This is a genomic window from Pseudomonas sp. Irchel 3F6 (assembly GCF_900187595.1).
In the GTDB taxonomy this organism is placed as follows: Bacteria; Pseudomonadota; Gammaproteobacteria; order Pseudomonadales; family Pseudomonadaceae; genus Aquipseudomonas; species Aquipseudomonas siliginis.
The window spans coordinates 403,700-461,370 of the sequence record NZ_FYDP01000002.1 but is presented as its reverse complement, the minus strand read 5'-3'; the positions used below and the strand labels follow the sequence as shown (position 1 = coordinate 461,370).

Genomic DNA, 57,671 nt, shown 5'->3' with positions numbered 1-57,671 from the left:
GATGCTGCAAGTGGTCGTCAATGAAGCTTGAGATGAAGAAATAGCTGTGGTCGTAGCCCGGTTGCAGGCGCAGCTCCAGCGGATGCCCCGCTTGTTTTGCGGCGTGTTGCAGGGCCTCGGGTTTCAATTGCGTGGCGAGGAAATCGTCACGATCACCTTGATCGACCAGCAACGGCAACTTCTCCGTCGCCTCTGCGATCAGCACACAGGCGTCCCACTCCTTCCACTTCGAACGGTCTTCGCCCAAATAGTTGGAAAAGGCCTTCTGACCCCACGGGCAATCGATTGGATGGGTAATCGGCGAGAACGCCGACACTGACTGATAACGCCCGGGATTGCGCAGCGCGCAGACCAATGCGCCGTGGCCGCCCATGGAGTGACCGCTGATACTGCGTTTGTCGGAAGCGGGGAAATGCGCTTCGACCAGAGCAGGCAGTTCCTGCACGACATAGTCATGCATCTGATAGTGCCGCGCCCACGGTTCCTGCGTGGCGTTCAGATAAAACCCGGCGCCGAGACCGAAATCCCAAGCTTTGTCGGCATCATCCGGGACATCCGCGCCACGCGGACTGGTATCCGGGGCGACGATGATCAACCCGAGCTCGGCAGCCATGCGCATCGCACCGGCCTTCTGCATGAAGTTCTCATCGGTGCAGGTCAGGCCTGACAACCAGTACAACACCGGCAGCTTGCCGCCCTGCTCCGCTTGTGGCGGCAGGTACACGGCAAAGACCATGTCGCAATCAAGCACTTCGGAGCGATGGCGATAACGCTTGTGCCAGCCACCAAAACTCTTCTGACAGGAAATGTTTTCCAGATTCATAGCACTTCAGCCGCAAGATGCGAGCTTCAAGCTGCAAGAGGGAATTGCGCCTGCTTGCAGCTTGTGGCTTGTAGCTTGCCGCTGCTCCTTAGAAATGAATGACTGTGCGGATGCTCTTGCCTTCGTGCATCAGGTCGAACGCCTTGTTGATATCTTCCAGGCCCATGGTGTGGGTGATGAAGGTATCCAGCGGGATTTCGCCGCTCTGGGCCATGTCGACGTAGCTCGGCAATTCAGTACGGCCACGCACGCCGCCGAACGCCGAACCGCGCCAGACGCGACCGGTGACCAACTGGAACGGACGGGTAGCGATTTCCTGGCCGGCACCGGCGACACCGATGATGACCGACTCGCCCCAGCCTTTGTGGCAGCACTCAAGCGCGGCGCGCATCAGTTGCACATTGCCGATGCACTCGAAGGAGAAGTCGACGCCGCCATCGGTCATGTCGACGATTACTTCCTGGATCGGACGATCAAAGTCTTTCGGATTCACGCAATCGGTGGCACCGAGTTGTTTGGCGATTTCGAACTTGGCTGGATTGATGTCGATGGCGATGATCCGCGCAGCCTTGGCTTTCACCGCGCCGATCACGGCCGACAAGCCGATACCGCCGAGACCGAAGATGGCCACGGTGTCACCCGGCTTGACCTTGGCGGTGTTGAGCACGGCGCCGATACCGGTGGTGACGCCGCAACCGAGCAGGCAGACCTTTTCCAGCGGCGCGTCTTTGGAGATCTTCGCTACGGAAATTTCCGGCAGTACGGTGTACTCCGAAAACGTCGAAGTGCCCATGTAGTGGAAAATCGTTTCGCCCTTGTAGGAAAAGCGCGAAGTGCCATCCGGCATCAGGCCCTTGCCTTGGGTGGCGCGAATCGCCTGGCAGAGGTTGGTCTTGCCCGACTTGCAGAATTTGCACTGGCCGCATTCCGGGGTGTACAGCGGAATGACGTGATCGCCGACGGCGACCGAAGTCACGCCTTCGCCAATCGCTTCAACGATGGCGCCACCTTCGTGGCCAAGGATCGACGGGAAGATGCCTTCCGGGTCAGCACCGGACAACGTGTAGGCATCGGTGTGGCACACCCCGGAAGCGACGACGCGCAGCAATACTTCACCGGCTTTGGGCATGGCGACATCGACTTCTACGATTTCCAGCGGCTTCTTGGCCTCGAAGGCAACGGCGGCGCGCGACTTGATCATGCTGACTCTCCAATGAATCCAATAAATAAAAAAGCAGACAGACAGTGTAGTTCAGCGCTTCCTGAGGAATAATCCGGACCAAAGCAAAACATTATTGCCATACAGGGATAATCCAAGTGTCGGAAAACCGCTGGGAAGGCATCGATGAGTTCGTTGCCGTCGCCGAATGCAATCAATTCACCGCCGCTGCCGAGCGTCTTGGGGTTTCTTCCTCACACATCAGTCGACAAATCGTACGGCTCGAAGAGCGTTTGCAGACGCGGCTGCTCTACCGCAGCACCCGGCGGGTGACGCTGACAGAGGCCGGGCAGACTTTCCTGCAACATTGCCAGCGCCTGCAGGACGGCCGCGAAGAAGCGTTGCGCGCGGTGGGCGATCTGACCAGTGAACCGAAAGGCATGCTGCGCATGACCTGCGCGGTGGCCTATGGCGAACGCTTTATCGTGCCGCTGGTGACTCGTTTCATGGGGCTTTACCCGCAGCTGCGTATCGATATCGAGCTGAGCAATCGCCAACTGGATCTGGTGCATGAAGGGCTGGACCTGGCGATCCGTCTGGGTCGGTTACAGGATTCGCGCTTGGTCGCCACACGTCTGGCACCACGGAGAATGTACCTGTGCGGATCGCCGTCCTACCTGGAACGGTACGGGCGCCCACACAGCTTGTCGGAATTGAGTCGGCACAATTGCCTGATTGGCAGTTCGGATATCTGGCAACTGGAACAGAACGGGCGGGAATTTTCCCAACGGGTGCAGGGCAACTGGCGTTGCAACAGTGGGCAGGCGGTGCTGGACGCGGCGCTTCAGGGTGTCGGGTTGTGTCAGTTGCCGGACTATTACGTGCTCGAGCATCTGCACAGCGGCGCGCTGATTTCCTTGCTGGAGGCGCATCAGCCGCCGAATACGGCGGTGTGGGCGCTGTATCCGCAGCAGCGGCATCTGTCGCCGAAGGTGCGCAAGTTGGTGGATTATTTGAAGGTGGGACTGGCTGAAAGGCCGGAGTACAAACTTTGAGTTATTGGTCGCCTGTGCGACCGCTTTCGCGAGCAGGCTCGCTCCCACAATTGACCGAGCTCGACAGCTGAATGCATTCCCTCTGCGGGAGCGAGCCTGCTCGCGAAGGCAATGCCACAGCGACCCCAAATCTCAGCGGCGATTCGCCCAACGCTGGCGCAACCACTCCAGATCTTCCGGCCGGGTCACCTTGAGGTTATCCGCCCGCCCTTCGATCAGACGCGGTGCCAGACCGGCCCATTCCATCGCAGAAGCTTCATCGGTAATCACGGCATCCGCAACCAGGCTGTCGGCCAACGCCCGATGCAACGCGCCGAGGCGAAACATCTGCGGCGTATACGCCTGCCAGATCACACTGCGGTCCACCGTTTCAACCACACGACCGTTTTTATCAACGCGTTTGAGCGTGTCGCGAGCGGGCACCGCCAACAGACCACCGACCGGGTCATCCGCGAGTTCGGCAAGCAACTTGTCGAGATCATCGCGACTCAGATTCGGCCGGGCCGCATCGTGCACCAGCACCCAATCGTCATCGTCGGCACCTTGCGCATGCAGATGCAGCAAGGCGTTTAGCACCGAAGCAGAACGCTCCGCCCCGCCATCAACCCGCTGAATGCGCGGATCGTTGACGCATGCCAGATTCGGCCAATAGGGATCGTCAACAGCAAGACTGACCACCAGGCCCTTAAGGCTAGGGTGATCGAGGAAACAGCCGAGGCTGTGTTCGAGAATTGTGCGCCCGCCCAGTTGCAGATATTGCTTGGGACGGTCCGCGGCCATTCGGGCACCGACGCCCGCGGCAGGAATCACGGCCCAGAAGGCCGGCAGGGAATCGATCATTGGGCCAACTGGTAAAGGGTTTCGCCGTCCTTGACCATGCCCAGTTCGTGACGAGCCCGCTCTTCAACGGTCTCCATTCCTTTCTTCAGCTCGCTGACTTCAGCGTCCATCACCCGGTTGCGCTCCAGCAGGCCTTCGTTCTCGGCATGTTGCTCGGCGATCTGCTGTTTCAGTTCGGCGACCTGCGCCAGACTGCCATTGCCCACCCACAGGCGGTACTGCAGACCGGCCAGCAGCAAGAGCAAAACAAGAAACAACCAGTAAGGACTGCGCATCGAATATCAGGTATCCAGTGAAAAAAGACAGCCACGCATAATGTTGCAGCATCTGATAGCACGAAGCCTGGAAAGATCCAGGCTTGTGCTTAAGGCATCAGATTAGTGGCAAATCCATCGCTGTCACGACTTTTCCGACACAATCCGGTGTCCTTTGATCAGGTTGCGCTTAACCGCGGAACTCGGCACGGCCGTTGTACTGGGCCTTGCCGTTCAACTGCTCTTCGATACGCAGCAGTTGGTTGTACTTGGAAACGCGGTCGGAGCGGCACAGCGAACCGGTCTTGATCTGGCCAGCCGAGGTGCCCACAGCCAGGTCGGCAATGGTCGAATCTTCGGTTTCGCCGGAGCGGTGCGAGATCACTGCGGTGTAGCCGGCAGCCTTGGCCATCTGGATGGCTTCCAGGGTTTCGGTCAGGGTGCCGATCTGGTTGAACTTGATCAGGATCGAGTTGGCGATCTTTTTATCGATGCCTTCTTTGAGGATCTTGGTATTGGTCACGAACAGGTCGTCGCCTACCAGTTGGGTCTTCTCGCCGATCTTGTCGGTGAGGATTTTCCAGCCGGCCCAGTCGGACTCGTCCAGACCGTCTTCGATGGAGATGATCGGGTAACGCTCGGTCAGACCTTTGAGGTAGTCGGCGAAACCTTCAGCAGTGAACACCTGGCCTTCGCCGGACAGGTTGTACTTGCCGTCTTCGTAGAACTCGCTCGCGGCGCAGTCCAGCGCCAGGGTCACGTCGGTGCCCAGCTTGTAACCGGCGTTGGCCACGGCTTCGGAGATTACTTTCAGCGCGTCTTCGTTGGACGCCAGATTCGGCGCGAAACCGCCTTCGTCACCAACGGCGGTGCTCAGGCCACGGGCCTTCAGCACGGCTTTCAAGTGATGGAAAATCTCGGTGCCCATGCGCAGACCTTCCGAGAACGACTTGGCGCCGACCGGCTGCACCATGAATTCCTGGATGTCGACGTTGTTATCGGCGTGCTCGCCACCGTTGATGATGTTCATCATCGGCACCGGCATCGAGTACACACCCGGGGTGCCGTTGAGGTTGGCGATGTGTGCGTACAGCGGCAGATCCTGATCCTGCGCAGCCGCCTTGGCCGCAGCCAGGGACACGGCGAGGATGGCGTTGGCGCCCAGGGTCGCCTTGTTTTCGGTACCGTCGAGCTTGATCATCGCTTGGTCGAGGGCTTTCTGGTCGCTCGGGTCGGTGCCCAGCAGCAGATCGCGGATCGGACCGTTGATGTTGGCTACCGCCTTGAGCACGCCCTTGCCCAGGTAACGGCTCTTGTCGCCATCACGCAGCTCGAGCGCTTCACGCGAGCCAGTGGATGCACCGGACGGCGCGCAAGCGCTGCCGATGATGCCGTTGTCGAGAAGCACGTCCGCTTCCACGGTGGGATTGCCACGGGAGTCGAGAACTTCACGACCTTTGATGTCGACGATTTTTGCCATTGTTGTAAACACTCCAAAGTTGACGAAAACGACGCAGCTAGAGGAAATCTTTATCGTCGGCAAGCGAAGTACAGCGGGCAGACTTGCAGACGACAACGCTCACGCCCGAGGGCATGAGCGACAAATCGTGCGGTACTTTACCGGAGAATCGAGCGTTACGCGGTTTCTACCGTCGGAAAACTCTTCACCAGTTCGTCCAGAGCTTTGAGCTGGGCCAGGAATGGCTCCAGTTTGTCCAGACGCAAGGCGCAAGGGCCGTCGCATTTGGCGTTGTCCGGATCCGGATGCGCTTCGAGGAACAGACCCGCCAGCGACTGGCTCATGCCGGCCTTGGCCAGATCGGTGACCTGCGCGCGGCGACCGCCGGCGGAGTCGGAACGACCGCCAGGCATTTGCAACGAGTGGGTCACGTCGAAGAACACCGGGTATTCGAACTGCTTCATGATGCCGAAGCCGAGCATGTCGACCACGAGGTTGTTGTAGCCGAAGCTCGAACCACGCTCGCAGAGGATCAACTGATCGTTACCGGCTTCCACGCACTTGTTCAGGATGTGTTTCATTTCCTGAGGCGCGAGGAACTGGGCTTTCTTGATGTTGATCACGGCATTGGTCTTGGCCATCGCGACAACCAGATCGGTCTGGCGCGACAGGAAGGCCGGCAGCTGAATGATGTCGCAGACTTCAGCGACGACCGCAGCCTGATCCGGCTCGTGGACATCGGTGATGATCGGCACGCCGAACGCTTGCTTGATGTCCTGGAAGATGCGCATGCCCTCTTCCAGGCCAGGACCGCGATACGAGGTCACAGAAGAACGGTTGGCCTTGTCGAAGCTGGCCTTGAACACGTAAGGGATACCGAGTTTTTCGGTGACCTTCACGTACTCTTCGCAAACCTGCATGGCCATGTCACGGCTTTCCAGCACGTTCATGCCGCCGAACAGCACCATGGGTTTGTCGTTGGCAATCTCGATGTCGCCGACGCGGATGATCTTCTGTGCCATCGGGTTACGCCTTCTTCTGGTGTTGAGCCAACGCGGCTTTGACGAAACCGCTGAACAGCGGATGGCCGTCGCGTGGGGTCGAGGTGAACTCAGGGTGGAACTGGCAGGCGACGAACCATGGATGATCCGGCGCTTCAACCACTTCGACCAGCGCAGCATCGGCGGAGCGACCGGAAATCTTCAGGCCGGCTTCGATGATCTGCGGCAGCAGGTTGTTGTTCACTTCGTAACGGTGACGATGACGCTCGACAATCACGTCCTTGCCGTAGCAATCATGGACTTTGGAGCCCGGCTCAAGCAGGCAATCCTGTGCGCCGAGACGCATGGTGCCGCCCAGATCGGACGCTTCGGTACGTACTTCGACAGCGCCGGTGGCGTCTTCCCACTCGGTAATCAGACCGACCACCGGATGGCCGCTGGCACGATCGAACTCGGTGGAGTTGGCGTCTTTCCAGCCCAGTACGTTACGGGCGAATTCGATGACCGCCACTTGCATGCCGAGGCAGATGCCGAGGTACGGAACCTTGTTTTCGCGAGCGTACTGAACAGCGGTGATCTTGCCTTCAACGCCACGCAGACCGAAGCCGCCCGGCACCAGAATCGCATCAACACCTTCGAGCAGCGCAGTGCCCTGGTTCTCGATGTCTTCGGAATCGATGTAGCGCAGGTTGACCTTGGTGCGGTTGCTGATGCCAGCATGACTCATCGCTTCGATCAGCGACTTGTACGCGTCGAGCAGCTCCATGTACTTGCCGACCATGGCGATGGTCACTTCGTGTTCCGGGTTCAGCTTGGCATCGACCACTGCGTCCCACTCGGACAGATCGGCGCTGCCGCATTGCAGACCGAAACGCTCGACGACGAAATCGTCCAGGCCCTGCGAGTGCAGGATGCCCGGGATCTTGTAGATGGTATCGGCGTCTTCCAGCGCGATTACCGCACGCTCTTCAACGTTGGTGAATTGCGCGATCTTGCGACGCGAGGACACATCGATCGGGTGATCGGAGCGGCACACCAGCACGTCTGGCTGCAGACCGATCGAGCGCAGTTCCTTGACGGAGTGCTGGGTCGGTTTGGTCTTGGTTTCGCCAGCGGTGGCGATGTACGGCACCAGCGTCAGGTGCATCAGCATCGCGCGCTTGGCGCCGACTTCGAAACGCAACTGGCGGATGGCTTCGAGGAATGGTTGCGACTCGATGTCACCGACGGTGCCACCGATTTCAACCATCGCCACGTCAGCGTCACCGGCACCTTTGATGATGCGACGTTTGATTTCGTCGGTGATGTGCGGGATCACCTGGATGGTTGCACCCAGGTAGTCGCCACGGCGCTCTTTGCGCAGCACGTGCTCGTAGACACGGCCGGTGGTGAAGTTGTTGTTCTGGGTCATGGTCGTGCGGATGAACCGCTCGTAGTGCCCCAGATCCAGATCGGTCTCGGCGCCGTCGTGGGTGACGAACACTTCACCGTGCTGGAACGGACTCATTGTGCCTGGATCGACGTTGATGTACGGATCCAGCTTCAGCATGGTGACCTTAAGCCCCCGCGCCTCCAGGATAGCCGCCAATGAAGCCGAGGCAATGCCTTTCCCCAATGAAGAAACAACACCGCCCGTGACGAATATGTAGCGCGTCATGAAAAACCCTAGAAGTCTGCGTTAAAGCGGAACGAGCCGCCGGGGAAAGCGAAGGAAGGCCGAAGCCCCCGATCACCTGCATTAATCACAGTGCACCTTTCGAAAAAACCGCCGCGTTGTGACAGACCGGTAGATGAAACACCGGTACGTTGCTCGCTACACATTTTTTGGAATCGCCCAGCAAAGACTGCTTGGTAATCGGCAACTCCTGCAATTCAGGCGAATCCACAGAAGTTGTATCAAGAAGGGAGCGTAGTCTACCGGAATGCTCCTTTCAGCTCAAACCTTGATCTTCGTCTGTTGGCTGCCAGTGCAATGTCCAGCCTTCGTCCATCTGACCATCAAGACCCGGCAGGTTCGCCACGGCGAGCAATTCTTCGCCACGAAACAGCAGCGGCAATCTGCCACGCACGAAGGCCGGGACCGCGCGCTCGTTGAGCAGACGCTTGAGATCACGGCTGCCGCGCTCGGCCAGTTGCATGACCTCACCGCCTTGCCGATAGGCAATACGCAAAGGCCCGGATGGAGCTTGCCCGTGGAGCATGACGCGTCCGTTATCCGGCAAGCGTAGCGCTGAAGTCGGGGTCTGCCAGTCGGCGCCGATCACTGGCGTGCGCAACCAACTGTCGCTCAGCCACCAGACGCGACCGCCGCTGCGGTGCAGCTCTCCGTCGGCCAGACGCCAGATCGGTGAAGCGTCGGCGCCGGCATTACACAGCGTTGTCCAACCCGACCAATGGTCAGCATCCGGCAGCCGGGTCAACGGTTCGAGCCAGTGGCTGAGGACATTTCGCTGGCGCGCGTCAGACAACTCCGTCAATGGTGTCAGCTCCAGCGATGGCACACGCAGCCAAGCGAATTCATTGGGCGTTTCGGCTTGTGCGAGATCAATCTGCGCCAGCTCATCGAGCAAGCCCTGCGCCTCACGCAGATGCGCAGCCGTGCGCGCCATGCTGGCCTGCGCTTGCGGCCAGCGTTCGGTGAGGACCGGCATGACTTGATGGCGCAGATAGTTGCGCGAAAACTGCCGGTCCTGGTTCGACGGGTCTTCGATCCAGCGCAACTGATGCGCCTGTGCATAACCTTCCAGCTCAGCACGGCTGACATCCAGCAACGGTCGAACCAGCGTGCCCTGCCCCACTGGACGCTGCTGCGGCATCGCCCCGAGCCCGCGTACACCGGCACCGCGCAACAGCCGAAACAGCAGCGTTTCCGCTTGGTCATCGCGGTGCTGGCCAGTCAGCAACACGTCATTGCTCTGCGTCAGCGAACTGAACGCGGCGTAACGCGCATCCCGCGCCGCCCGCTCCAGGCTCGCCCCGCCCTTTACGGTCACCCGCTTCACTTGCAACGGCACGCCCAGCGCATTGCAAACGGCCTGGCAATGTTGCGGCCATGCATCGGCCGCAGCCTGAAGGCCGTGGTGGATATGAATGGCGCTGAGCGCAGGGAGGGATTCGGTGTTCGCCAGAGTGGCGAGCAGATGCAGGAGGACGGTGGAATCGAGGCCACCGGAGAAGGCGATGCGCCAGTGAGCGGCGTGGCGCCAAGGCTCAAGGTTCAGCAGAAGACGGGATGGCAAATCAATCGGGGACTGGCCCATATCTGCACCTTTGCCTAACCCTCTGTGGGAGCGAGCCTGCTCGCGAAAGCGATTTAACATTCAACAATTTCGTCGACTGTCATACCGGTTTCGCGAGCAGGCTCGCTCCCACAGTGATAGCACGCGTCTGATTAGAGACCGTAGCTCATCAGGCGATCGTAACGGCGCTTGAGCAGCGCTTCGTTATCGAACTGCTTGAGCATCGCCAGTTGCGAGCTCAGTTCGGCGCGGATCGAAGCGGCGGCAGCTGCCGGGTCACGGTGGGCGCCGCCCAGTGGCTCGCTGATCACCTTGTCGACGATACCTAGGCCTTTCAAACGCTCAGCGGTGATGCCCATTGCCTCAGCGGCATCCGGTGCTTTCTCGGCGGTCTTCCACAGGATCGATGCGCAACCTTCCGGCGAGATCACCGCGTAGGTCGAATATTGCAGCATGTTCAATTGATCGCAGACGCCGATGGCAAGTGCGCCGCCGGAACCACCTTCACCAATTACAGTGGCGATGATCGGAGTCTTCAGACGCGCCATCACGCGCAGGTTCCAGGCAATCGCTTCGCTCTGGTTGCGCTCTTCAGCGTCGATGCCAGGATAAGCACCCGGGGTATCGATGAAGGTCAGGATAGGCATCTTGAAGCGCTCGGCCATCTCCATCAGACGGCAGGCCTTGCGGTAGCCTTCCGGACGCGGCATACCGAAGTTGCGGCGAACTTTCTCACGCACTTCACGGCCCTTCTGGTGGCCGATGATCATCACTGGCTGGTCTTCCAGACGGGCGATACCGCCAACGATGGCAGCGTCGTCGGAGAAGTGACGGTCGCCGTGCAGTTCGTCGAACTCGGTGAAGATGTGCTCGATGTAATCGAGGGTGTACGGGCGTTTCGGGTGACGCGCCAGGCGTGCGATCTGCCAGCTGGTCAGCTTGCCGAAGATGTCTTCGGTCAGCGTCTTGCTCTTGTCCTGCAGGCGGGAGATCTCATCGCCGATATTCAGCGAATTGTCATTACCGACCAAGCGCAACTCTTCGATCTTGGCTTGCAGGTCGGCGATCGGCTGTTCGAAATCTAGAAAATTCGGGTTCATAGGCGTCCGTCTTGGGTCGTGTCCCAAGTGAGCTTGGGCCGGCCGGTTGTCTATTCGCGCCCTACCTTAAGGGAGAGGCGCGCTGAGGTCGAGATTAAAAATTCAGGTTGCGGGCAAGCGCCATGATGGCACTTGCCGGTCAACGGTATTGGAGGAAGACGTTGTCTCGCCCGAACTGGTCACGCAGGGCTTGAATCAAGGCATCCGCCGGGTCGATCCGCCAGGTCTCGCCGAACTGCAGCAAGGTCTTCGCATCCGGGCTGGTGTACTCCATGGTCACCGGGCACGCGCCGCGATGACGCTTGAGCAGTTCGCCCAACCAGCGTAGCTGATCGCCTTTCAGATCCTGGGTGTGCAGCTTCAGGCGCAGGCTCTCGGCCAGATTGGTGCGCGCATCTTCCATGCTCATCACGCGCTTGACCCGCAGGCGCAGACCGCCAGAGAAGTCGTCATTGCTGACTTCGCCTTCGACCACCACCATCGCGTCGGTCTGCAGCAGCGACTGCGCCGAATGGAACGCATCGGCAAACAGCGACGCTTCGATCCGTCCGGAGCGGTCGTCAAGGGTGATGAAGCCCATCTTGTCGCCCTTCTTGTTCTTCATCACCCGCAGGGCAATGATCATCCCCGCCACGGTCTGCGTGTCGCGCGCCGGTTTCAGGTCGATGATGCGCTGACGGGCGAAACGGCGGATTTCGCCTTCGTATTCGTCGATCGGGTGACCGGTCAGGTACAGGCCCAGGGTGTCTTTTTCACCCTTGAGGCGTTCCTTGAGGGTCAGTTCCTTGGCTTTGCGATGAGACGCGTAAACGTCAGCGTCTTCTTCGACGAACAAGCCGCCAAACAGGTCGGCGTGGCCACTGTCGTGGGTCCGCGCAGTCTGCTCGGCCGCCTTGATCGCCTCTTCCATCGCCGCCAGCAGTACCGCGCGGTTACGGTCGATGTTGGCTTGATAGGCCTTTTGTTCGTCGTGGAAATACGGGCCGAGGCGATCCAGCGCGCCGCTGCGAATCAAGCCATCAAGAGTTCGTTTGTTGATGCGCTTGAGGTCGACCCGCGCGCAGAAATCGAACAGATCCTTGAACGGACCGGCCTGACGCGCTTCGGTGATCGCTTCCACCGGACCTTCACCGACGCCTTTGATCGCGCCGAGGCCGTAAACGATGCGGCCGTCGTCGTTCACCGTGAACTTGAACTCCGAAGTGTTCACGTCCGGCGCGTCGAGGCGCAGCTTCATCGTCCGCACTTCCTCGATCAAGGTCACGACCTTGTCGGTGTTGTGCATATCCGCCGAAAGTACCGCGGCCATGAACGGCGCCGGGTAGTGAGCTTTCAGCCAAGCGGTCTGGTACGACACCAGGCCGTAAGCGGCGGAGTGGGACTTGTTGAAGCCGTAACCGGCGAATTTCTCCACCAGGTCGAAAATGTTACCCGCCAGATCCGCGTCGATGCCGTTGGTCGCGCAGCCCTCGATGAAGCCGCCGCGCTGCTTGGCCATTTCTTCGGGCTTTTTCTTACCCATCGCCCGACGCAGCATGTCCGCACCGCCGAGGGTGTAACCGGCCATGACCTGGGCAATCTGCATCACCTGTTCCTGATACAGGATGATGCCGTAAGTCGGCGCCAGTACCGGCTTGAGACCGTCGTACTGGTAGTCCGAGTGCGGATAGGCCAGTTCGGCGCGACCGTGCTTACGGTTGATGAAGTCGTCCACCATGCCCGATTGCAGCGGACCGGGACGGAACAGTGCAACGAGTGCGATCAAGTCTTCCAGGCAGTCGGGCTTGAGCTTTTTGATCAGCTCTTTCATGCCCCGGGATTCAAGCTGGAACACCGCCGTTGTTTCGGCTTTTTGCAGCAACTGATAGGTCGGCTTGTCGTCGAGCGGGATAAAGGCGATATCCAGCGGCGGCTCGTTGACCTTGGCGCGGTCGCGGTTGATGGTTTTCAGCGCCCAGTCGATGATCGTCAGGGTACGCAGGCCGAGGAAGTCGAACTTCACCAGACCGGCGGCCTCAACGTCGTCCTTGTCGAACTGGGTCACCAGACCGTCACCGGCCTCGTCGCAATAGATCGGCGAGAAGTCGGTGAGTTTGGTCGGCGCGATCACCACACCACCGGCGTGCTTACCGACGTTACGCACCACGCCCTCAAGCTTGCGCGCCATCTCCCAGATTTCCGCCGCTTCTTCATCGACCTTGATGAAGTCACGCAGGATCTCTTCCTGCTCGTAGGCTTTTTCCAGGGTCATGCCGACTTCGAACGGAATCATCTTCGACAGACGATCCGCCAGGCCATAGGACTTGCCCTGCACCCGCGCCACGTCACGGACCACAGCCTTGGCGGCCATGGAACCGAAGGTGATGATCTGGCTCACCGCGTTGCGGCCGTACTTTTCGGCCACGTAATCGATCACCCGGTCACGACCGTCCATGCAGAAGTCGACGTCGAAGTCGGGCATGGAAACCCGTTCCGGGTTGAGGAAACGTTCGAACAGCAGGTCATATTCCAGCGGGTCGAGGTCAGTGATCTTCTGTACGTAAGCCACCAGCGAACCGGCACCCGACCCACGGCCCGGACCTACCGGCACACCGTTGTTCTTGGCCCACTGGATAAAGTCCATCACGATCAGGAAGTAACCGGGGAAGCCCATCTGGATGATGATATCCAGCTCGAAATTCAAGCGGTCCACATAGACCTGGCGCTTGGCTTCGTAGTCTTCGGTGGTGTCCTTGGGCAGCAGCACCGCCAAGCGTTCTTCGAGCCCTTCGAAGGAGACCTTGCGGAAATATTCGTCGATGGTCATGCCATCGGGGATCGGGAAGTTGGGCAGGAAGTGTGTGCCCAGCTTGACTTCGATGTTGCAGCGCTTGGCGATCTCGACGGTGTTTTCGATGGCGTCGGGAATATCGCTGAACAGCTCGAGCATTTCCTCGGCGCTTTTCAGGTACTGCTGATCGCTGTAATTCTTCGAACGACGCGGGTCATCGAGGGCGCGGCCCTCACCGATGCACACGCGGGTTTCGTGGGCGGCGAAGTCTTCCTGCTTGATGAAGCGCACATCGTTGGTCGCCACCAGCGGCGCACCGAGCTTGTCGGCCAGCGCCACGGCGCCATGCAGCTGTTCTTCATCGTTGGGGCGGTTGGTGCGCTGGATTTCCAGATAGAAACGATCCGGGAACACCGCCATCCACTCGCGCGCCAGCGCTTCGGCTTCCGCCGGGTTGCCACCGATCATGGCCATGCCGATCTCGCCTTCTTTGGCGGCGGACAGCATGATCAAACCTTCGTTGGCCTCGGCCACCCACTCGCGCTCGACGATGACCATGCCGTTGCGCTGGCCTTCGATGAAGCCACGCGAGATCAGTTCGGTGAGATTGCGATAACCCTGAGCGTTCATCACCAGCAGGCTGAGGCGGCTCAGCGGTGCATCCGGGTCCTTGTTCGCCAGCCACAGGTCTGCGCCGCAGATCGGCTTGATGCCGGCGCCCATGGCGTTTTTATAGAACTTGACCAGGGAACACATGTTGTTCTGGTCGGTGACCGCGACCGCCGGCATGTTCATGGCGGTCAGCGCCTTGACCAGCGGCTTGATCCGCACCAGCCCGTCGACCAGGGAGTATTCAGTGTGCAGGCGTAGATGAACGAATGAAGCCGGCATAGTGATCCTGTCCAGTTACATAGAGACAACGAGGCCCGGATTGTACCGGGCCTCGAATAAAACATCAGCCTTGCGCCTAAACCTGCGTCAGGCTTTCCCGCGCCTCGTAAGCCAGGCGTACCGGGGCGAACGAGCGGCGGTGAATCGGCGTCGGGCCGAGCCGCGCCAGCGCTTCCAGATGAACGGGCGTCGGATAGCCTTTATGGCCACCGATGCCGTAGCCCGGGTAGATCAATTCGAATGCCGCCATTTCGCGGTCACGGCTGACCTTGGCCAGAATCGACGCCGCCGCGATGGCCGGTACCTTGCCGTCGCCCTGGATCACAGCCTCGGCACGCATCGGCAAATGCGGGCAGCGGTTGCCATCGATCATCGCCAGCTTCGGCTGAATATGCAGACCGGCGACCGCGCGCTGCATGGCCAGCATGGTTGCGTGGAGGATATTCAGATCGTCGATTTCTTCGACTTCGGCGCGGGCGATGCACCAGCTCAGGGCCTTTTCGCAGATCTCGTCGTAGAGCTTTTCGCGCTTGGCTTCGGTGAGTTTTTTCGAATCGTCGAGGCCGAGGATCGGCCGGTTCGGATCGAGAATCACTGCCGCCGTCACCACCGCACCGCACAACGGACCACGACCGACTTCATCAACACCGGCGACCAGTTCTTCGACTTCGGCGACCAAGGTGAAATCCAGGCCCATTTGCATGCTTGTCTTGCTCATTGTGGTTTGCCGATCAGGTCAAGGACGGCTTGCGCCGCCTGATTGGAAGCATCGCGCCGCAGCGTGCGGTGGATCTCGTCGAAACCGCGGGTCTGTTCATCACCGCCATCGATCAAGGGCGACAGCGTCTGCGCCAACGCCTCGACAGTCGCATCATCCTGCAACAACTCCGGCACCAGCAAGCGCTGGGCGAGCAAGTTGGGCAGCGACACGTACGGGCTCTTGACCATGCGTTTGAGAATCCAGAACGTCAGCGGCGCCAACCGATATGCCACCACCATCGGTCGCTTGTACAGCAGCGCTTCAAGGGTAGCAGTGCCGGAGGCGATCAACACGGCGTTGCACGCGGCGAGGGCCAGATGGGATTTACCGTCGAGCAATGTCACCGGCAAATCCCGGCCAGCAAGCAAGGCCTCAAGTTGCACCCGGCGTTCCGGGTTTGCACAAGGCATGACAAAGCACACGCCCGGACGCATGGCGCGCAGACGTTCGGCGGTGTCGAGGAACAGCGCACCGAGGCGACTGACTTCCCCGCCACGGCTGCCAGGCATCAGCGCTACCAGCGGACCGTCGGCCAAGCCCAGTTCGGCGCGTGCAGCGGCGCGGTCGGCTTGCAGCGGAATGGTATCGGCCAAGGTGTGACCGACGAAACGCACCGGCACGCCTTTCTCTTCGTAGAATTTCGCCTCGAACGGCAACAGGGTCAGCATCAGATCGCAGCCTTCGCGGATCTTCAGCACCCGCTTCTGCCGCCACGCCCATACCGACGGGCTGACGTAATGCACGGTCTTGATCCCGGCCTGACGCAGCTTGAGTTCGATATTGAGGTTGAAATCCGGCGCATCGATGCCGATGAACACGTCCGGCTTCGCGGCGATCAGTGTGGCAATCAGCTCTTTGCGGCGCTTGAGCAATTCACGCAGCCGACCGAGGACCTCTACCAGCCCCATGACCGACAAGCGCTCCATGGGAAAGTACGAGGTCAGGCCTTCGGCCTGCATCAGCGGACCGCCGACGCCAATGAACTCGACTGCCGGGTGCTGAGCCTTGAGCGCACGCATGAGGCCGGCGCCGAGAATGTCACCGGAAGCCTCACCCGCCACCAGCGCAATACGCAGATTGGCCATGATCAGCGGGTGATGCCGCGAGTCGATGCCTGGATCGAATCGCGGAACACGGCGACTTCAGGGAACTGCGCAGACGACTCGGCCAGTTCGGCCAACGCCTGCTCGACCGTCAGGCCCTGCCGATAGACCGTCTTGTAAGCACGACGCAAGGCGTGGATCGCGTCTTCGCTGAAACCGCGACGGCGCATGCCTTCGAAGTTCATGCTGCGCGCTTCGGCCGGGTTGCCGAATACGGTGACGAACGCCGGAACGTCCTTGCCGATCGCCGTGCCCATGCCGGAAAAGCTGTGGGCGCCGATGTGGCAGTACTGATGCACCAGGGTAAAACCGGAGAGGATCGCCCAGTCGTCAACGTGTACATGCCCGGCCAACGCAGTGTTGTTGACCAGAATGCAGTGATTGCCGATGACGCTGTCATGGCCGATGTGGGCATAGGCCATGATCAGGTTGTGATCACCCAGCGTGGTTTCCGAACGGTCCTGCACGGTGCCACGGTGAATGGTCACGCCTTCACGAATAACGTTGTGGTCGCCGATCACCAGGCGGGTTTCCTCGCCTTTGTACTTCAGATCCGGGGTGTCTTCGCCTACCGAAGAAAACTGGTAGATGCGATTGTGTTTACCAATGCGGGTCGGCCCCTTGAGGATCACATGCGGCCCGATCACGGTACCCTCGCCGATTTCCACACCTGCGCCGATGATCGACCACGGGCCGACCTCGACGCCGTCAGCCAGAACGGCGGACGGATCGATGATTGCGCGAGGGTCAATCAAACTCATACTTTCTGTTCCGCGCAGATGATTTCTGCCGAGCAGACCGGCTTGCCGTCCACCGAAGCCTGGCATTCGAACTTCCAGATCTTGCGCTTGCAGCTGATGAAAGTCGCTTCAAGGATCAACTGATCGCCCGGCTTGACTGGCTGGCGGAAGCGCAGCTTGTCGGAACCGACGAAGTAATACAGGGTGCCGTCGGCCGGTTTGACGTCGAGCATCTTGAAACCGAGGATCCCGGCAGCCTGAGCCATCGCCTCGATGATCAGCACGCCCGGCATGATTGGATGCGCAGGGAAGTGACCATTGAAGAACGGTTCATTGATGCTGACATTCTTGTAGGCGCGAATTCGCTTGCCTTCAGTGTCCAGTTCCACCACCCGGTCCACCAGCAGGAACGGGTAACGGTGAGGCAGGTATTCGCGAATCTCGTTGATGTCCATCATTTCAGGGGAAAGCCTATGTAAAGATTGGGAGCGCGACTGACGCGCACTCCTCTAGCAAATCAAGGAGGCAGTCCAGAGGCTGTGCACACTTGATATGGAAATGGTATCAGCCATCAGATGAAGCATTGCCGTCAGGGGTCACTTCCCCAACGCGCTTTTCCAGCTGTTTCAACCGTCGCGCGATGTCATCGAGCTGACGGATTCGGGCCGCGCTTTTGCGCCATTCGGCCGCCGGTTGCATGGCTGTGCCGGAAGAATAGGCGCCCGGCTCGGTAATCGAGTGAGTCACCATAGTCATCCCGGTCAGGAAAACGTTGTCGCAAATATCAATGTGGCCGACCAGACCTACACCGCCAGCGAGCATGCAGTGCTTGCCGATCTTGGTGCTGCCGGAAATGCCGACGCACGCAGCCATGGCGGTGTGATCACCGACCTGGACGTTGTGCGCGATCTGAATCTGGTTGTCGAGCTTCACACCGTTGCCAATCACCGTATCGGCCAGAGCGCCGCGGTCGATGGCGGTGTTCACGCCGATCTCGACATCGTCGCCGATGGTCACGCCACCGATCTGGGCGATTTTCTGCCAGACACCTTTCTCGTTGGCGAAGCCGAAGCCCTCACCGCCGATCACTGCACCGGACTGAATAACCACACGCTTGCCGATGCGCACATCGTGATAGAGCGTGACGCGCGGAGCCAGCCAGCCGCCTTCACCGATTTCGCTGCGCGCGCCGACTACGCAATGCGCGCCCAGCGTGACCTGTGCAGCGATGCGTGCACCGGCTTCGATCACCACGAACGGACCGATGCTGGCACTTGGATCAACCACTGCGTCCGCCGCGATCACCGCTGTCGGATGAATCCCGCCAGCCGCTTTTGGCTTTGGATCGAACAGATGCGAGATGCGTGCGTAGGCCAGGTAAGGATCCGGCACCACCAAGGCATTACCGGCGAAACCTTCGGCGTCGGCTTCCTTGAGCAGCAGTGCAGCTGCCTGAGAACCGGCCAGGTATTTGCGGTATTGGGGATTTGCCAGAAAGCTCAACTGAGCTGGGCCAGCCTCTTGCAAAGTGGCTAGCCCAGTAATTTGCGTCTCGGGGTCGCCACGCAGGGTGGCGCCGAGGTGCTCGGCCAACTGGCCGAGCCTGATAGTCACGGTCATGGGTTACTTCAGCTGATTCATGCGCTCGATAACCTGGCGCGTGATGTCGTACTGAGGTTTGACATCGATGACTGCGCCACGCTCGAACACCAGGTCAAAACCACCTTTCTTGATGACTTCTTCCACGGCACTGTCCAGTTTCGGCTTCAGTTGCTTGAGCATTTCACGGTCGGCAACAGCTTTGGCTTCATTCAGTTCCTTGGACTGGAACTGGAAGTCACGAGCCTTTTGCTTGAATTCCAGCTCCAGACGCTCACGCTCGCCCTGCTGCATTTTGTCGCCACCGGCCATCAGACGGTCCTGAATGCCTTTGGCGCTGCTTTCCAGGGTTTTCAGCTTGGTCAGTTGCGGACCGAACTTCTTCTCTGCATCCACCGCGTACTTCTTCGCCGCGTCGGATTCCAGCAGAGCCATCTGATAGTTCAGCACGGCAATTTTCATGTCGGCGAACGCCGGGCCTGCCACCAGTACGGAGGCCAGGAGAACCAATTGAGTCAACTTACGCACGATGCACTCCTACAAAATCCATTGTCGTTATCTTGGGTCAGACGCTTAGAACGTCTGGCCGAGGGAGAATTGGAACACTTGAGTTTCAGCGTCATCCGGTTTCTTGATCGGCATCGCCAGGGCGAAGCTCAACGGACCCAGTGCGGTGACCCAGGTCACGCCGACACCTACGGAACTGGCCATGTTGCTCAGGCTGATGTCGTTGCACTTGGTGTTGGACGAGGAACCATTGGCGTTCGTAGTGTCCTTGCACTGCGAGTCAAACACGTTACCGACATCCCAGAAGACCGAAGTACGCAGGGAACGCTGATCCTTGACGAATGGCAGCGGGAACAGAACTTCTACACCGCCCTGGATCAGGACGTTACCACCGAACGGCAGTGGATCCTGGTCCGGGTCAGCGATAGTGCCAGGGTTGTTACCACGGCTCGGCGTACTGCGCGGGCCGAGGGTGCTGTCCTTGAAGCCACGAACCGAGTTGAAACCACCGGCATAGTAGTTTTCATAGAACGGCAGACCATCGGTCGAACCGTAACCATCGCCATAACCGAGTTCGGAGTGCAGGCGCAGTGTGTAGTTTTCGGTGATCGGCTGGAACAGCTGACCACGGTAGTCAAGTTTGAAGAACGACAGGTCGCTGCCAGGAATGGTGGTTTCCAGGGTCAGGCTCTGGGAACGACCACGGGTCGGCAACACGCCTTTGTTCAGGGTCGACTCGGACCAACCGGCCGAGGCCTTGAAGTTCAGGTAGTTGTCGCCTTCCTTCTCGACGAAGTCGAAAATCTCGTCAACGGTATAGCGACCGGTGTTGATCTTGTCCTGCTGGGCAGACAGACCGAAGGTCAGACGCGATGTTTCGCTGATCGGGTAGCCGACGTTCACGCCCGCACCGAGGCTGTCTACCGCATAGCTGGAAATATCGGCATCGAGTTCATCGTAGTCGGTGGTGCGATAGAACGCGTTGTAACCCAGGCTCACGCCGTCGGCGGTCCAGTAGGGGTCAACGTAGCCGAAGTTGTAGCGGCTCTGGTATTCGCTGCGGGTCAGGCCGATGCTGACGCGGTTACCGGTACCCAAGAAGTTGTTCTGGGTGATCGAACCACCGAGGATCAGACCGGCGCTCTGGGCGAAACCAACGCTGGCGGTGATCGAACCGGAAGCCTGTTCTTCAACGGCGTAGTTCACATCAACCTGGTCGTCGACGCCAGGCACCGCCGGGGTTTCAACGTTGACTTCCTTGAAGAAGCCCAGGCGCTCCAGACGGGTCTTGGACTGGTCGATCAGGTAGGTCGAAGCCCAGCCACCTTCCATTTGACGCATTTCACGACGCAGCACTTCGTCCTCGGACTTGGTGTTGCCACGGAAATTGATGCGGTTTACGTAGGCACGCTTGCCCGGATCGACAGCGAAGAGGATGTCCACAGTGTGGTCATCATCGTGCGGCTGAGGCACGCCGTTGACGTTGGCGAATGTGTAGCCTTCGTTACCCAGACGACGGGTGATCAGCTCGGAGGTGGTGGTCATCAGCTTGCGCGAGAACACCTGGCCCTTCTGCACGAGCAACAGCGACTTGATCTGGTCTTCAGGGACTTTCAGGTCACCGCTGAGCTTGACGTCTCGAACGGTGTACTTCTCGCCTTCGGTGACGTTGACAGTAATGTAGACGTGCTTCTTGTCCGGGGTAATCGATACCTGGGTCGAAGCGATGTCCATGTTGATATAGCCGCGGTCCAGATAGTAGGAACGCAGACGCTCCAGGTCACCGGAAAGTTTTTCACGGGCATATTTGTCATCGTTCTTGAAGAACGACAGCCAGTTGGTGGTTTTCAGTTCGAACAGGTCGGTCAGGTCTTCCTCAGGGAAAACCGTATTGCCTACCACGTTGATGTGCTGAATGGCGGCAACGGTACCTTCGTTGATCTTCACCTTCAGACCCACGCGGTTACGCGGCTGCGAAACCACTTCGGTGTCAACGGTTGCCGAGTAGCGACCCTGGGCGACGTACTGACGTTGCAGTTCGTTACGCACACCCTCGAGGGTGGCGCGCTGGAAGATTTCGCCTTCGGCCAGACCGGATTGCTTGAGGCCTTTCATCAGGTCTTCAGTGGAAATCGCCTTGTTGCCTTCGATTTCGATACTGGCGACCGATGGACGCTCGACCACGGTGATGACCAGAACGTTGCCTTCGCGGCCCAGCTGGATATCTTGAAAGAAACCGGTTTTGAACAACGCACGAGTGGATTCCACCAGGCGACGATCATCCGCCTGCTCGCCGACGTTCAACGGCAAGGCACCAAAGACGCTACCCGCGGAGACCCGCTGGAGGCCATTGACGCGAATATCAGAGATAGTGAAGGACTCGGCGTGAACTTCGGCGATCATCAATACGGTGAGAACCGCAGTTAGCAGCAGACGTTTCATGAAGTCCTTTCTTATTCCAACTGGCAATAAACAAACTGCCGCAAAATGCGGCAGATTCGCAATTCAGCGAAGCGTTACAGTCGACCCAGATCGTTGACCAGAGCAAGCAACATCACCCCGACCACCAAACTGATACCGATCTGTATCCCCCAACCTTGCACCCGATCCGACAAGGGGCGACCACGCACCCACTCGATCAGATAAAACAACAAATGCCCCCCATCCAGTACAGGAATGGGCAGCAAATTCAGAACGCCCAGGCTAATACTCAGATAAGCAAGGAAATTCAGGAAATCAGCGACGCCCGACTGGGCAGAAGCGCCCGCCACTTTAGCAATGGTTATCGGTCCACTCAAGTTTTTTACCGAGAGCTCGCCGAACAGCATTTTCTTCAGTGAATCCAGCGTCAGAATGCTCATGGTCCAAGTGCGACGGGCACCCTCGCCAATCGCGGCCAGCGGGCCATAGCTGACTTCGCGGATCATTTCCGGTGGCCAGTCGATGGCTTTGACGCCAGCGCCCAGATAACCGCTTGGCGATTTGCTTTCACCGCGCGCCGCCAGGGTCACAGGGACGTCGATTTGAGCATTGTCGCGCTCGATGCGCAGCATGATTTTGGTATCAGGACGCGTACGAACGGTATCGACCACTTGCTGCCAGTCATCGAGCGGCTGGCCATCAAGCGCCAGCAAGCGATCGCCGGTTTTCAGCCCGGCGGCCTGGGCCGGACCTTTCGGGTCCAGCTCGGCAAGCACCGGCGGCAAGGCCGGACGCCAAGGACGAATGCCCAGCGAGCGGATCGGATCCGGCTCGTCGGCACCTTTTAGCCAGTTATCCAGTGCCAGCGTGCGCGGTGATTCTGCCGTCGAACCCTGCTCGCGCACCAGCAATTGAATCGCACCGCTTTCACCGAGACGACGCACCAGTTGCAAATTGACCGCAGCCCAACCGGACGTTGGCTCGCCATCGATCGAGACGATCTCCTGACCCGCGTTCAGACCCGCCTTGGCGGCAATGCTGCCAGACTCGACCGCGCCGATGACCGGACGCACCTGCTCGCTGCCGAGCATCGCCAGCACCCAGAAAAACACCAGCGCCAGCAGGAAGTTGGCAATCGGGCCGGCAGCAACAATGGCGATACGCTGACGTACCGATTTGCGATTGAACGACTGATCAAGTTGATCAACCGGCACTTCGCCTTCGCGCTCGTCGAGCATCTTGACGTAGCCGCCCAGCGGAATCGCGGCGACCACGAACTCAGTGCCCTGCTTGTCATGCCAGCGCAGCAACGGCATGCCAAAGCCCACGGAGAAACGCAGAACCTTGACGCCACAGCGACGCGCGACCCAGAAGTGGCCGAATTCGTGGAAGGTGACCAGCACACCCAAGGCGATCAGGGTGCCGGCAATCATATAGAGCGCGCTCATCTACTTTCTCCGCAATCCTGTTCAGTGTCGCGTGTCGCCGTTGTGTTGCAAAAACTATCGGCCGTGCCGACTCAACCATTGCTCGGCCAGCAATCGCGCTTTCGCGTCCGCCGTAAATACGGCATCCAGATCGTTCAGCGCCACCACCGGCTCCAGATTCAAGACTTCCTCGATGATACTCGCGATTTCCAGGTAGCGAACCCGTCCGTCGAGAAACGCTGCAACTGCCACTTCATTGGCCGCGTTAAGCATCGCCGGCGCGCTGTCGCCAGCTTCGGCCGCCTGACGGGCCAAACGCAGACAGGGGAAACGGCTTTCATCGGGCGCTTCGAAATCCAGTCGCGCAATGGCGAAGAGGTCCAGTGGCGGTACGCCGGAATCGATACGCTCCGGCCAGGCCAATGCGTTAGCGATCGGTGTGCGCATGTCCGGATTACCCAACTGCGCCAGGACCGAGCCATCGACGTAATCGACCAGAGAATGGATCACGCTTTGCGGATGAATTACCACTTCGACCTGAGACGGTTTGGCATCGAACAACCAGCAGGCTTCGATCAGTTCCAGGCCCTTGTTCATCATGCTCGCTGAATCCACGGAGATCTTGCGCCCCATGGACCAGTTCGGATGTGCACACGCCTGCTCAGGCGAAACATTCGCCAGCTCGGACATCGGTGTCTGCCGGAAAGGCCCGCCAGAGGCTGTCAGCAAAATCCGCCGCACACCCACCGAGCTCAAGCCGCGGGCGAAATCCGCTGGCATGCATTGAAAAATCGCATTGTGTTCGCTGTCGATCGGCAGCAGTACCGAACCGCTTTTGCGCACGGCCTGCATGAACAGAGCGCCGGACATCACCAGCGCTTCTTTATTGGCCAGCAGAATCTTCTTGCCCGCCTCGACCGCCGCCAGTGTCGGACGCAGCCCGGCCGCACCGACGATGGCCGCCATTACTGCATCGACTTCGGGCGCGGAGGCAACCTGACACAGGCCCTCCTCGCCTACCAGGACGCGAGTCGGCAAACCGGCTGCACGCAAGTCATCCTGCAAACCGCGCGCTGCGGCCACTTCAGGCACCACGGCAAACTGCGGCACATGACGCACGCACAACGCGAACAACTCAGTGAGGCGCGTGAAACCACTCAATGCGAAAACCTGATAACGCTCAGGATGACGCGCAATCACATCAAGGGTGCTCAGACCGATCGAACCGGTCGCACCCAACACCGTAATCTGCTGGGGACGACTCACGGTGCGGCCATCCAGAGCAATACGGCGAACACCGGAATGGCCGCGGTCAGGCTGTCGATGCGATCCAGCACGCCACCATGCCCGGGCAGCAGATTACTGCTGTCCTTGATGCCGGATTGGCGCTTGAACATGCTTTCGGTAAGGTCACCGACCACGGAAATAAAGACGATCACTGCAGCGCCGATCAGGCCTTTGAGCAGCTCGGCCACGGTCCAGTCGCGCACCAGCCCGACAATCGCGGTAATCACCAGACTCAGCGCCAGACCACCGTACACGCCTTCCCAGCTCTTGCCCGGGCTGACCTGCGGCGCGAGCTTGCGCTTGCCGAACTTGCGCCCGGAAAAGTAAGCGCCGATGTCCGCGCCCCAGACCAACACCATCACCGCCATGATCAACCAGTTACCCAGCGGGTACTGCTTGATCTGCACCAGACCCTGCCACGCAGGCAGCAGGATCAGCAGACCAATCAGCAGTTTGGTCGCCGCTGTGGACCAGTGCGCGCTCGAGCGTGGATACGTCAGCACCAGATAAGTCGCAATCGCCCACCAGATTACCGATGCACCGAGCACCCAAGGCGCAAGGCCCGGCAGCACATACATGACGAACAGCATCAGGGCGACCACAGCGGCAAAGCCGACGCGGAACGACTGTGCGGTGAAGCCGGCCAGACGCGCCCATTCCCACGCACCGAGACTGACTACCAGACCGATGAACAGCGCAAAGCCGGCACCTTTGAGCAGGAAAAACCCGCACAAGGCGATCGGCAGCAGGATCAGTGCAGTGATGATTCGTTGTTTAAGCATTAAACCCGGGCTCCAGCTTCGACCTGTTCGCTCGTTTTACCGAAACGACGCTGGCGCGAAGCGAAATCGGCCAGCGCAGTGCGCATGGCGTCGTGTTTGAAGTCCGGCCAGAACAGGTCGGAGAAGTACAGCTCGGCGTAGGCCAGCTGCCACAGCAGGAAGTTGCTGATGCGATGCTCGCCACCGGTACGGATGCACAGGTCAGGCAACGGCAGATCGCCGGTGGCCAGACAGGTCTGCAGCAGATCCGGGGTGATGTCCTCCGGGCGCAAGTGCCCGGCCTGGACTTCTCGCGCCAGACGCTGCGCGGCCTGAGCGATATCCCACTGACCGCCGTAGTTGGCGGCGATCTGCAGGACAAAGCGGTTGGCACCGACCGTCATGGCCTCGGCCTCGCGCATCGCCGCCTGAAGCTCAGGGTGGAAGCGCGAGCGATCGCCAATGATGCGCAGGCTGATGTTGTTGTCGTTGAGACGCTTGGCCTCACGACGCAGCGCCTTGAAGAACAGATCCATCAAGGCACTGACTTCATCGGCCGGGCGCTGCCAGTTTTCACTGGAGAAGGCGAACAGGGTCAGGACTTCGACCTTGGCCTCAGCGCACACCTCGATCACCGCCCGCACAGCATCCACGCCCGCTTTATGCCCGGCGACACCCGGCATAAAGCGTTTTTTCGCCCAGCGATTATTGCCATCCATGATGATCGCGACATGGCGCGGCACCGCGGACGGCGCAGTCTGCTTGGTCTTGTCCATTTAAAGCTCGACCCTTATACGGCCATCAGGTCTTTTTCTTTCTCGTCCGTGGCCTTGGTGATCTGGGCCTCGGATTCTTTGGTCAGCTTGTCGATATCAGCGATGGCACGACGCTCTTCGTCTTCGCTGATTTCCTTGTCCTTGACCAGTTTCTTCAGCTCGCCCAAGGCATCACGACGGATGTTGCGCACAGCAACGCGCGCGTCTTCCGCTGCGCTGCGCGCCTGCTTGGTGAAGCCTTTGCGCGTTTCTTCGGTAAGGGCAGGCATCGGGATCAACAGCAACTCGCCCAGGTTGGTCGGGTTGAGGTTCAGACCGGCGCTCTGGATTGCCTTGTCGACGGCAGCGAGCATGTTGCGCTCGAAGGCCACGACCTGCAGGGTGCGCGAGTCCTTTACGGTGACGTTGGCAACGCCGCTCAGCGGAGTGTCAGTGCCGTAGTAAGGCACCATCACGCTACCCAGAATGCTCGGGTGAGCCTTGCCGGTACGAATCTGGCCGAACGCGTGGTTCAGAGATTCCAGGGATTTCTGCATACGCGCTTGGGCGTCTTTCTTGATTTCGTTGATCATTGTTGGCCTTCCTCGATCAAAGTCCCTTCAGCGCCGCCGTGCACGATGTTCAGCAGGGCGCCGGGCTTGTTCATGTTGAATACGCGCAGCGGCATCTTGTGATCGCGGCACAGGCAGATGGCAGTCAGATCCATTACGCCCAGCTTGCGATCCAGTACTTCATCATAAGTCAGATGATCGAACTTCTCGGCATGCGGGTCTTTGAATGGGTCTGCGGTGTACACGCCATCAACCTTGGTGGCCTTGAGCACAACGTCGGCGTCGATTTCGATTGCACGCAGGCAGGCTGCCGAATCCGTGGTGAAGAACGGATTGCCGGTACCGGCCGCGAAGATCACGACGTCTTTGGAGTTCAGGTGACGCATGGCTTTGCGGCGATCGTAGTGATCGGTCACACCGACCATGGAGATGGCGGACATGACGATGGCCGAGATATTGGCACGTTCCAGCGCATCGCGCATGGCCAAGGCGTTCATCACAGTGGCCAGCATGCCCATGTGGTCGCCCGTGACCCGATCCATCCCGGCCTTGCTCAGGGCTTCGCCACGGAACAGGTTGCCACCGCCGATGACCAGACCGACCTGCACGCCGATGCCGACCAGTTGGCCGACTTCCAGCGCCATGCGATCCAGCACCTTCGGATCGATCCCGAACTCTTCCGAGCCCATCAGGGCCTCGCCGCTAAGCTTGAGTAGAATGCGTTTATAGCGAGCCTGATAACCACTGCCCTGCTGAGCCATTGCGAATCTCTCCTGCGGCGTATTTAAAATTCTTTGCGAGCTGTTTACAGCTGGCGTTCACTCTAGCTTGGCGCTGCTGCAGCGCCATCGGAACATGGCTTTGTAAGTCAGTTCCGGGTGGAAACCAAATAAAAAATTGGTACCCCATCTGAAAAGAGGCTGCGCGCGTTAGCGGGCAGCCTCTTTCGGGCGACAGTTGAAAAACTGTCTTATTGCTTGGCGGCAGCCAGCTGGGCAGCAACTTCTTCAGCGAAGTTGTCGACCGGCTTCTCGATGCCTTCGCCTACTTTGAAGTAAGTGAAGGAAACGATTTCAGCGCCGGCTTTCTTGGCCAGCTCGCCAACCTTGACTTCAGGGTTCTTGACGAACGCCTGCTCGACCAGGCTCGCTTCCGCCAGGAACTTGCTGATACGGCCTTTGACCATGTTCTCAACAATGTTTTCTGGCTTGCCTTTGATCTTTTCTTCGTTCAGCTGCAGGAACACAGCTTTCTCACGCTCGATCGCTTCGTCGGAGACTTGCGAAGGCAGCAGGAACTCAGGGTTGCTTGCAGCAACGTGCATCGCGATGTCTTTGGCCAGCTCGACGTCACCGCCTTTCAGGACAACAGCAACACCGATCTTGTTACCGTGCAGGTAGGTGCCGACAACGTCACCTTCTACGCGTACCAGACGACGGATGTTGACGTTCTCGCCGACTTTGGCAACCAGCGCTTCACGAGCCGTTTCCTGAGCGGCGATCAGCGGAGCTGCGTCGGTCAGTTTTTCGTCGAAAGCTTTTTCTACGCTGGCAGCAACGAAGTTCTTGAAATCGTCTTGCAGGGCCAGGAAGTCGGTCTGCGAGTTGACTTCCAGCAGCACGGCTGCCTTGTCATTCGATTTGATGGCGATTGCGCCTTCAGCGGCAACGTTGCCAGCTTTTTTCGCAGCCTTGATGGCGCCCGAAGCACGCATGTCATCAATGGCTTTTTCGATGTCGCCGTCAGCCTTTTCCAGGGCTTTCTTGCAATCCATCATGCCTTCGCCGGTACGCTCGCGCAGTTCTTTGACCAACGCTGCAGTAATTGCTGCCATTTTCAAATTCCTCTTGGATAGGTTTTCAACCATTCCACCCGATCGAACGGGCGTTCAATTCTTCCCGAACCACCCATGTTGGCTGCCGCACATGACAAATACAGACGTGGGCGCCGACAAATGGTTTTCGAGGTGGCAAAAAGGGGGCCAAGCCCCCTTTTTGCTTACTGAGTCAACGCCAGGGGCGTCGATTACTCAGCTGCAGCCTGAGTTTCTTCAGCTGCGAATTCAACAGTACCGCCAGCAACGTTGTTGCGACCGCGGATAACTGCGTCAGCCATCGAACCCATGTACAGCTGGATAGCGCGGATGGCGTCATCGTTGCCTGGGATGATGTAGTCAACGCCTTCCGGGCTGCTGTTGGTATCGACAACGCCGATGACCGGGATGCCCAGCTTGTTGGCTTCGGTGATCGCGATGCGCTCGTGGTCAACGTCGATCACGAACAGTGCGTCTGGCAGACCGCCCATGTCCTTGATGCCGCCCAGCGAACGATCCAGCTTCTCAAGATCACGGGAGCGCATCAGCGCTTCTTTCTTGGTCAGCTTGGCGAAAGTACCGTCTTCGGCTTGAACTTCAAGGTCACGCAGACGCTTGATGGAAGCACGAATGGTCTTGAAGTTGGTCAGCATGCCGCCCAACCAGCGGTGATCGACGTACGGCGAACCGCAACGTGCTGCTTCTTCAGCAACGATCTTGCCAGCGGAACGCTTGGTGCCGACGAACAGAATCTTGTTTTTGCCCTGGGCCAGACGCTCTACGAAAGTCAGAGCTTCGTTGAACATTGGCAGGGTTTTTTCAAGGTTGATGATGTGAATCTTGTTACGCGCGCCGAAAATGTACTTGCCCATTTTCGGATTCCAGTAACGGGTTTGGTGACCGAAGTGCACACCGGCCTTCAGCATATCGCGCATGTTGACTTGGGACATGATAGTTCCTTGATAAGTCGGGTTTGGCCTCCACGTATCCCAATGACCAACCAGAGGCATAAAGCCCAAGGCACCCAGGTCATCGTGTCGACACGTGTGTGGATTTAAGCTTTTCGGGGCATCCCCGGAAAGCGGCGCATTTTATACCACAGGGTGCGCAGAAACGGAACCCGGAATCTGTATTCGCACCAGTGACATGGGCGCAGCCCCCTTGGAATCGGCTCGATGGGCACCATTGTATAGACACAAGCCAGACATGCAGGCGCGGATTTGCGCCTCCCGTCTGGTAGAATCGCGTTTTTCAGGGTCGCAAAATGTACGCTTGCCACCCAACTCGTATCCGTAAGCGCCGCCGAGCGCAGAGAGAGCCTGTATGACCGTCAACCTCAAAACCCCCGAGGACATCGCTGGCATGCGTGTCGCCGGCAAACTGGCCGCCGATGTGCTGGAAATGATTGCCGAACATGTCAAACCGGGCGTGACCACTGATCAGCTCAACCAGATTTGCCACGACTACATCGTCAATGTGCAGCAGGCCATCCCCGCCCCGCTCAACTACAAGGGCTACCCGAAGTCGATCTGCACTTCGATCAACCATGTGGTCTGCCACGGCATCCCGAACGACAAACCGCTGAAAAACGGCGACACCCTGAACATCGACGTCACGGTGATCAAGGACGGCTACCACGGCGATACCAGCCGCATGTTCCACGTCGGCGAGGTACCGGTCTGGGCCGAGCGCCTGTCGCAGGTCACCCAGGAATGCATGTACAAGGCGATCGAGATCGTCAAGCCCGGCTGCCGCCTCGGCGACATCGGCGAAGTAATCCAGAAGCACGCGGAAAAGAACGGTTTCTCAGTGGTGCGCGAGTTCTGCGGCCACGGCATCGGCAAGGTCTTCCACGAAGAACCGCAGATCCTGCACTACGGTCGCGCCGGCACCGGCATGGAACTGAAGGCTGGCATGACCTTCACCATCGAGCCGATGATCAACCAGGGCAAGGCCGACACCAAGGTGCTCGGCGACGGCTGGACCGCGATCACCAAGGACCGCAAGCTGTCGGCACAGTGGGAACACACCCTGCTGGTCACCGACACCGGCTACGAGATTTTCACTTTGCGCAGCGATGACACCATCCCGCGTATCTCGGCCTGACACCCAGAACGCTCCCAGCCTATAGAAGGAAAGCCAATCGATGCCGCAGGTGGATCCCGAACTCTTCGACCGCGGCCAGTTCCAGGCTGAACTGGCCCTTAAAGCGAGTCCGATCGCGGCGTTCAAGAAGGCGATCCGCCAGGCCCGCGAGGTTCTCGACACGCGTTTTCGCAAGGGCCGCGATATCCGCCGCCTGATCGAAGACCGCGCCTGGTTTGTCGACAACATCCTGCAAAAGGCCTGGGAGCAGTTCAACTGGAGCGAAGACGCCGACATCGCTCTGGTGGCAGTGGGCGGCTACGGCCGCGGCGAGCTGCATCCCTATTCCGACATTGATCTGCTGATCCTGCTCGACAGCGCTGACCACGAAGTTTTCCGCGACTCCATCGAGCGTTTTCTGACGCTGTTGTGGGACATCGGTCTGGAAGTCGGCCAGAGCGTGCGCTCGGTCGATGAGTGTGCCGAAGAGGCCCGCGCCGACCTGACGGTGGTCACCAACCTGATGGAAAGCCGGACTATCTGCGGCCCCGAGCGTCTGCGCCAGCGCATGCTCGACGTCACCAGCACCGCGCACATGTGGCCGGCCAAGGAGTTCTTCCTGGCCAAGCGAGCCGAGCAGAAGGCTCGTCATCACAAATACAACGACACCGAATACAACCTCGAACCCAACGTCAAAGGCTCGCCCGGCGGTCTGCGTGACATTCAGACGATCCTCTGGGTGGCCCGCCGTCAGTACGGCACCCTGAACCTGCGCGCCCTCGCTGGAGAAGGCTTTCTGGTCGAAAGCGAAAACGCCCTGCTCGCCTCGTCCCAGGAATTTCTGTGGAAAGTGCGCTATGCCTTGCACATGCTCGCCGGCCGCTCCGAAGACCGCTTGCTGTTCGATCATCAACGCACCATTGCCGGCCTGCTTGGCTTTGAAGGAGACGACGCCAAACAGGCGGTCGAAAACTTCATGCAGCAGTATTTCCGCACCGTGATGAGCATCGCCCAACTGAGCGATCTGATCATCCAGCACTTCGAGGAAGTCATCCTCGCCCCGGAAGACGAGGCACCGCCGCAACCGATCAACTCGCGCTTCCAGTTGCATGACGGTTACATCGAAGCGCGCAATGACAACGTGTTCCGCCGCACGCCGTTCGCCATGCTGGAGATTTTCGTGCTGATGGCGCAGCAGCCGGAAATCAAAGGCGTGCGCGCCGACACCATTCGTCTGCTGCGCGAACATCGTCATCTGATCGATGACAGCTTCCGTAACGATATCCGCAACACCAGCCTGTTCATCGAGCTGTTCAAATGCAAGATCGGTATCCACCGCAATCTGCGGCGGATGAACCGTTACGGCATTCTCGGCCGTTATCTGCCGGAGTTCGGTTTTATCGTCGGGCAGATGCAGCACGACCTGTTCCACATCTATACGGTCGATGCGCACACGCTGAACCTGATCAAGCACCTGCGCAAACTGCAGTACACCCAGGTCTCGGAGAAATTTCCGCTGGCCGCCAAGCTCATGGCCAAGCTGCCCAAACCTGAGCTGATCTACATGGCCGGTCTGTATCACGACATCGGCAAGGGCCGGCATGGCGATCACTCGGAGATTGGCGCGGTCGATGCCGAGGCGTTCTGCCAGCGCCATCAGTTGCCGGTGTGGGACAGCCGCCTGATCGTCTGGCTGGTGCAGAACCACCTGGTGATGTCCACCACTGCGCAGCGCAAGGATCTGTCCGACCCGCAGGTGATCCACGATTTCGCCCAGGCGGTCGGCGACGAAACACGCCTCGACTATCTCTATGTGCTGACCGTGGCCGACATCAACGCGACCAATCCGACGCTGTGGAATTCATGGCGCGCCAGCCTGTTGCGCCAGCTCTACACCGAGACCAAACGAGCCCTGCGCCGGGGCCTGGAAAACCCGGTGGATCGCGAAGAGCAGATCCGCCAGACGCAGAGCGCCGCGCTGGACATTCTGGTGCGCGGCGGCACCGACCCGGACGACGTCGAGCAGCTGTGGGCGCAATTGGGCGATGACTATTTCCTGCGCCACACCGCCGGCGACGTCGCCTGGCACAGCGATGCGATCCTGCAGCAACCGGTCGATGGCGGGCCTCTGGTGCTGATCAAGGAAACCACCCAGCGCGAGTTCGAAGGCGGCACGCAGATCTTCATTTATGCGCCGGACCAGCACGACTTCTTCGCCGTGACCGTGGCGGCGATGGACCAGCTCAACCTGAACATTCACGACGCCCGGGTCATCACCTCTAGCAGCCAGTTCACCCTCGACACCTACATCGTGCTCGACAACGAAGGCGAATCGATCGGCGACAACCCGGCGCGGATCAAGCAGATCCGCGAAGGCCTGACCGAAGCGCTGCGCAACCCGGACGACTACCCAACGATCATCCAGCGCCGTGTGCCGCGCCAGCTCAAACACTTCGCCTTCGCCCCGCAAGTAACGATCCACAACGACGCCCAACGTCCAGTGACCGTGCTGGAGCTGACCGCGCCTGACCGGCCGGGCCTGCTGGCGCGGGTCGGAGGGATTTTCCTCGAGTTCGACCTGTCGCTGCAGAACGCCAAGATTGCGACCCTGGGCGAGCGCGTGGAAGACGTGTTCTTCATCACCGACGCGCACAACCAGCCGCTGTCCGATCCGCTGCTGTGCAGCCGTCTGCAAGATGCGATCGTCGAACAACTGAGCGTCAATCAGGAACCGGATATCAAACTTTCGCGGATCAGTATCTGAATCACCCGTTTATCCCTGTGAATGCAGCCCATGCTTTCCTCCGGTACATACAATCCCCTGTGGCGAGGGGATTTATCCCCGTTCGGCTGCGAAGCAGTCGTAAAACCTGTGTATGCGGACATTCAGTTGAACCGCAGTGATGGTTTTGGGGCCGCTGCGCAGCCCAACGGGGATAAAGCCCCTCGCCACAGAAAGCTCTTGAGCATTTAAAAGAGGCCCCAATGAACAACGCTCTGAACCAGCTCCAGCCGTACCCGTTCGAAAAGCTCCGCGCCCTGCTCGGCAGCGTTACGCCGAACCCGGACAAACGCCCGATCGCCCTGTCGATCGGCGAGCCGAAACACCGTTCGCCGAGTTTTGTCGCCGAAGCGCTGGCGAACAATCTGGATCAGATGGCGGTGTACCCGACTACCCTCGGCATTCCGGCCCTGCGCGAAGCCATCGCCGGCTGGTGCGAGCGTCGTTTTGGCGTGCCGAACGGCTGGATCGATCCGGCGCGAAATGTGCTGCCGGTCAACGGCACCCGTGAAGCGCTGTTCGCCTTCACCCAGACCGTGGTCAATCGTGGTGACGATGCGCTGGTGGTCAGCCCCAACCCGTTCTATCAGATCTACGAAGGCGCGGCGTTCCTCGCCGGGGCCAAGCCGCATTACCTGCCATGCCTGGATGAAAACGGCTTCAACCCGGACTTCGACGCCGTTTCGTCAGACATCTGGCAGCGCTGCCAGATCCTGTTCCTGTGCTCGCCGGGCAACCCGACCGGCGCGCTGATTCCGGTTGAGACCCTGAAGAAGCTGATCGCCCTGGCTGATCAATACGACTTCGTGATTGCCGCCGACGAGTGCTACAGCGAACTGTACTTCGACGAACAGACGCCGCCGCCGGGCCTGCTGAGTGCTTGCGTCGAACTCGGCCGGAATGACTTCAAGCGCTGCGTGGTCTTTCACAGCCTGTCCAAGCGCTCCAACCTGCCAGGCCTGCGTTCAGGCTTCGTTGCCGGCGATGCCGACATCCTCAAGGGTTTCCTGCTCTATCGCACTTACCACGGCTGTGCGATGCCAGTGCAAACCCAACTGGCCAGCGTTGCCGCGTGGAATGACGAAGTGCATGTGCGCGCCAACCGTGCGCTGTATCGCGAGAAGTTCGATGCGGTGCTGAACATCCTCAGCCCGGTGCTGGACGTACAGCGCCCGGACGGCAGCTTCTATCTGTGGCCGAATGTGCAGGGCGATGATGCGGCGTTCTGCCGCGATCTGTTCGAACAGGAACACGTGACCGTGGTGCCGGGCTCGTATCTGTCTCGCGATGTCGATGGCGTCAATCCTGGCGCCGGCCGTGTGCGTATGGCACTGGTTGCGCCACTGGCAGAATGCGTCGAAGCCGCCGAACGGATTCGTGACTTCATCACCCGCCAGAAGTGATCACGGAGCGCTTGCGGCAGTCCCCTGCTGCAAGCGCTCAACCGGCTATTTGACCTGGCCCAGATTGGCCTCGCTCAAATCCAGTTCGCCGAGCACTTCTCGCAACACGTCATCACCGATCTGGTGCTGACGGCTCAGGCTGTAAAGCTCAAGACGCTGCGCGCGCAGCGCTTTCAAACGCAGGCGACGCTCAAGCAGATCCATCTGAAACGCCAGCGCCTGGGCTTCGGCGGAATCGTTGAACACATCAAGTTGATGGCGATATTCGGACATGATCCGCGCCTTGAGCTCCGCTGCCAGCGCTGCTTGAGCGGCATCCTGTGGGACGACTTCTTCGGTTTCCAGCGAATGAATCGCCGCTTCGGCCGTCTTGCGCCAGGCGTCGCGCACTTCCTGACGACGCTTGTCGTCGGGACTTTTGTCGATGCCGCGCAGCAGCAAGGGCAGCGCGATACAGGCCGAGACCAGCGACAGCAGAATCACCCCGGCTGCAATGAAGATCAGTAAGTCGCGTTCAGGAAAAGCCTCGGCGCCGATCAGCATCGGCACCGACATCACGCCTGCCAGCGTCACCGCCCCGCGCACACCGCCCACCGTCAGCAACCAGCATGAACGCGCCGTCGGCACTTGCGTCAGCTCGCCCTTGCCGCGCAGTCGGCGCAGCAACACCGACAAGCGCCAGATGCTCTGCACCCAGATGAACCGCAGCAGCACCAGCGCGACGAAAATCGCCAATACATCGAGGCAGCGATAGAACAACGTCGGCCACAGCGTCGGCTCATGGCTGACCACGGCCTTGATGATGTCTGGCAATTGCAGGCCAAGCAGCAGGAAGATCAAGCCATTGAACGCAAATTCGAGCAGCGCCCAAACGCTGCGATTAAGCAATCGCGTGCTGGTCTGGCGCGGCAGCAGGTCGAGCCAGCTCTGCATCATCCCCGCTGCCACCGCCGAGAGAATCCCTGAAGCGCCCAAACGTTCGGCCAGTACATAAGCGGCGAATGGCAGCAGCAACATGAACACCACATGCGTGGCCGGATCGTCCCAGCCACGGGCGATCATCCACGCGCGCAGGCGTCCGACCAGCCAGCTCAACGCTACACCCACAGCCAGGCCACCGAGCGCCACCGCGACGAAGGTCAGACTGGCATTGGTCAGCGAAAACACGCCCGTGACCGCTGCAGCGAGGGCGAACTTGAAGGTCACCAGGCCTGAGGCGTCATTCATCAGCGCCTCGCCCTGAAGGATGTGCATCAGCGGCGTGGGGAGACGGTTCTGCGAAATCGCTGAAACCGCTACGGCGTCCGTCGGTGACAAAACCGCTGCAAGGGCGAAGGCCACCGGCAGCGGAATCGTCGGCAACAGCCAATGAATGAAATAGCCGGCACCGACCACGGTGAACAGAACAAGGCCGACGGCCAGGGTCAGGATCGGTCCACGCAATTGCCAGAAGGCGCGTTTGGGCATGCGCCAGCCATCGGAAAACAGCAGCGGCGGCAGGAACAGAAACAGGAACAATTCCGGGTCGAGGGCGACGTGCAGCCCCAGGGTCGGCCAGGCGAGCAAGGCACCGGCGGCGATTTGCACCAGCGGCAATGGCAGCGGGATAACCCGCCCGACCAGGCGCGAGACGCTGACCAGCATCAGCAGGATCAGGACGGTGTAAGCAGTTTGCATAAAACGAAAATCTCAGGCGATCGACAGCGTTGAACTGCCATATTAGCGCCTTAGGCTGTGGCTGACCGTTGCACCTATGTCGCACGACCGGAACGCGACCCCCTTGTGGGAGCGAGCCTGCTCGCGAAAGCGGTCGTTCAGCACACAGAGATATTGATTGATGTGGCCTCTTTGCGAGCAGGCTCGCTCCCACAGGTTTTACAGCGTTACGACAACCGTGGCCGACGAAACCGTCCGGTCATGGCATAATCCGTCACCATTTTTTTCCAGCACCTGTAAAGGGGGCGATTCCTTGGCCGTTTCAAGTAAAACGTTGCACCTTTTCGGCATCAAAGCCTGCGACACCATGAAAAAGGCGCGCACCTGGCTCGATGAACACGCTGTCAGTTATGACTTTCACGATTACAAGACCGCCGGCATTGACCGTGAGCACCTGACCCAATGGTGCGACGAGCACGGCTGGCAAACCGTGCTGAACCGCGCCGGCACGACCTTTCGCAAACTCGACGACGAACGCAAAGCCGATCTCGACCAAGCGAAAGCCATCGAACTGATGCTCGCACAACCCTCGATGATCAAGCGCCCGGTGCTCGATCTCGGTGACCGAACCCTGATTGGCTTCAAGCCAGATATCTACGCGGCCGCTCTGAAGTAAGCAGCCCGTCACTCTTTGTAGAGGTATTCACATGTCCAATTCCCTGTTCAGCATTGCCTTTGGTGTCGGCACCCAGAACCGTCAAGGCGCATGGCTGGAAGTGTTCTACGCCCAGCCACTGCTCAATCCTTCGGCCGAACTGGTCGCGGCTGTTGCGCCGATCCTCGGTTACACCGAAGGCAACCAGGCCATCACCTTCACCACCGCCCAGGCTGCGCAACTGGCTGAAGCCGTCAAAGGCATCGACGCCGTGCAAGGCAAGCTTCTGACTCGCCTGGCTGAAAGCCACAAGCCGTTGGTTGCCACGCTGCTGGCCGAAGACGCGCAACTGACCTCCACGCCCGAGGCCTACCTCAAACTGCATCTGCTATCGCACCGTCTGGTCAAGCCGCACGGCGTGAGCCTGGCCGGTATCTTCCCGCTGCTGCCGAACGTGGCGTGGACCAGCCAGGGCGCGATCGACCTGAGCGAACTGGCGGAAATGCAACTCGAAGCGCGTCTGCGCGGCGAACTGCTGGAAGTGTTCTCCGTGGACAAGTTCCCGAAGATGACCGACTACGTGGTACCGGCCGGCGTGCGTATCGCTGATGCCGCACGTCTGCGTCTGGGCGCCTACGTCGGCGAAGGCACCACCGTCATGCACGAGGGTTTCATCAACTTCAACGCCGGCACCGAAGGCCCGGGCATGATCGAAGGCCGCGTTTCCGCTGGCGTATTCGTCGGCAAGGGTTCGGACCTGGGCGGCGGTTGCTCGACCATGGGTACCCTGTCGGGCGGCGGCAACATCGTGATCAAGGTCGGTGAAGGCTGCCTGATCGGCGCCAACGCCGGTATCGGTATTCCGTTGGGCGACCGCAACACTGTGGAGTCGGGCCTGTACGTGACCGCTGGCACCAAGGTTGCGCTGCTCGACGAAAACAACAATCTGGTCAAGGTTGTGAAGGCGCGCGAGCTGGCTGGTCAGACTGATCTGCTGTTCCGTCGTAATTCGGAAACCGGTGCTGTGGAATGCAAGACCCACAAATCGGCGATCGAACTGAACGAAGCGCTGCACGCTCACAACTAAGCAGCACATCGACCTCCTGTGGGAGCGAGCCTGCTCGCGAAGCTTCTGGCGTCCTCAAGGACGCTGTCGCGAGCAGGCTCGCTCCCACAAGGTTTGGCGTACACCCCGCCCAATTTCACAGGGCTGAACCCATGATGATCCCCTCCCCGTGGCGCGCCGATTTCCCGGCCATCGCCGCGCTGCAACGGCAAGACCAGACCTATCTGGACAACGCCGCCACCACGCAAAAACCCCAGGCCCTGCTCGACGCACTGACGCATTACTACGCCAACGGCGCGGCCAATGTGCATCGTGCGCAACACCTGCCCGGTGCTCACGCGACACAAGCGTTCGAAGACAGCCGGCGCAAGGTTGGCCAGTGGCTGAATGCCGGTGACAGCGGGCAGATAATTTTCACGCACGGCGCCACCAGTGCCTTGAATCTGCTGGCTTACGGTCTTGAACATTTGTTCGAGCCGGGCGATGAGATTGTCATCAGCGCTCTGGAGCATCACGCCAACCTGTTGCCGTGGCAGCAACTGGCGCAACGCCGCAACCTGAAACTGGTGATCCTGCCGCTGGATGCCGACGGCCTGATCGACCTCGCCGCTGCCGTGCATCTGATCGGCCCGCGCACGCGCTTGCTGGCAGTCAGTCAGCTGTCCAACGTCCTCGGTGCCTGGCAACCGCTGACCGCTTTGCTCGGCATGGCCAAGGAGCAGAACGCGCTGACGGTAGTCGATGGCGCGCAAGGCGTGGTGCACGGCCGGCATGATGTGCAGGCGCTGGGTTGTGACTTCTATGTGTTTTCCAGCCACAAACTCTACGGCCCTGAGGGACTGGGCGTGCTGTTCGGACGCAACGCTGCGCTGGAGCAATTGCAGCCATGGCAGTTCGGCGGCGAGATGGTGCTGGACGCCAGCTATCAGGATTCGCGCTTCCGCCCGGCGCCGTTGGGGTTCGAGGCTGGCACACCGCCAATCGCCAGTGTCATCGGCCTCGGAGCGACCCTCGACTACTTGGCCGGTTTGGATCAGGACGCCGTATCTGCCCATGAAGCGGCACTGCACGACTATCTGTTGCGCGGCCTCGCCGCCCGCAATGGCATTCGCCTGCTGGGCAAGCCGCAACTGGCGCTGGCCAGTTTTGTCGTCGAAGGCGTGCACAACGCTGATCTGGCGCATCTGCTCACCGAACAAGGCATCGCCGTGCGCGCCGGGCATCACTGCGCCATGCCGCTGATGAAAAGCTTCGAACTGGCTGGCGCGATTCGCGTGTCGCTGGCGCTGTATAACGACTCGGAAGATCTGGAGCGCTTTTTCGAGGCGCTGGACCAGGCGCTGGAGATGTTGCGATGAGCCTGCCGGTGGAAGCGGCCGAAGCGCTGCAGACGTTTCAGACTGCGGCGGGCTGGGAACAGCGGGCGCGGCTGCTAATGCAGTTTGGCGATCGCTTGCCGGCGCTGGATGACGCGCAAAAGTGCGAGGCCAATCGGGTGCATGGCTGTGAGAGCCAGGTGTGGCTGGTCGGGGATTTGCGCGACGGGCACTGGCAGTTCAAGGCAAGCAGCGATGCGCGGATGATTCGCGGGTTGGTGGCGTTGCTGCTGTTGCGGGTCAACGGCTTGTCGGCAGTGGAGTTGCAGCAGGTGGATCTGCCGCAGTGGTTCAATCAGTTGGGACTGTCGCGGCAGTTGTCGCCTTCGCGCAGTAATGGTTTGAATGCGGTGCTCCAGCGGATGAATGAGTTGGCGCGCTAATCGCCTTCGCGAGCAGGCTCGCTCCCACAATGGAAATGCATTTCCCTGTGGGAGCGAGCCTGCTCGCGAAGAGGCCCTCATTAATACCTTCAGGCTTGAGGCTTGACCCGGTCCGAAGGGCGCCGCACCCCCGCCACAATCTTGTCCACAGCCTTGGTCGCTGCGACCATGCCAAATGTCGCGGTAACCATCATCACCGCGCCAAACCCGCCGGCGCAGTCGAGCTTCACGCCGTCGCCGACAAAACTCTTCTGCAGACAAATGCTGCCATCCGGTTTCGGGTAGCGCAGCTGTTCGGTGGAAAACACACACGGCACGCTGTAGTGACGGGTCACGGTGCGGGAGAAGCCGTAGTCCCGGCGCAACGTCGAACGGACTTTCGAGGCCAGCGGATCGTTGAAGGTGCGGTTCAAGTCGCAAACCTGAATCAGCGTCGGGTCGATCTGCCCGCCCGCGCCGCCGGTGGTGATGATCTGGATCTTGCGGCGTTTGCACCAGGCGATCAGCGCCGCTTTGGCGTTCACCGCATCGATGCAGTCGATCACGCAGTCGATGTTCGGCGTGATGTATTCGGCCATGGTGTCGCGGGTGACGAAATCGGCCACGGCGTGCACCGTGCAATCGGGGTTGATCCCGCGCAGGCGCTCGGCCATCACCTCGACCTTGGGTTTGCCGACAGTGCTGTCCAAGGCGTGCAACTGACGGTTGGCATTACTGACGCAGACGTCGTCGAGGTCGAACAACGAAATCTCGCCAACTCCGCAACGGGCCATGGCTTCCGCCGCCCAGGAACCGACGCCACCAACGCCGACGATCGCCACATGGGCGGCGCGCAAGCGTTCCAGGCCCTCGATGCCATACAACCGGGCGATGCCTGCAAACCGCGGATCTTCTGTACTCATGACCATTACCCCAAAAACCGGCGCGCATTATAGGGCTACGCAGCGACAAGTTTTAAGCTGCAAGCGACAAGTGTAAGAACTTAAGTCAGAGACGGCTGCCCAATGTCAGGCATTTTCCCGTCAGTTGTACGACTGGTTAACCGCCGGTGTAGGATGCGCGCCCCTCGGGCGTCTATCCGACCGATCCTTCGTTCCACAGCCTTTGGAACCCGAAACAGCTATGTCATCGCGTAAATTTGGACTCAACCTGGTGGTGGTGCTGGCCATCGCTGCCTTGTTCACCGGTTTCTGGGCGCTGGTCAATCGCCCGGTAACGGCGCCGAACTGGCCGCAGCAAATCTCCGGCTTCTCGTATTCGCCATTCCAGCAGGGGCAATTCCCACAGAAGGATCAGTATCCGTCTGACGATGAAATGCGCCGTGACCTGGAAATCATGAGCAAGCTGACCGACAACATCCGTATCTATTCGGTCGACGGTTCGCTGGCAGACATCCCGAAACTGGCGGAGGAATTCGGCCTGCGCGTCACCCTCGGTATCTGGATCAGCCCGGACCAGGAACGCAACGAACGGGAAATCACCAAAGCCATCGAACTGGCCAACACCTCGCGCAGCGTCGTGCGCGTGGTGGTCGGCAACGAAGCGCTGTTTCGTGAAGAAATCACCCCGGAAGCCCTGATCGTTCTGCTGGATCGGGTGCGCGCTGCGGTCAAAGTACCGGTGACCACTTCCGAGCAATGGCACATCTGGGAGAAATACCCGCAACTGGCCAAACATGTCGATTTGATCGCCGCCCACGTCTTGCCCTACTGGGAATTCATTCCGGTGGACAAGGCCGGCCAGTTCGTCTTCGACCGCGCCCGCGATCTGAAAAAACTCTTTCCGAAAAAACCGCTGCTGCTGTCCGAGGTAGGCTGGCCGAGCAACGGTCGCATGCGCGGTGGCGCCGATGCCTCGCCGGCAGATCAGGCGATTTACCTGCGCACACTGGTCAACAAGCTCAATCGCCAAGGCTTCAACTACTTCGTGATCGAAGCGTTCGATCAGCCGTGGAAGGCCAGCGACGAAGGTTCGGTCGGCGCCTACTGGGGCGTGTTCAACGCCGCGCGCCAGCAGAAATTCAATTTCGAAGGCCCGGTGGTGGCGATTCCGCAATGGCGCGTGCTGGCCATCGGTTCGGTGGTGCTGGCGCTGCTGTCGCTGACCCTGCTGATGATCGACGGCTCGGCCCTGCGCCAGCGCGGTCGCACCTTTCTGACGTTTATCGCGTTCCTCTGCGGTTCGGTGCTGGTGTACATCGGTTACGACTACAGCCAGCAATACAGCACGTGGTTCAGCCTCACGGTCGGATTCCTCCTCGCGCTCGGTGCGCTCGGGGTATTCATCGTCCTGCTCACCGAGGCCCATGAACTGGCCGAAGCGGTGTGGATTCACAAACGCCGTCGGGAATTCCTGCCGGTGCTGGGCGATTCCGACTACCGGCCGAAAGTGTCGATCCACGTGCCCTGCTACAACGAGCCGCCAGAGATGGTCAAACAGACCCTCGATGCCCTGGCCGCGCTCGATTATCCGGATTTCGAAGTCCTGATCATCGACAACAACACCAAGGATCCGGCGGTGTGGGAACCGGTGCGTGACTACTGCGTAACCCTCGGCCCGCGCTTCAAGTTCTTCCACGTTTCGCCGCTGGCCGGCTTCAAGGGCGGCGCGCTGAATTATCTGATTCCGCACACCGCCAAGGATGCCGAAGTCATTGCCGTGATCGACTCCGATTACTGCGTGCACCCGAACTGGCTCAAGCACATGGTGCCGCACTTTGCCGACCCGAAAATCGCCGTGGTGCAGTCGCCGCAGGATTATCGCGACCAGAACGAAAGCACCTTCAAAAAGCTCTGCTACGCCGAATACAAAGGCTTCTTCCATATCGGCATGGTCACCCGCAACGACCGTGACGCGATCATTCAGCACGGCACCATGACCATGACCCGCCGTTCCGTGCTGGAAGAATTGGGCTGGGCTGACTGGTGCATCTGTGAAGACGCCGAACTCGGTTTGCGCGTGTTCGAGAAAGGCCTGTCGGCGGCGTATTACCACGACAGCTACGGCAAGGGCCTGATGCCGGATACCTTCATCGACTTCAAGAAACAGCGTTTCCGCTGGGCCTATGGCGCGATCCAGATCATCAAGCGCCACACCCGCAGCCTGCTGCGCGGCAAGGACACCGAACTGACTCGCGGTCAGCGTTATCACTTCCTCGCCGGCTGGCTGCCGTGGGTTGCCGATGGCATGAACATCTTCTTCACCGTTGGCGCGCTGTTGTGGTCGGCGGCGATGATCATCGTGCCGCAACGGGTCGATCCACCGTTGCTGATTTTCGCAATCCCGCCGCTGGCGCTGTTCGTGTTCAAGGTCGGCAAGATCATCTTCCTCTACCGTCGCGCCGTCGGCGTGAATCTGAAAGATGCGTTCTGCGCGGCACTGGCCGGGCTGGCGTTGTCGCACACCATCGCCAAAGCGGTGCTGTACGGTTTCTTCACCAGCAGCATTCCGTTCTTCCGCACGCCGAAAAACGCTGACAACCACGGTTTCTGGGTGGCGATCAGCGAGGCTCGCGAGGAGCTGTTCATCATGCTGTTGCTGTGGGGCGCGGCGCTGGGGATTTTCCTGGTGCAGGGCATTCCGAGCAATGACATGCGCTTCTGGGTGACCATGCTGCTGGTGCAGTCGCTGCCGTACCTGGCGGCGCTGATCATGGCGTTCCTGTCGTCGCTGCCCAAACCTGTGGCCAAGGCTGAGCCGGCACCGGTCGTCTAAATCCGCAACGCAGCACTAAACGGCGGCCAATGGTCGCCGTTTTGCTTTAAGATAACCGCCATTTTGCGGGGCTTGGCGTGATAACTGGTCTGACTGACCACCCCTGTCCCTTGTGGGAGCGAGCCTGCTCGCGAAGGCGTTGTAACATTCAACCTTTAAGGTGCCTGGTAGACCGCTTTCGCGAGCAGGCTCGCTCCCACATTAGAAGCCCAAGCTCACACCCCATGATCCCGGAGTTTTCCATGACGGCCCACGCCGACCTATCGCCGACCCTTCAACTGGCCATCGACCTGATCCGCCGTCCTTCCGTGACCCCGGTCGATGCCGACTGCCAGAAGCAGATGATGCAGCGCCTGGGCGATGCCGGTTTCACCCTGGAGCCGATGCGCATCGAAGATGTGGATAACTTCTGGGCCACTCACGGCAACAACGACGGCCCGGTGCTGTGCTTCGCCGGCCACACCGACGTGGTGCCGACCGGTCCGGTTACCGCATGGCAGATCGATCCGTTCAATGCCGTGATCGACGAACATGGCATGCTTTGCGGTCGTGGCGCGGCAGACATGAAAGGCAGCCTGGCATCGATGACCGTCGCCGCTGAACGCTTTGTCGCCGATTACCCGAACCACAAAGGCAAAGTCGCTTTCCTGATCACCAGCGATGAAGAAGGCCCGGCGCATCACGGCACCAAGGCTGTGGTCGAACGTCTGGTCGCGCGCAACGAGCGTCTGGACTGGTGCATCGTTGGCGAGCCGTCGAGCACCACCCTGGTCGGCGATGTGGTGAAAAACGGTCGTCGCGGTTCCCTCGGCGCCAAGCTCACGGTCAAAGGTGTGCAGGGTCACGTGGCCTACCCGCACCTGGCGAAGAACCCGATCCATCTCGCCGCTCCGGCGCTGGCAGAGCTGGCCGCCGAGCACTGGGACCACGGCAACGACTTCTTCCCGCCGACCAGTTTCCAGATTTCCAACGTCAATTCCGGCACCGGCGCGACCAACGTGATCCCGGGTGATCTGGTGGCGGTGTTCAACTTCCGTTTCTCCACCGAATCGACCGTCGAAGGCCTGCAGAAGCGTGTGGCCGATATTCTCGACAAGCATGGTCTGGACTGGCACATCGACTGGGCGCTGTCCGGCCTGCCGTTCCTCACCGAACCGGGCGCGCTGCTCGATGCGGTGTCGTCGAGCATCAAGGACATCACCGGTCGCGAAACCAAGGCGTCGACCAGCGGCGGCACCTCCGATGGCCGCTTCATCGCGACCATGGGCACGCAAGTGGTTGAACTGGGCCCGGTCAACGCGACCATCCACCAGGTCAACGAGCGCGTGCTGGCAGCCGATCTCGACGTGCTGACGGAAATCTATTACCAGACCCTGATCAAGTTGCTCGCCTGATGCTCGCGTGCCCGATCTGCAGTGAGCCGCTCAATGCGGTAGAGAACGGCGTGGTCTGCCCCGCCGGGCATCGGTTTGACCGTGCGCGTCAGGGTTATCTGAACCTGTTGCCGGTGCAGCACAAGAACAGCCGCGACCCGGGCGACAATCAAGCGATGGTCGAGGCGCGGCGTGATTTCCTCAACGCCGGGCATTACGCGCCGGTGGCCAAGCGTCTGGCTGAATTGGCGGCGACTTACGCGCCGGAGCGCTGGGTCGACATCGGTTGTGGCGAGGGTTACTACACCGCGCAAATCGCCGAAGCTTTGCCGAACGCTGATGGCTACGCGCTGGACATCTCCCGCGAAGCGGTCAAACGCGCCTGCAAGCGCAACCCGGCAATTACCTGGTTGATCGCCAGCATGGCCCGCGTGCCATTGGCTTCAGGCAGTTGCCAGTTTCTCGCCAGCGTCTTCAGTCCGTTGGATTGGGAGGAAGCCAAGCGTCTGCTCAGCGTCGGCGGCGGCCTGATGAAAGTCGGCCCGACCCGTGGCCATCTGATGGAATTGCGCGAACGCCTGTACGACGAAGTGCGCGAGTACACCGACGACAAGCACCTGGCCCTGGTGCCGGAAGGCATGGCGCTGGCGCACAGCGAAACCCTGGAATTCAAGCTGACCCTGGACAAGTCCGAGGACCGCGCCAACCTGTTGGCGATGACGCCTCACGGCTGGCGTGCCAGTGCCGAGCGTCGTGCGGCGGTGATCGAACAGGCCGAGCCGTTCGAGACCACTGTGTCGATGCGCTACGATTATTTCGTTCTTCAATAACTTTTGGTCTCGGGCACAGGCCCGGGGCCGGCTAAATCCGCGAATGGATTTTTCAGACCCGCAGTGAGGACATCCATGCGCCAACCGGACATCGAGATTTACCTGAAAGACGCCGACGTCGACCACAAGGCCATCGCCGCCTGGCTCGGCCAGGCGCTAGGCCCGTGCAGCGACTGGGTACAGAAAGGCCAGACGTACAAGTGCAAGGCCGGCAACGTGCCGGTGACCTGGCTGCCGAAAGCCGTGGGCAAGTGGAACAGCCTGTTCCTGGAAAGCGACCAGACCCCTTGGGACGACGACATCGCCTGCGCCCGCGCAGCCTTTGCCGCACTGAACGTCGAAGTGCGTTGTGCACCGGGGACGTGGGTCGAAGAAGAAGGTGAAGAAACCGCCGATCGCTGGATTCGCATCAGCGAAGACGGAGAAGAAGAGATCACCTGGAAGACCGTGTAATCAGGGCAACGAGCCCATGTGGGAGCGAGCCTGCTCGCGAATGCGCAGTGTCAGTCGATATGAATGGTGACTGATACACCGCATTCGCGAGCAGGCTCGCTCCCACAGTGGTTTTGGCGTTCTGGAGGTTTGTGTTACAGACCTACAACATCCTCAGCCTGCAACCCCTTCTCGCCGGTGATCACCGCGTACTCGACCTGTTGACCTTCGGTCAGCGAGCGGTGCCCTTCGCCGCGTATCGCGCGGTAGTGCACGAACACGTCCACGCCGTCGTCGCGCTGGATAAAGCCATAGCCTTTGGCGTCGTTGAACCACTTCACGTTGCCGGTTTCGCGTGTTGCCATCTGTTCATACTCCTTTTTTATTATTGAACGGGCTTTTCGCAGGAAAGCCTTAGAGGAACGTCAGCCTGCGTCCGACGTCCATGACAGGGCACCGGCAACAGAGCGCCGAGTATATGACAGGTGCGGAAACTCTCAACAGGAGATTACTTCGGCGCTTTTTTGCCGATTTTCGCCTAATACGGCAAACTGTCCGCCCCGAGCGCCTGCTCGGTTTTATTCACTCACGCAGAAGCCGTATGACCCGTTCCCCGTTCCGCCGTCTTGTGTTTGGCACCCTGCGCCGCCTGTTGTATCTCTGGGTTCGCTCCGAGACCATCAATCAGTCGTCGTTCACTCTTAACCTCGACCGCAGTCGTCCGGTGTTCTACGTCCTGCAAAACCCTTCGCTGACCGATCTGGCGGTGGTCGACACCGAGTGCACCAAGGCCGGCCTGCCCCGCCCGGTGCTGGCGGTGTCGGTCGGTACGCTGATCGAACCTGCGGCGTTTTTTTATCTGACACCGGACCCGGACTGGCTCGGGCGCCAGGACAAGCGCGGCGCGCCGCCGACTCTCACCCGCCTGGTCAGCGCGCTGACGCAGAACGCTGCCGAAGACGCGCAGATCATTCCGGTCAGCGTGTTCTGGGGCCAGTCGCCAGACAGCGAAAACAGCCCGTGGAAACTGTTGTTCGCCGACAGCTGGGCAGTCACCGGACGCCTGCGCCGGCTGCTGAGCATCATCGTCCTCGGGCGTAAAACCCGCGTGCAGTTCTCCGCGCCGATTCACCTGCGCGAACTGATCGATCACAACAAGGGCCACGAGCGCACCGTGCGCATGGCCCAGCGCATCCTGCGCGTGCACTTCCGCAACCTCAAAGCTGCGGTGATCGGCCCGGACATTTCCCACCGGCGCAATCTGGTCAAAGGCCTGCTCAATCAGCCGCTGGTCAAACAGGCGATCCTCGACGAAGCCGAGCGCGAAAAAATCTCGCCGGAAAAGGCCAAGGCTCAGGCCCTGCGCTATGGCAACGAGATTGCTTCGGACTACACCTACACCGCGATCCGTTTTCTCGAAGTGGTGCTGAGCTGGTTCTGGAACAAGATCTACGACGGCATCAAGGTCAATCACATCGAAGGTGTGCAGAACGTCGCGCAGGGTCACGAAGTGATCTACGTGCCGTGCCACCGCAGCCACATCGATTACCTGCTGCTTTCCTATCTGCTGTTCCGCAATGGCCTGACCCCGCCGCACATCGCCGCCGGGATCAACCTGAACATGCCGGTGATCGGTAGCCTGCTGCGTCGCGGCGGTGCGTTCTTCATGCGCCGCACCTTCAAGGGCAATCCGCTGTACACCTCGGTGTTCAACGAATACCTGCACACGCTGTTCACCAAAGGTTTCCCGGTGGAGTATTTCGTCGAGGGCGGGCGCTCGCGCACCGGGCGCATGCTGCAACCGAAAACCGGCATGCTCGCGATCACTCTGCGCAGTTTCCTGCGTTCGTCGCGGATGCCGATCGTATTCGTGCCGGTGTACATCGGATACGAGCGCGTGCTCGAAGGCCGCACCTACCTCGGTGAGCTGCGCGGCGCGAGCAAAAAGAAAGAGTCGATCTTCGATATTTTCAAAGTGATCGGCGCGCTCAAGCAGCGCTTCGGTCAGGTCGCGGTCAACTTCGGCGAGCCGATCAAACTGGCGGAATTCCTTGACGCCGAGCAACCGGACTGGCGCCGGCAGGAACTCGGCCCGCAGTTCAAACCGGCGTGGCTCAACGAAACCACCAACCGCCTCGGCGAGAAAGTCGCCCGACATCTCAATGAAGCGGCGGCGATCAACCCGGTCAATCTGGTAGCGCTGGCACTGCTGTCGACCACGCGCCTGGCCCTGGATGATCGGGCCATGGCGCGGGTGCTGGACCTGTATCTGGCGCTGCTGCGCAAGGTCCCGTATTCGCCACACACCACCTTGCCGGAAGGCGATGGCCGTGCGCTGATTGAGCATGTGAAAGACATGGATCTGCTCGCCGAGCAGAACGATGCGCTGGGCAAGATTCTGTATCTGGACGAGCAGAACGCGGTCCTGATGACTTACTACCGCAACAACGTCCTGCACATCTTCGCCCTGCCTTCGTTGCTGGCGAGTTTCTTCCAGAGCACTTCGCGCATGAGCCGCGAGCAGATCCTGCGCTACACCCGCGCGCTGTATCCGTACCTGCAATCGGAGTTGTTCATCCGCTGGAGCCTGGAGGAACTCGACGCGGTGATCGATCAGTGGCTGGAAGCGTTCGTCGAGCAGGGCCTGCTACGTTTCGAGAAAGACCTGTACCTGCGTCCGGCACCGAGTTCGCGGCATTTCGTGCTGCTGACGCTGCTGTCGAAAAGCATCGCGCAGACCCTGCAGCGTTTCTACATGACGGTGTCCCTGCTGCTCAACAGCGGCCAGAACAGCATCAGCGCCGAAGAGCTGGAAGACCTCTGCACAGTGATGGCCCAGCGCCTGTCGATCCTCCATGGCCTGAATGCGCCGGAATTCTTCGACAAGAGTCTGTTCCGCCACTTCATCCAGACCCTGCTCGACCTCGACGTCCTGCGCCGCGACGAAGCCGGCAAGCTCAGCTACCACGAACTGCTCGGCGAGCTGGCCGAAGGCGCGGCCAAACGCGTGCTGCCGGCGGAGATTCGCCTGTCGATCCGCCAGGTCGCGCTGCACCGCAGTGAAGATGCGGCGGATCAGATCACGCCACAGCCTGAGGCTTGAAGCCTTACCCCTGTGGGAGCGAGCCTGCTCGCGAAGACGGAGTGTCAGTCGCCATTTATTTTGACTGATCCACCGCTTTCGCGAGCAGGCTCGCTCCCACATTGAAAGGAGATTCACCCATGAAAAAACTGTTGACCCTCGCCGCCGCCACCCTGCTCAGCGCCTGCCAATCAACCACACCCGCCGGCAAGGCCAGCCTCGACGGCGAAGTCTTCTACCTGCAACGCATCGCCCTGCCCCCGAGCGCGACCCTGAGCGTCAGCCTGCAAGACGTGTCGCTGGCCGATGCACCCGCCATCGTCCTCGCCGAACAGAACGGCCCGATCAAAGGCCAGGTGCCGCTGCCGTTTCATTTGAGCTACGATCCGGCGCAGGTCAAACCCGGCCATCGTTATTCGATCAGCGCACGCATTGAAGTCAACGGCGAGCTGATGTTCATCACCACCGAAAACCACGCCGTGCAACTCGACGGCAACGACCCGCAGCCGCTGAAAATCCGCGTCGACGCCGTTCGTTAATCCATTTTTCGCCACAAGGAAGCCGCCATGCGCCGCCCTACCCTTCGCTTCGCCGCCGCCTGCGCCGGCTTGCTGATCTCCGCCAACGCCCTGGCCCTGTCGCTCAGCGACCTGTCCCAGCAAGACGCCACCGGCGGCCTCAAGGACGCCCTGACCCAAGGCGCCCAGATCGCCGTGAAACAACTCGGCACCCCGGGCGGCTTCAGCAATAACCCCGAAGTGAAAATCGAACTGCCGGGCAAACTCGGCAAAGCCGCGAGCAAGATGAAAGCCTTCGGCATGGGCGCCCAGGTCGAAGAACTGGAAAACGCGATGAACAAAGCCGCCGAATCGGCCGTGACCCAGGCCCAGCCAATTCTCGTCGACGCGGTGAAGAAAATGAGCGTGGCCGACGCCAAAGGCATCCTCAGCGGCGGCAAGGACTCGGCCACGCAATACCTCGACAAATCCAGCCGCGAACAGATCCGCGCCAAGTTCCTGCCGATCGTCAAACAGGCGACCGACAAGGTTGGCGTAGCGCAGAAGTACAACTCGTTCGCCGGTCAGGCTGCTGCGTTTGGCGTTGTCGATGCGAAGAGCGCCAACGTTGAAAACTACGTCACCGAGCAAGCGCTGAATGGCCTGTTCGAGATGATCGGCAAACAGGAAGAAACCATCCGCCAGAACCCGGCCGCTGCGGCGACGAGTCTGGCGAAGAAAGTGTTTGGTACGCTTTAAGTCGTTACAACATGGGGGCGATTCAATTCGCTCCCATGCTTGCCTCCACGTAAAGAACTACGTAAAAAAAACACCCACTCCCGCCCCATCTTCCTTCTCTCAAAAAGCTGCAATTGGTCCAGCCCTTCCAGGATCGACGCCGCCTCGCTACCCGAGCAGGAAAAATTTTCCGCGACATTGCTCGCCGTAAACTCCTTCGCCTCCCCGCTTTTAGCCACCTGATACACCGCGCGCTGCCGTTCCGTCAGTTGAGCAATTACGCCAGAGCTCGTCAGCCAGCGCTGAAAGTCCTGAGTGTCTGCCAGGCTCTTGCGGTACACAGATGTAAAACCGACCACGGCTCGCAAAACAACCGCGCATTGAAACTCGATGAAATAAGTCAGATCCAGCTCATCTGCCTCGGTGTGCAGGTAGGAGCGTCCGTATTTCACCGGTGCATTGCGCAGCAGCAGACTGATCGCAATGTAGCGAAACACCGCGAACTCATGTTTGAACATGAACCAGTAAAACAAGGCTCTCGCGACCCGTCCGTTACCGTCGCGAAATGGATGTTCATAACCCATGGCGAAATGCAGCGTCACGGCCTTGGTCAGTGGATGCAGATAATTTTTGTCCAGAATCGAGGCAGCGGGCCGGTTGATCCAGGCGGACAGCCTCGCCAACCGCGCAACCAATCCTGCAGCAGGAGGTGGTCGGTGCACGGTGTTGCCTGAACCATCCTGAACAACCACCTCATCATTGGTCCGGAACAATCCGGGGGAATACTGCCCGTCATCAATCCCCTCCACACCCACTCGATGGATCTCTGCAATCAGCTCAATGCTCAGAGGTTCATAACGCTTTTCCCAAGCGAAATTCATCATTCGATAATTCCCCATGACCATGCGCTCATCTGGCGTCCGCGGCTGGCGCTGATGCTTGAGCATGTCCTTGGCTACGCGCGTGGTAGTCGCCGCGCCCTCCAACTGGCTACTGGCGATGGCTTCGTCTTCGATCAGGTCATTGAGCAGACAAGAGAAATGCGCCCGCTCGCCGAGCTGACTGGTCATGTAATCCAGCGCGGCCGTACTGGCGTAACGATCCACCACAGCCAAGGTTTTCTGCGCCAACGGCGTTGGCACGTATTTGCCCCACTGCACCGGCTCGCCCAAGGGCAACAAATGAATGTACTGGGCCGCCCGCGCCTTCTTCACCAACGCCCAACAAAGGTTCGCGTCCAACCCTGCCGCCCAGCGAAAGCGCAACGCCTCGAATGGCAAGTAGCGCCCATGATCATCGAGCGGCTTGAGCAGCGCCAGATAATCCGCAAGTCGTTGCTTGTGTGGCGAGCGGGCCAACAGGTCGAAAACAGGATCCGTTCTGCCGGCTAATGTCGGTGGTTTCTTCATCAGACAGACTCAAGGACTCGGAAAAGCAGAACCCGGAGTACAGCATTGGACGGCCAGCGCCTCAAGATCGGAGGATTCTGAAAAAGCTGTAGGAAGGCAGCGTGAATTGGCGATTCGAAATGAATTGGCTGTCAGACCGCCTTCGCGAGCAGGCTCGCTCCCACAAAAGCAAAGCAGCGTAGCTGCCCGCGGCAAAGCCGCCCCACTCAACAATGAGCGCAAGCTCGAGTACCGCTTTTGATTTTGATCCACCGGCGACGTCGGAAGGCTGAGTGGAGGGATTGATCCGGGCGTGGGAGCGCAGCGACCGTACGACGCAGTCGTACACAGCGAGTGTAGGTGCAGCGAAGCAAACCGGAGCCGCTGCGCCCGGATCGATCCCGCAGCGAAGGAACCCGAGCCTGCGAGGGCCGAACGCAGGAGCAAGCGTTTTGGGTTACCTTTTTGGCGTTTGAAAAAGGTGACCCGCCGTAAGGGCGGAACCGTAATCAGCAACACCCACAGCAACGGATATACACCCAAAACCCCACGTCATGGTCGGCCCGAAGGCCGCCACGACACAAAAACCTCAAGCCTCCTTACGCACCCGAAACCACGCCGCATACAACGCCGGCAAAAACAACAGCGTCAGCGCAGTCGCAACAATCAACCCACCCATGATCGCCACCGCCATCGGCCCGAAAAACACACTGCGCGACAGCGGAATCATCGCCAGCACCGCCGCCAGCGCCGTCAACACAATCGGCCTGAAGCGCCGAACCGTAGCCTCGATAATCGCCTGCCAGGGCTTGAGCCCCGAAGCAATATCCTGCTCGATCTGATCCACCAGAATCACCGAATTGCGCATGATCATCCCGGACAACGCGATGGTCCCGAGCATCGCCACAAACCCGAACGGCTGCCTGAACACCATCAGAAACAACGTCACCCCGATCAGACCCAGTGGCGCGGTGAGAAACACCATCGCCGTGCGCGAGAAACTGCGCAACTGCACCATCAGCAAGGTCAACACCACGACAATGAACATCGGCACCCCGGCATTCACCGACTTCTGCCCGCGCTCGGAATCCTCCACCGTGCCGCCGACATCCAGCAGATAACCATCGGGCAATTCGGCGCGAATCGGGTCCAGCGTCGGCATGATCTGCTTGACCAGCGTCGCCGGTTGCTCCTTGCCGTAAATGTCGGCGCGCACCGTCACGTTCGGCAGCCGATTGCGGTGCCAGATGATGCCTTCCTCGAAGCCGTATTCCAGCGTGGCAATCTGCGACAACGCCACACTGCGACCGTTATCCGTCGGCACCGCGAGGCTCGGCAACAACGACAATTCAGTGCGCTCGTGCACGGTGCCGCGCAGCAGAATCTCGATCAATTCGTTGTCTTCGCGGTACTGGCTGACCGTCGAGCCGACCAGCGAACTCTGCAGGAATTTCGCCAGATTGGCCGTGCTCACACCGAGGGCGCGGGCGCGATCCTGGTCGATATTCAGGTAGACGACTTTGCTCGGCTCCTCCCAGTCCAGATGCACGTTGACCACGTGCGGATTCTCGCGAACCTTTGCCGCCACTTTGCGCGCCAACGCACGGACTTCTTCGATGTGCTCGCCAGTGACGCGGAACTGCACCGGATAGCCAACCGGCGGTCCGTTTTCCAAACGGGTGACCCGCGAACGCAGGGCCGGGAACTGTTCGTTGAGGGTTTCGATCAACCAGCTGCGCAGCGCTTCACGCTCTTCGATGGTTTTTGCCAACACCACGAACTGGGCAAAACTCGCCGCCGGCAGTTGCTGATCCAGCGGCAGGTAAAAACGCGGCGAGCCGGTACCGACGTAGGCCACGTAATTGTCGATGCCGGCGTGCTCCTTGAGCAGCGCTTCGAGGCGTTTGACTTCGCTGGTGGTATTGGCCAGCGAAACGCCTTCGGCCAGTTTCAGATCGACCATCAACTCCAGCCGGTTCGAAGCCGGGAAGAACTGCTGCGGCACAAAGCGGAACAACATCACCGAGGCAATAAACAGGCCCACGGTGAGCACGATTACCGTCTTTCGGTGCGCCACACACCACTCCACCAGACGCCGGACGCGCTGATAGAACGGCGTCGCATACGGATCCGGTTGACCATCGCCAGTGCCGTGTTTTGCCGCGTGAATTTTCGCCAGATCCGGCAGGAGCTTTTCCCCCAGATACGGTACGAACATCACCGCCGCGACCCACGACGCGAGCAAGGCAATGGTCACCACCTGGAAAATCGAGCGGGTGTATTCACCGGTGCCGGACTGCGCAGTGGCAATCGGCAGGAAGCCGGCGGCGGTGATCAGCGTGCCGGTAAGCATCGGGAATGCGGTGCTGGTCCAGGCATAACTCGCCGCGCGAATGCGATCGAAGCCCTGCTCCATTTTGATCGCCATCATTTCCACGGCGATGATCGCATCGTCCACCAGCAGACCCAGCGCCAGCACCAGCGCACCGAGGGAAATCTTGTGCAGGCCGATCCCGAGGTAATACATGCAGGCGAAGGTCATCGCCAGCACCAGCGGAATGGTCAGCGCGACGACCATGCCGGTGCGCACGCCGAGGGAGAAGAAGCTCACCAGCAAGACGATCGCCAGCGCTTCGACCAACACCTGGACGAACTCGCCGACGCCGGTTTTTACCGCTGCCGGCTGATCGGACACCTTGCGCAACTGCATGCCGGCCGGGAGGTTTTTCTGGATCCGCGAGAACTCGCCCTCCAGCGCCCTGCCCAGCACCAGAATGTCGCCGCCGTCCTTCATCGCCACGGCCAGACCGATCGCATCGTCGCCCATGAAACGCATGCGCGGCGCCGGTGGGTCGCTGAAACCGCGACGCACATCGGCGATATCGGAGATACGGAACGTACGATCGGCGACGCGGATCGGAAAGTTCTTTATCTCTTCGACTGTCTGAAAATTCCCCGAGACGCGTAGCTGCAAGCGCTCGCTGCCGGTTTCAAAGAACCCCGCCGTGGACACCGCGTTCTGCTCTTCCAGCGCCTGCTGCACTGCCGCCAGCGGCAAGCCGAGGGTGGCGAGTTTGACGTTGGACAGCTCGACCCAGATTTTCTCGTCCTGTAACCCAAGCAGTTCGACCTTGCCAACGTCCTTGACCCGTTGCAGTTGAATCTGGATGCGGTCGGCGTAATCCTTGAGCACGGCGTAGTCGAAACCGTCACCGGTCAACGCATAGATATTGCCGAAGGTGGTGCCGAACTCATCGTTGAAAAACGGCCCCTGAATTCCCGGCGGCAAGGTCTGGCGGATATCGCCGACCTTCTTGCGCAACTGATACCAGAGATCGGGGATTTGCTTGGAGTGCATCGAGTCGCGGGCGATGAAGGTCACCTGGGATTCACCGGGGCGGGAGAACGACATGATGCGTTCGTACTCGCCGGTTTCCATCAGTTTCTTTTCGATCCGTTCAGTAACCTGGCGCGAGACCTCCTGCGCGGTCGCGCCGGGCCAGCGGGTCTGAATGACCATCGCCTTGAAAGTGAACGGCGGGTCTTCACTCTGGCCGAGTTTGGTGTAGGACAACGCGCCGACAACGGCGAGCAAAAGCATCAGGAACAGTACGATCTGGCGATTACGCAACGCCCATTCGGAGAGGTTGAAGCGCATCGGGGCTTACTCCTTGTTCGCCAGATTGACCACACGGTTGGAGCGATCCACCGGCCGCACCTGCTGGCCGTCGAGCAGCACATGAACGCCGGCAGCCACTACCCAGTCGCTGGCATTGAGCCCCTCGAGCACCGCCACGCTTTTCTCGCCGAACGGACCGACCCGCACCGGGGTTTTCTTCAACGTGTTGTTGCCGTTGACCACCCAGACGTAGGTCGCGCCGTTTTCAGCGGTCAGCGCGGAAAGCGGTATCGACAGCGAGACACTGTCAGCCGATTGCACGAACACCCGGGCGCTCTGCCCCAGTTCAGCCGGCACTTTGCCGCTGGTGAACGAGATACGCGCGGCAAAAGTGCGCGAGCGCGGATCGGCGGACGGTGACAACTCGCGGATCTGCCCGGCGAAGCGTTGATTTTGCTGTGCCCACAATTCCACGGTAACCGGCTGACCAACCTTGAAGCGGCCGAAGCTTTGCTCCGGCAGGCTGATCAACACTTCGCGCTCACCATCGGTGGCGAGGGTGAACACGGTTTGCCCGGCAGCGACCACCTGCCCGACTTCCACCGAACGCTTGGCCACCACGCCATCCTGTGGCGCACGCAGTACCGCGTAACTGGCCTGGTTGGTCGAAACGTTGAATTCAGCTTTGATTTGTTTAAGGCGGGCTTCGCCGGAGCGATATAGATTTTCGGCATTGTCGTAGGCCGAGCGGCTGACCATCTGCCGATCCATCAGGGTTTTATAGCGATCGCGCTCGGCGCGCACCAGGTTCAGATTGGCCTCGGCGGCGGCGACCTGCGCGCGGGTGGCTTCCAGTTGCAGGCGCACATCCTGCGGATCGAGTTCGGCCAAGGGCTGATCGGCTTTGACGCGCTGGCCTTCGTCGACCAGTCGTCGGCTGACTTTGCCGCCAATGCGGAATGCCAGATCAGGCTCATAACGGGCACGCACCTCGCCCGGATAACTTTCCATCGCCTGCGCCGAAGGCTCGGGCTGTACCACCATGGCCGGGCGTACGGTGACCTTGGTCACCTCTTCCTGACCGCACGCCGATAACAGGAACGCCAGACTGACTGGCACGGCAAAGGACAACGCATGGCGGTACATGGTGACGGACCTTTCGCGAATGAGGCTTGGAATATTTATACTGGCGGGTATGGTATTAATAGCAAACTCACCAGTCCAGTATTAAAAGCGAAGAATGTCGAACAATCTTTCAGCTCCAAACGGCCCGGGCCGCCCCAAGGATCTGGCCAAGCGCCAGGCGATCCTGGATGCGGCGAAAACCCTGTTTCTCTGCCATGGCTACGCCAACACCAGCATGGACGCGGTGGCCAGCGAGGCGGGCGTGTCGAAGCTGACGGTCTACAGCCATTTCAACGACAAGGAGACGCTGTTCTCCGCTGCCGTCGTCGCGAAATGCGAGGAACAATTGCCGCCGCTGTTCTTCGAATTGCCGGACGGCATCGCGGTGGAAAATGTATTGCTGAACATTGCCCGGGGCTTTCACCAACTGATCAACAGCGATGAATCAGTGAACCTGCACCGCCTGATCATGGCGCTGGGCAGTCAGGACCCGAAGCTGTCGCTGATCTTCTTCGAGGCCGGCCCAGAGCGCGTGGTCAACGGCATGGAAGGTTTGCTGACGAAAATCCATGCAACCGGCGCGCTGAGCATCGACCAGCCACGCAACGCCGCCGAGCACTTCTTCTGCCTGATCAAAGGGGCGGGAAATTTTCGTTTGTTGTACGGCTGCGGCGAGCCGCTGACTGGAGAAGCAGCGGAACGGCATGTGCGGGAGGTGGTGGGGTTGTTTATGAGGGCTTACAAACCCTGACAGTTTTGCGGTGCTTGTGCAGACCGCTTCGCGAGAAGGCTCGCTCCCACACTGGAATGCATTTCCTACTGTGGGAGCGAGCCTGCTCGCGAATGGGGCGACGCGGTCTCAGGGCTTCAGCGCTTTCTTCGGATAAATGTCATACCGGCTCGATTTGCCATCCAGCGCATGGCTCGGTTTCGGCCCTTCGATGCACGGCGCCTTGCGCGGGCGTTTAACCACCACCCGATGCGTGGCCAGGGCCAGCGCCGCTTCAAGCAGGGCCGGTGCATCCGGATCATCACCGACCAGCGGGCGGAACAGGCGCATTTCCTTTTTCACCAAGGCGGTTTTCTCGCGATGCGGGAACATCGGGTCGAGATAGATCACCTGCGGCGGCT

The 57,671-nt window shown here is 60.0% G+C and carries 48 protein-coding genes (2 of these 48 running past the window's edge); 16 read left to right on the top strand and 32 right to left on the bottom strand.

What is annotated here, in order from left to right; all coding sequences use genetic code 11:
- Together fghA and CKW30_RS08055 are read right to left on the bottom strand one after the other, a co-directional pair.
- Window positions 1-823 carry the 5' portion of an S-formylglutathione hydrolase gene (fghA, locus tag CKW30_RS08060; RefSeq protein WP_056783229.1) on the bottom strand. It extends 23 nt beyond the left edge of the window, so only the first 823 of its 846 coding nucleotides appear in the window; it begins with the start codon at window positions 821-823; its stop codon lies off the left edge, out of view.
- A gap of 88 nt (window positions 824-911) precedes the next feature.
- On the bottom strand, window positions 912-2,024 hold the full coding sequence (locus tag CKW30_RS08055; protein WP_007908835.1) for an S-(hydroxymethyl)glutathione dehydrogenase/class III alcohol dehydrogenase: 1,113 nt from the start codon (window positions 2,022-2,024) through the stop codon (window positions 912-914).
- Between the two features lie 116 nt (window positions 2,025-2,140).
- Between CKW30_RS08055 and CKW30_RS08050 the strand changes: the two genes are divergently transcribed.
- The gene (locus tag CKW30_RS08050; protein WP_095180492.1) at window positions 2,141-3,037 is read left to right on the top strand and encodes a LysR substrate-binding domain-containing protein; all 897 of its coding nucleotides are present in this window, start codon (window positions 2,141-2,143) and stop codon (window positions 3,035-3,037) included.
- 132 nt (window positions 3,038-3,169) lie between these two features.
- On the opposite strand, the gene ispD is transcribed toward CKW30_RS08050, so the two are convergent.
- The 23 genes from ispD to rpsB form a co-directional block, all read right to left on the bottom strand.
- Window positions 3,170-3,877 (bottom strand): 2-C-methyl-D-erythritol 4-phosphate cytidylyltransferase, encoded by a 708-nt coding sequence (gene ispD / locus CKW30_RS08045; protein WP_041478120.1) that lies wholly within the window; start codon window positions 3,875-3,877, stop codon window positions 3,170-3,172.
- Window positions 3,874-4,152, bottom strand: coding sequence for a cell division protein FtsB (gene ftsB, locus CKW30_RS08040; RefSeq protein ID WP_016771460.1), 279 nt, complete (start codon window positions 4,150-4,152; stop codon window positions 3,874-3,876). Before ftsB ends, ispD begins: the two co-directional genes overlap by 4 nt.
- A 169-nt stretch (window positions 4,153-4,321) precedes the next feature.
- Window positions 4,322-5,611, bottom strand: a complete 1,290-nt coding sequence (gene eno, locus CKW30_RS08035) for a phosphopyruvate hydratase (protein WP_056783223.1) — start codon at window positions 5,609-5,611, stop codon at window positions 4,322-4,324.
- A gap of 155 nt (window positions 5,612-5,766) precedes the next feature.
- A complete protein-coding gene (kdsA, locus tag CKW30_RS08030; RefSeq protein WP_007954807.1) occupies window positions 5,767-6,612 on the bottom strand; it encodes a 3-deoxy-8-phosphooctulonate synthase in 846 nt (281 codons plus the stop codon).
- Between the two features lie 4 nt (window positions 6,613-6,616).
- On the bottom strand, window positions 6,617-8,248 hold the full coding sequence (locus CKW30_RS08025; RefSeq protein WP_016771462.1) for a CTP synthase: 1,632 nt from the start codon (window positions 8,246-8,248) through the stop codon (window positions 6,617-6,619).
- Window positions 8,249-8,522: 274 nt separating this feature from the next.
- The gene (gene tilS / locus CKW30_RS08020) at window positions 8,523-9,851 is read right to left on the bottom strand and encodes a tRNA lysidine(34) synthetase TilS (RefSeq protein WP_095180491.1); all 1,329 of its coding nucleotides are present in this window, start codon (window positions 9,849-9,851) and stop codon (window positions 8,523-8,525) included.
- 131 nt (window positions 9,852-9,982) lie between these two features.
- Entirely contained in the window at window positions 9,983-10,930 is a 948-nt protein-coding gene (locus CKW30_RS08015) for an acetyl-CoA carboxylase carboxyltransferase subunit alpha (protein ID WP_016771465.1), read from the bottom strand.
- Between the two features lie 139 nt (window positions 10,931-11,069).
- The gene (gene dnaE, locus CKW30_RS08010; protein ID WP_056783220.1) at window positions 11,070-14,591 is read right to left on the bottom strand and encodes a DNA polymerase III subunit alpha; all 3,522 of its coding nucleotides are present in this window, start codon (window positions 14,589-14,591) and stop codon (window positions 11,070-11,072) included.
- Window positions 14,592-14,667: 76 nt separating this feature from the next.
- On the bottom strand, window positions 14,668-15,294 hold the full coding sequence (rnhB, locus tag CKW30_RS08005) for a ribonuclease HII (protein WP_016771466.1): 627 nt from the start codon (window positions 15,292-15,294) through the stop codon (window positions 14,668-14,670).
- 11 nt (window positions 15,295-15,305) lie between these two features.
- A complete protein-coding gene (lpxB, locus tag CKW30_RS08000) occupies window positions 15,306-16,436 on the bottom strand; it encodes a lipid-A-disaccharide synthase (protein WP_095180490.1) in 1,131 nt (376 codons plus the stop codon).
- Between the two features lie 2 nt (window positions 16,437-16,438).
- The gene (gene lpxA / locus CKW30_RS07995) at window positions 16,439-17,215 is read right to left on the bottom strand and encodes an acyl-ACP--UDP-N-acetylglucosamine O-acyltransferase (RefSeq protein WP_073476048.1); all 777 of its coding nucleotides are present in this window, start codon (window positions 17,213-17,215) and stop codon (window positions 16,439-16,441) included.
- Entirely contained in the window at window positions 17,212-17,652 is a 441-nt protein-coding gene (gene fabZ / locus CKW30_RS07990) for a 3-hydroxyacyl-ACP dehydratase FabZ (protein WP_016771469.1), read from the bottom strand. The genes lpxA and fabZ overlap by 4 nt, the downstream gene beginning before the upstream one ends.
- Before the next feature lie 106 nt (window positions 17,653-17,758).
- Complete coding sequence (gene lpxD, locus CKW30_RS07985) at window positions 17,759-18,814, bottom strand: UDP-3-O-(3-hydroxymyristoyl)glucosamine N-acyltransferase (RefSeq protein WP_056783213.1); 1,056 nt, start codon at window positions 18,812-18,814, stop codon at window positions 17,759-17,761.
- A 3-nt stretch (window positions 18,815-18,817) separates the two neighbouring features.
- Entirely contained in the window at window positions 18,818-19,321 is a 504-nt protein-coding gene (locus CKW30_RS07980; RefSeq protein WP_003222140.1) for an OmpH family outer membrane protein, read from the bottom strand.
- A 45-nt stretch (window positions 19,322-19,366) separates the two neighbouring features.
- A complete protein-coding gene (gene bamA, locus CKW30_RS07975; RefSeq protein WP_041478127.1) occupies window positions 19,367-21,742 on the bottom strand; it encodes an outer membrane protein assembly factor BamA in 2,376 nt (791 codons plus the stop codon).
- A 74-nt stretch (window positions 21,743-21,816) separates the two neighbouring features.
- A complete protein-coding gene (rseP, locus tag CKW30_RS07970) occupies window positions 21,817-23,169 on the bottom strand; it encodes a sigma E protease regulator RseP (RefSeq protein WP_095180489.1) in 1,353 nt (450 codons plus the stop codon).
- 54 nt (window positions 23,170-23,223) lie between these two features.
- A complete protein-coding gene (ispC, locus tag CKW30_RS07965) occupies window positions 23,224-24,414 on the bottom strand; it encodes a 1-deoxy-D-xylulose-5-phosphate reductoisomerase (RefSeq protein ID WP_095180488.1) in 1,191 nt (396 codons plus the stop codon).
- Complete coding sequence (locus tag CKW30_RS07960; RefSeq protein ID WP_016771474.1) at window positions 24,411-25,217, bottom strand: phosphatidate cytidylyltransferase; 807 nt, start codon at window positions 25,215-25,217, stop codon at window positions 24,411-24,413. The genes ispC and CKW30_RS07960 overlap by 4 nt, the downstream gene beginning before the upstream one ends.
- Window positions 25,217-25,972, bottom strand: coding sequence for a polyprenyl diphosphate synthase (uppS, locus tag CKW30_RS07955; protein WP_016771475.1), 756 nt, complete (start codon window positions 25,970-25,972; stop codon window positions 25,217-25,219). The genes CKW30_RS07960 and uppS overlap by 1 nt, the downstream gene beginning before the upstream one ends.
- A 14-nt stretch (window positions 25,973-25,986) precedes the next feature.
- Window positions 25,987-26,544 carry a ribosome recycling factor gene (gene frr / locus CKW30_RS07950; RefSeq protein ID WP_007954771.1) on the bottom strand — a complete coding sequence of 186 codons (558 nt, stop codon included), beginning with the start codon at window positions 26,542-26,544 and terminating at the stop codon, window positions 25,987-25,989.
- On the bottom strand, window positions 26,541-27,284 hold the full coding sequence (gene pyrH, locus CKW30_RS07945) for a UMP kinase (protein ID WP_003222124.1): 744 nt from the start codon (window positions 27,282-27,284) through the stop codon (window positions 26,541-26,543). The genes frr and pyrH overlap by 4 nt, the downstream gene beginning before the upstream one ends.
- 209 nt (window positions 27,285-27,493) lie before the next feature.
- Window positions 27,494-28,357 (bottom strand): translation elongation factor Ts, encoded by an 864-nt coding sequence (gene tsf / locus CKW30_RS07940; RefSeq protein WP_095180487.1) that lies wholly within the window; start codon window positions 28,355-28,357, stop codon window positions 27,494-27,496.
- Between the two features lie 191 nt (window positions 28,358-28,548).
- Window positions 28,549-29,286, bottom strand: coding sequence for a 30S ribosomal protein S2 (gene rpsB / locus CKW30_RS07935; RefSeq protein ID WP_003222119.1), 738 nt, complete (start codon window positions 29,284-29,286; stop codon window positions 28,549-28,551).
- A 373-nt stretch (window positions 29,287-29,659) separates the two neighbouring features.
- Here rpsB and map point away from each other — a divergent pair, with 373 nt between their 5' ends.
- From map to dapC, 3 genes are all read left to right on the top strand, one after another.
- Complete coding sequence (gene map, locus CKW30_RS07930) at window positions 29,660-30,442, top strand: type I methionyl aminopeptidase (RefSeq protein WP_024011828.1); 783 nt, start codon at window positions 29,660-29,662, stop codon at window positions 30,440-30,442.
- A 40-nt stretch (window positions 30,443-30,482) separates the two neighbouring features.
- Window positions 30,483-33,185, top strand: a complete 2,703-nt coding sequence (locus CKW30_RS07925; protein ID WP_095180486.1) for a [protein-PII] uridylyltransferase — start codon at window positions 30,483-30,485, stop codon at window positions 33,183-33,185.
- Between the two features lie 221 nt (window positions 33,186-33,406).
- A complete protein-coding gene (gene dapC / locus CKW30_RS07920) occupies window positions 33,407-34,606 on the top strand; it encodes a succinyldiaminopimelate transaminase (protein ID WP_095180485.1) in 1,200 nt (399 codons plus the stop codon).
- 45 nt (window positions 34,607-34,651) lie between these two features.
- Here the strand turns inward: dapC and CKW30_RS07915 are convergent, their stop codons facing one another.
- A complete protein-coding gene (locus tag CKW30_RS07915) occupies window positions 34,652-36,283 on the bottom strand; it encodes a Na+/H+ antiporter (protein WP_041478133.1) in 1,632 nt (543 codons plus the stop codon).
- A 292-nt stretch (window positions 36,284-36,575) separates the two neighbouring features.
- Here CKW30_RS07915 and CKW30_RS07910 point away from each other — a divergent pair, with 292 nt between their 5' ends.
- From CKW30_RS07910 to CKW30_RS07895, 4 genes are all read left to right on the top strand, one after another.
- Window positions 36,576-36,938, top strand: coding sequence for an ArsC family reductase (locus tag CKW30_RS07910; protein ID WP_038860603.1), 363 nt, complete (start codon window positions 36,576-36,578; stop codon window positions 36,936-36,938).
- A gap of 31 nt (window positions 36,939-36,969) precedes the next feature.
- Entirely contained in the window at window positions 36,970-38,004 is a 1,035-nt protein-coding gene (gene dapD / locus CKW30_RS07905) for a 2,3,4,5-tetrahydropyridine-2,6-dicarboxylate N-succinyltransferase (protein WP_041478134.1), read from the top strand.
- A gap of 131 nt (window positions 38,005-38,135) precedes the next feature.
- Window positions 38,136-39,341: an aminotransferase class V-fold PLP-dependent enzyme gene (locus CKW30_RS07900; RefSeq protein ID WP_095180484.1), complete on the top strand. Its 1,206-nt coding sequence runs from the start codon at window positions 38,136-38,138 to the stop codon at window positions 39,339-39,341.
- Window positions 39,338-39,742, top strand: a complete 405-nt coding sequence (locus CKW30_RS07895; RefSeq protein WP_095180483.1) for a SufE family protein — start codon at window positions 39,338-39,340, stop codon at window positions 39,740-39,742. The genes CKW30_RS07900 and CKW30_RS07895 overlap by 4 nt, the downstream gene beginning before the upstream one ends.
- 89 nt (window positions 39,743-39,831) lie before the next feature.
- On the opposite strand, the gene tcdA is transcribed toward CKW30_RS07895, so the two are convergent.
- On the bottom strand, window positions 39,832-40,650 hold the full coding sequence (gene tcdA, locus CKW30_RS07890; RefSeq protein WP_071174533.1) for a tRNA cyclic N6-threonylcarbamoyladenosine(37) synthase TcdA: 819 nt from the start codon (window positions 40,648-40,650) through the stop codon (window positions 39,832-39,834).
- Window positions 40,651-40,864: 214 nt separating this feature from the next.
- Between tcdA and CKW30_RS07885 the strand changes: the two genes are divergently transcribed.
- From CKW30_RS07885 to CKW30_RS07870, 4 genes are all read left to right on the top strand, one after another.
- Window positions 40,865-43,456 (top strand): glycosyltransferase, encoded by a 2,592-nt coding sequence (locus CKW30_RS07885; RefSeq protein WP_095180482.1) that lies wholly within the window; start codon window positions 40,865-40,867, stop codon window positions 43,454-43,456.
- A gap of 242 nt (window positions 43,457-43,698) precedes the next feature.
- On the top strand, window positions 43,699-44,850 hold the full coding sequence (gene dapE / locus CKW30_RS07880) for a succinyl-diaminopimelate desuccinylase (protein ID WP_041478138.1): 1,152 nt from the start codon (window positions 43,699-43,701) through the stop codon (window positions 44,848-44,850).
- On the top strand, window positions 44,850-45,659 hold the full coding sequence (locus CKW30_RS07875) for a putative RNA methyltransferase (protein WP_095180481.1): 810 nt from the start codon (window positions 44,850-44,852) through the stop codon (window positions 45,657-45,659). The genes dapE and CKW30_RS07875 overlap by 1 nt, the downstream gene beginning before the upstream one ends.
- 75 nt (window positions 45,660-45,734) lie before the next feature.
- Window positions 45,735-46,112 carry a hypothetical protein gene (locus CKW30_RS07870; protein WP_056783189.1) on the top strand — a complete coding sequence of 126 codons (378 nt, stop codon included), beginning with the start codon at window positions 45,735-45,737 and terminating at the stop codon, window positions 46,110-46,112.
- Window positions 46,113-46,246: 134 nt separating this feature from the next.
- Here the strand turns inward: CKW30_RS07870 and CKW30_RS07865 are convergent, their stop codons facing one another.
- Window positions 46,247-46,456, bottom strand: a complete 210-nt coding sequence (locus tag CKW30_RS07865; protein WP_016771489.1) for a cold-shock protein — start codon at window positions 46,454-46,456, stop codon at window positions 46,247-46,249.
- Between the two features lie 236 nt (window positions 46,457-46,692).
- On the opposite strand from CKW30_RS07865, the gene plsB reads away from it, so the two are divergent.
- From plsB to CKW30_RS07850, 3 genes are all read left to right on the top strand, one after another.
- Window positions 46,693-49,194, top strand: coding sequence for a glycerol-3-phosphate 1-O-acyltransferase PlsB (plsB, locus tag CKW30_RS07860; RefSeq protein ID WP_095180480.1), 2,502 nt, complete (start codon window positions 46,693-46,695; stop codon window positions 49,192-49,194).
- A 119-nt stretch (window positions 49,195-49,313) separates the two neighbouring features.
- Complete coding sequence (locus tag CKW30_RS07855) at window positions 49,314-49,712, top strand: YbaY family lipoprotein (protein WP_095180479.1); 399 nt, start codon at window positions 49,314-49,316, stop codon at window positions 49,710-49,712.
- Between the two features lie 27 nt (window positions 49,713-49,739).
- Window positions 49,740-50,429, top strand: a complete 690-nt coding sequence (locus CKW30_RS07850) for a DUF4197 domain-containing protein (RefSeq protein ID WP_095180478.1) — start codon at window positions 49,740-49,742, stop codon at window positions 50,427-50,429.
- Here CKW30_RS07850 and CKW30_RS07845 read toward each other — a convergent pair.
- From CKW30_RS07845 to CKW30_RS07835, 3 genes are all read right to left on the bottom strand, one after another.
- Window positions 50,426-51,817 carry a Fic family protein gene (locus tag CKW30_RS07845; RefSeq protein WP_095180477.1) on the bottom strand — a complete coding sequence of 464 codons (1,392 nt, stop codon included), beginning with the start codon at window positions 51,815-51,817 and terminating at the stop codon, window positions 50,426-50,428. The two genes, CKW30_RS07850 and CKW30_RS07845, sit on opposite strands and share 4 nt — an antisense overlap.
- Window positions 51,818-52,385: 568 nt before the next feature.
- Window positions 52,386-55,454 carry an efflux RND transporter permease subunit gene (locus tag CKW30_RS07840; RefSeq protein ID WP_095180476.1) on the bottom strand — a complete coding sequence of 1,023 codons (3,069 nt, stop codon included), beginning with the start codon at window positions 55,452-55,454 and terminating at the stop codon, window positions 52,386-52,388.
- Between the two features lie 6 nt (window positions 55,455-55,460).
- Window positions 55,461-56,561 (bottom strand): efflux RND transporter periplasmic adaptor subunit, encoded by a 1,101-nt coding sequence (locus CKW30_RS07835; protein WP_095180475.1) that lies wholly within the window; start codon window positions 56,559-56,561, stop codon window positions 55,461-55,463.
- 94 nt (window positions 56,562-56,655) lie between these two features.
- Here CKW30_RS07835 and CKW30_RS07830 point away from each other — a divergent pair, with 94 nt between their 5' ends.
- On the top strand, window positions 56,656-57,291 hold the full coding sequence (locus tag CKW30_RS07830; protein ID WP_073476091.1) for a TetR/AcrR family transcriptional regulator: 636 nt from the start codon (window positions 56,656-56,658) through the stop codon (window positions 57,289-57,291).
- 108 nt (window positions 57,292-57,399) lie between these two features.
- On the opposite strand, the gene CKW30_RS07825 is transcribed toward CKW30_RS07830, so the two are convergent.
- On the bottom strand, window positions 57,400-57,671 hold the 3' portion of the coding sequence (locus CKW30_RS07825) for a class I SAM-dependent methyltransferase (protein WP_041478224.1). It continues 511 nt past the right edge of the window; only the last 272 of its 783 coding nucleotides appear in the window; its start codon lies beyond the right edge, outside the window — the gene reads right to left on this strand; its stop codon occupies window positions 57,400-57,402.

What these genes read in the sequence shown, in the direction of transcription:
- CKW30_RS08055 (WP_007908835.1), bottom strand. Translation starts at nt 2,024, where the DNA reads ATGATCAAGTCGCGCGCCGCCGTTGCCTTCGAGGCCAAGAAGCCGCTG.
- ispD (WP_041478120.1), bottom strand. Translation starts at nt 3,877, where the DNA reads ATGATCGATTCCCTGCCGGCCTTCTGGGCCGTGATTCCTGCCGCGGGC.
- ftsB (WP_016771460.1), bottom strand. Translation starts at nt 4,152, where the DNA reads ATGCGCAGTCCTTACTGGTTGTTTCTTGTTTTGCTCTTGCTGCTGGCC.
- eno (WP_056783223.1), bottom strand. Translation starts at nt 5,611, where the DNA reads ATGGCAAAAATCGTCGACATCAAAGGTCGTGAAGTTCTCGACTCCCGT.
- kdsA (WP_007954807.1), bottom strand. Translation starts at nt 6,612, where the DNA reads ATGGCACAGAAGATCATCCGCGTCGGCGACATCGAGATTGCCAACGAC.
- CKW30_RS08025 (WP_016771462.1), bottom strand. Translation starts at nt 8,248, where the DNA reads ATGACGCGCTACATATTCGTCACGGGCGGTGTTGTTTCTTCATTGGGG.
- tilS (WP_095180491.1), bottom strand. Translation starts at nt 9,851, where the DNA reads ATGGGCCAGTCCCCGATTGATTTGCCATCCCGTCTTCTGCTGAACCTT.
- CKW30_RS08015 (WP_016771465.1), bottom strand. Translation starts at nt 10,930, where the DNA reads ATGAACCCGAATTTTCTAGATTTCGAACAGCCGATCGCCGACCTGCAA.
- dnaE (WP_056783220.1), bottom strand. Translation starts at nt 14,591, where the DNA reads ATGCCGGCTTCATTCGTTCATCTACGCCTGCACACTGAATACTCCCTG.
- rnhB (WP_016771466.1), bottom strand. Translation starts at nt 15,294, where the DNA reads ATGCAAATGGGCCTGGATTTCACCTTGGTCGCCGAAGTCGAAGAACTG.
- lpxB (WP_095180490.1), bottom strand. Translation starts at nt 16,436, where the DNA reads ATGGCCAATCTGCGTATTGCGCTGGTGGCGGGTGAGGCTTCCGGTGAC.
- lpxA (WP_073476048.1), bottom strand. Translation starts at nt 17,215, where the DNA reads ATGAGTTTGATTGACCCTCGCGCAATCATCGATCCGTCCGCCGTTCTG.
- fabZ (WP_016771469.1), bottom strand. Translation starts at nt 17,652, where the DNA reads ATGATGGACATCAACGAGATTCGCGAATACCTGCCTCACCGTTACCCG.
- lpxD (WP_056783213.1), bottom strand. Translation starts at nt 18,814, where the DNA reads ATGACCGTGACTATCAGGCTCGGCCAGTTGGCCGAGCACCTCGGCGCC.
- bamA (WP_041478127.1), bottom strand. Translation starts at nt 21,742, where the DNA reads ATGAAACGTCTGCTGCTAACTGCGGTTCTCACCGTATTGATGATCGCC.
- rseP (WP_095180489.1), bottom strand. Translation starts at nt 23,169, where the DNA reads ATGAGCGCGCTCTATATGATTGCCGGCACCCTGATCGCCTTGGGTGTG.
- CKW30_RS07960 (WP_016771474.1), bottom strand. Translation starts at nt 25,217, where the DNA reads ATGCTTAAACAACGAATCATCACTGCACTGATCCTGCTGCCGATCGCC.
- uppS (WP_016771475.1), bottom strand. Translation starts at nt 25,972, where the DNA reads ATGGACAAGACCAAGCAGACTGCGCCGTCCGCGGTGCCGCGCCATGTC.
- frr (WP_007954771.1), bottom strand. Translation starts at nt 26,544, where the DNA reads ATGATCAACGAAATCAAGAAAGACGCCCAAGCGCGTATGCAGAAATCC.
- pyrH (WP_003222124.1), bottom strand. Translation starts at nt 27,284, where the DNA reads ATGGCTCAGCAGGGCAGTGGTTATCAGGCTCGCTATAAACGCATTCTA.
- tsf (WP_095180487.1), bottom strand. Translation starts at nt 28,357, where the DNA reads ATGGCAGCAATTACTGCAGCGTTGGTCAAAGAACTGCGCGAGCGTACC.
- rpsB (WP_003222119.1), bottom strand. Translation starts at nt 29,286, where the DNA reads ATGTCCCAAGTCAACATGCGCGATATGCTGAAGGCCGGTGTGCACTTC.
- map (WP_024011828.1), top strand. Translation starts at nt 29,660, where the DNA reads ATGACCGTCAACCTCAAAACCCCCGAGGACATCGCTGGCATGCGTGTC.
- CKW30_RS07925 (WP_095180486.1), top strand. Translation starts at nt 30,483, where the DNA reads ATGCCGCAGGTGGATCCCGAACTCTTCGACCGCGGCCAGTTCCAGGCT.
- dapC (WP_095180485.1), top strand. Translation starts at nt 33,407, where the DNA reads ATGAACAACGCTCTGAACCAGCTCCAGCCGTACCCGTTCGAAAAGCTC.
- CKW30_RS07915 (WP_041478133.1), bottom strand. Translation starts at nt 36,283, where the DNA reads ATGCAAACTGCTTACACCGTCCTGATCCTGCTGATGCTGGTCAGCGTC.
- dapD (WP_041478134.1), top strand. Translation starts at nt 36,970, where the DNA reads ATGTCCAATTCCCTGTTCAGCATTGCCTTTGGTGTCGGCACCCAGAAC.
- CKW30_RS07900 (WP_095180484.1), top strand. Translation starts at nt 38,136, where the DNA reads ATGATGATCCCCTCCCCGTGGCGCGCCGATTTCCCGGCCATCGCCGCG.
- CKW30_RS07895 (WP_095180483.1), top strand. Translation starts at nt 39,338, where the DNA reads ATGAGCCTGCCGGTGGAAGCGGCCGAAGCGCTGCAGACGTTTCAGACT.
- tcdA (WP_071174533.1), bottom strand. Translation starts at nt 40,650, where the DNA reads ATGGTCATGAGTACAGAAGATCCGCGGTTTGCAGGCATCGCCCGGTTG.
- CKW30_RS07885 (WP_095180482.1), top strand. Translation starts at nt 40,865, where the DNA reads ATGTCATCGCGTAAATTTGGACTCAACCTGGTGGTGGTGCTGGCCATC.
- dapE (WP_041478138.1), top strand. Translation starts at nt 43,699, where the DNA reads ATGACGGCCCACGCCGACCTATCGCCGACCCTTCAACTGGCCATCGAC.
- CKW30_RS07875 (WP_095180481.1), top strand. Translation starts at nt 44,850, where the DNA reads ATGCTCGCGTGCCCGATCTGCAGTGAGCCGCTCAATGCGGTAGAGAAC.
- CKW30_RS07870 (WP_056783189.1), top strand. Translation starts at nt 45,735, where the DNA reads ATGCGCCAACCGGACATCGAGATTTACCTGAAAGACGCCGACGTCGAC.
- CKW30_RS07865 (WP_016771489.1), bottom strand. Translation starts at nt 46,456, where the DNA reads ATGGCAACACGCGAAACCGGCAACGTGAAGTGGTTCAACGACGCCAAA.
- plsB (WP_095180480.1), top strand. Translation starts at nt 46,693, where the DNA reads ATGACCCGTTCCCCGTTCCGCCGTCTTGTGTTTGGCACCCTGCGCCGC.
- CKW30_RS07855 (WP_095180479.1), top strand. Translation starts at nt 49,314, where the DNA reads ATGAAAAAACTGTTGACCCTCGCCGCCGCCACCCTGCTCAGCGCCTGC.
- CKW30_RS07850 (WP_095180478.1), top strand. Translation starts at nt 49,740, where the DNA reads ATGCGCCGCCCTACCCTTCGCTTCGCCGCCGCCTGCGCCGGCTTGCTG.
- CKW30_RS07845 (WP_095180477.1), bottom strand. Translation starts at nt 51,817, where the DNA reads ATGAAGAAACCACCGACATTAGCCGGCAGAACGGATCCTGTTTTCGAC.
- CKW30_RS07840 (WP_095180476.1), bottom strand. Translation starts at nt 55,454, where the DNA reads ATGCGCTTCAACCTCTCCGAATGGGCGTTGCGTAATCGCCAGATCGTA.
- CKW30_RS07835 (WP_095180475.1), bottom strand. Translation starts at nt 56,561, where the DNA reads ATGTACCGCCATGCGTTGTCCTTTGCCGTGCCAGTCAGTCTGGCGTTC.
- CKW30_RS07830 (WP_073476091.1), top strand. Translation starts at nt 56,656, where the DNA reads ATGTCGAACAATCTTTCAGCTCCAAACGGCCCGGGCCGCCCCAAGGAT.